This window comes from Streptomyces sp. NPDC056231, assembly GCF_048270745.1.
GTDB lineage: Bacteria > Actinomycetota > Actinomycetes > Streptomycetales > Streptomycetaceae > Streptomyces.
This window is the reverse complement of the sequence record NZ_JBLVKW010000015.1, coordinates 1-56,951: the sequence shown is the minus strand read 5'-3', so window position 1 is coordinate 56,951 and position 56,951 is coordinate 1. Positions and strand designations below refer to the sequence as shown.

Sequence of the window (56,951 nt, the reverse complement as noted above, 5' to 3'; positions counted from 1 at the left end):
TCAGGTCCATCACTGGGCGGCTCTGATCTTCATCGCGGCCTTGTTCGTGCACATGTTCCGACACTTCTTCACCGGATCGTTCCGCAAACCGCGCGAGATCAACTGGCTCTTCGGGTTTCTTCTGCTGGTGCTGGCGATGCTCAACGGCTTCGCCGGGTACTCGCTCCCCGACGACCTGCTCTCCGGCACCGGTCTGCGCATCGCTGACGGCGTTGTCCTTGCGATCCCCCTGGTCGGGACCTATCTCCAATTCTTCCTCTTCGGCGGGCAGTTCCCGGGCGACGACGTCATCCCGCGGCTGTTCACCGTGCACGTCCTGCTGGTGCCGGCCCTCATGGTCGGTCTGGTGACGGTCCACCTCATTTACGTCTTCTACCACAAGCACACGCAGTTCCCCGGACCTGGGCGCACCGAACGCAACGTCGTCGGCCAGCCGCTCATGCCGGTCTACGTCGCCAAGGCGGGCGGCTTCTTCTTCCTCATCTTCGGCACCACCGCCGTGCTCGGTGGCCTGGCCCAGATCAACCCGATCTGGGCGTACGGGCCGTACAGAGCGGAGCGGGTCGCCGCGGGATCCCAACCCGACTGGTACCTCGGGTTCCTGGAGGGATCCCTGCGCATCATGCCCGCGTGGGAATGGAGCGCATTCGGCCACACCATCAGCTTCAGCCTCCTGATCCCTGCCTTGATCGTCCCGGGCATCCTGTTCACCCTGCTCGGTGCGTACCCGTGGATCGAGGCGTGGATCACCGGCGACACACGCGAACACCATCTGCTGGACAGGCCGCGGAACGTGCCGGTCCGCACCGGACTCGGGGCCGCCTGGATCGCGGCCTACGGCGTGCTGTGGGCGTGCGGCGGCAACGACATCCTCGCCACCCACCTCCACCTGTCGATCAACACGATCACCTGGGCGGGACGCGTCGCCTTCTTCGTCGCTCCGGTACTCGCCTATACGGTTACCGTGCGCTGGTGCAAGGGCTTGCAACTCCGCGACCGCGACAAGGTCCTCCACGGTCGAGAAACCGGCATCATCAAGAAAACCCCGAGCGGCGGGTTCGTCGAACGCCACGAACCCCTGGACCCCGCGGCGCGCCACATCCTGACCGCCCACGAGCAGTACGAGCCCCTCGAACTCCCACCGCCCGTAGACGACAACGGCGTCACCCGCAGAGCCACCCCCGGACAGCGGCTGCGTGTCCGCCTGTCCCGCTGGTACTTCGCCGACCAGATCCGCAAGCCGACCGCTGCACAGGCCCTGGTCGGCGCCCCGGCCCCGGACCACCGCGGCGAGACCTCCGCCGAACACGGGCCGCACGCATGAGACGCGACCGGGAAGGCCTCGACATACGCTCGATCGCGCCCAGGGGTCCACGCGACGACGGTCCTGCCGGTGATCCGCGAATCGACCTCCTGCTGGTCCACGCCGTCCACGACGCCCTGCGCAGAGATGTGGACCGACTCGTCACCTGGTCGCGCACCTGCCTCCCGGTCGTCACCTCGGGCTGGATCGACTTCATGCGCTACCTCACCACCTACCTCGACGCCGACGCCGACCTGCTGCGGCAGGTCCTCCTCGGCAGGAACCTTTCCGGTCCCGGCCTCGAGCGCGCCGCGGCCAAGATGGCACAGGCGCGTCGCCGCGTCACTCTCCATGCGGCGACCGTCGACGACTGTCTGACCGGCCGTGGGCCCGGGAGCCGTACGGCCGAGTACATGACCCGGCTGGACACCGCGCTGACGGCATACCTCGACTACGAGCAGTCGGTCGTCCTGCCGCTTGTCGCGACCTCCATCACCACCAGTGAATGGGCGGATTTCGACGCCGCCCAACGCCACCCCCTCGGACTCAGAAGCGGAGTGGCACTGTGCGCCTGGCTCATCGACGGCGCACCGCCCGACCGGCAGCAGGCGATCCGTCAGCTGTTCCCACCCGCTGTCCGGCTCGCCCACCGGTGGTTCGGAGCCCGCCACACACGTCGGATCCGCTGGGGTGAACCGGTACCGGTCACAAGTTCACAGCTCGGGCACGCAAGACGCCTGGCTCGCTGAGCGGAGGGCCGCGGCGCCGCGCCCTTGCCGACTTCGTACGGCGTGGGCGCGGCGGGCGGACCCCGGCCGACGGCGCCCCTACGGGTCCGGACAAGGACCACGCCGAGAACTCGATGCTCGCCCGGCACCTCTTCCAGTCGAGTCTCGTGCACATCGATTCAGGTATCGCTCCGGCGGCAGAACTTCGCCTGAAGCAGATCGGTGAAGATGCCGATGGGGTCGTCCCAGCCGCTCTTGCTCCAATCGCCGTTGACGTTGGTGGTGACCATCTGTTCGCCATTGCGAGCGCCGTAGGTGTAGGACCACGATCCGAAGAGCGCACCCCCCATGCCCCAGACCGTTTCCCCGCAGGGCGGTCAGCGTCCGGTGCCAACGGCGGCGCCGGACGCAAAGTTGACGGCTCCGCGGCCGGCCGGCACGTAGCAAGGGCGCCTTGAGGCTTACGGCCGGCCCAGCTGATCCAGCGCGTCGCGCAGGGCGGCCCGGGTCGTGACGCCCAACTTCGGGAAGAGCTGGTAGAGATGCGTCGAGACGGTTCGAGGAGACAGTAAGAGTCTTTCCCCGATCTGCTTGTTGGTCAGGCCTGTGGCCGCCAGGCGAGCGATCTCCCACTGCTGCGGTGTCAGAGCGGCGCCACCAGGCAGGGTACGTGCGTGCACCGGGATGCCGCAGGCGCGCAGCTCCTTGTTGGCCCGCTCCGTCCACGGGTGGGCGCCGAGCCGCCCGAAGGCTTCCACGGCGGCACTCAAGTGCTTGCGGGCCCGGGCCGGCGCTTTGCCGCGGCGAAGCCGCTCGCCGAAGTACAGCTGTATGCGGGCGTGGTCGAAGGGCCAGTGTTCGGCCCCCTCGACGGCCAGGGCTTCGCCGAACCCGAGCGCGGCCTCCTCGTCGCCTTCTGCGGCTAGAGCGGCCGAGGCGAGCAGGACCATCTTCAACCGCGGTGACACCGCTTCAAGGCCGGCGTCCCTGGCTGCCCTGACGTGGTCGACAGCCTTCCCGCGGCGATCCGTGCGCACGGTGGCCTCCACCTGATCCAGGATCGCCCACAGCGCGTGCCCGGCGAAAGGCGCGAACGTTCCGGCCGGCGTGATCCTGCACGCATGTCGGTAGGCCGCTTCGAAGTCACCCTGCGACAGGGAGATCAGCGTCCTGGCATGGGCGGCGTAGCAACCGACGGCATGGCCTCGGCGGGACCCTGCCCACTGGTGCATCTGATCGGCGAACCCGCGGGCAGTCCGGTAGTCGCCGCAGACCGCGGACACGCAGGCCAGCACGAACTTGCCGGTCCAGGAACGCAGCGGATAGTCGAGTTCCTCACACCAGCGCAGACCCTGCTGGGCCACCTGGCGAAGCTCCGGCCACTGGCCGGTGAACCAGGCATGACTGCTCCACAGGAAGGACGCCTGGATGGCGGGGAAGATGTTCTGTCCGCTCAGTCCGCCCCGAGCCGTGAGCCGTAGCGGCTCTTCCATCGCACCGAGGCGGTCCGCGTAGGCACCGGCCGTGGCGATCCGTACGATCCGCACCGGATCCGACGTGCCGTGAAGCGTCCGGGCGGCGGCATCGAGCCGGGCCCAGTCGGCTGGGCGGGCCCGCGCCGGATCGGCGAAGGTGGTTCGCAACAGCTGCAGGGTGTCCGGAACCGACGTGCACTTCGACAGTGCCGCGTCGAAGTCCGACCACAGCTCGCGTCGGCCGCCGTGGATGCACACCATCAGCAGGGTGGACAGCGCTTCGAGCAGAGTGGGGTCGGTGAGGTCATAGGGCTCGGGCTGCAGGGTGATTGCGCCGGACAGCAGGCGATGGGCCGTGTCGATGTCCCCGTAGCTGTTCAGCAGGTACAACGCAGCGGCCACCGCGACCGCCGGGGCCTCCGCATCGGGAGCGCCCTGTCGCGCGTCGTAGAGCAGCCGCGGCACATCACGCACGTCCCCGGTGAGGTTCGCGCCGACGTACGCCGCCTTCGCCAGCCGCCGAGCGTACGCGGACCCCGCCGGGCTCAGCTCGGCGGCGCGCACCAGCGCCGCCACCGCGTTCGGCCCGTCGCCGCGGCGGGCGCTGACATCGGCGGCTTCCTCGAGCAGGGCGGCGATCTGTTCGTCGGGCTCGACCGTGGCCTGCGCCAGATGCCAGGCCCGCTGCTCCGGGACCGCGATCCACGCCTCCGCGAGTGCGCGGTGCGCGCTGCGTCGTTGGTCGCTGGTCGACAGATCCACCACTGCGGAGCGTATGAGCGAGTGCCGGAATCCCAGCCGCCCGGTCGTGTCGTCGACGCGGACGAGCTGCATGCGCTCCGCCGGAGCCAGGTGCTTCAGACTGCACCGGTCGGCCACCGCGCGGCGCACGATCAGCATGCTGCCACTGCCCTCCAACGCGGCAACCAGCAGCAGGTGCCGCGTGGCTGCCGGTAAAGTCCCGATGCGGGAGGCGAAAGTCGACTGCAGCCGCTGGGTCAACGGGAAGCGCTGCGGCAGGGCTTGGGACGCGGTCCGCTGGGACTCGGTCAGAGCGGCCGGGAGTTCCAACAGCGCCAGTGGATTGCCTTCGGCATCGACGATCAGACGCCGGCGAACCCGCGGGGCGAGCGCCGGGAAGTGACGGCGGAGCAACTCCTCGGAAGCCGCCTCGCTGAGCGGACCCAGTTCATGTACAGGAAGCCCGCTGTGGTCGAAGAAGGTCTCTTCCCCGAGCCTGACCGTGCACACCAACCCCGTGCCGGTACCCGGAAGCCGGCGCGCCACCTGACCCAGGACGACGGCACTCGCCCGGTCCAGCCACTGTGCGTCATCCAGCGCCAGGAGTACGGGCGTGTCGCGGGACAGGCCGGCGGCCAGCGACACCACGGCCTCGGCGACCGCGTCGTGTCCGGGTGCCGCGCCGCGGCCGAAGCCAAGCGCTCCGGCAAGGGCAGGTATCCTCGTCGCCTTTGAGTGGATCTCGGGCACCGATGTCAGCAGTTGCTGCAGGGCGCCGTAACTGGCCTGTGCCCGATACTGCACACCCACGGCACGCAGCACCCGCATCCCTGCAGCCTCGGCTTCCTGGATGGCTGCGGCAATCAGCGCCGTCTTTCCTGCTCCCGGCTCTCCCGCCAGTGTCAGCGATCCGCCATGCTGCGGGATGCTGGCCAGGAAGACGCCGAGCCGTTCCATGTCGGCTTCCCGGCCGACCAGGAAGCCGTCCTTTTCGTCGGTGGACCGGTCGACCATGATCGCCCCCTACCGCGCCCGGAGCGGGCAGCAGCTCCCACGGGACGCACGGTCGATGCAGCACGAGATGTCCCTTGATGCTAGCCCTCGCCGACCTGACTCGCGCAGGCAGCGCGACTCTCCGACGAGGTCTTGAGGAAATCCGCGAGCGGCGGCCGCCGGCGCCTCGGCAGGCCGCCGTCACCGAAATACGTCACATGACTGAATCGACGACTTCTGCCCGGCTTCTAGCGTTCTCCGCGTGACCTCATCCGTCGAGAGGGGGTGTGCTCCATCATTGGACGTCCTGGATTTGGAGAGGTGTTGCGCGGTCATCGGCGCGCGGCACGTCTGACGCTGGAGCGGTTGGCCGAGGTGTCGGGGGTCAGTGCTCGGACTCTGTCGGACATGGAGCGTGGACGGAGCAGGGGACCTCAGCAGCGGACCGTGACCGCTTTGGCGGATGCGCTTGCGCTGAAGGGGGATGCCCGCGAGCAGTTTGTCGAGTTGGCGCGCGACGGCCGACTGCGGGACCACTGGGCGCGTTCCCATGGTCTGGGCGAACTGCCCCGGTCGGGCGAGGACTTCACCGGTCGTGCCGCGGAACTGGTCTGGGTGAGCGAGCTCGTGTACGCCGAGAGCTCGCCGGGTGTCGGTGTGGTGGGTTTGATCACCAGCTCGGCGGGTCTGGGCAAGACCACGTTCGCGGTCCGTGCCGCTCATGCCGTGCGGCCGAGCTTTCCCGACGGGGTGTTCTTCCTTGATCTGTTCGGCATGTCCCAGCATCCTCTGGCCGCCGACGACGCTCTGCGGTTGCTGCTTCGGGCGCTCGGCGTCGCAGACCAGCGGATCCCCGGCGATATCGAGGGGCGCGCCTCCTTGTACCGGTCGCTGCTGCGGGACAAGCGCGTCCTGGTCGTTCTCGACGATGCCGCGTCGGAGGAGCAGGTGCGCCCGCTGCTGCCAGGAGGAGGTGCGTGCAGGGTGCTGATCACCACGCGGCGACTGCTGGCGGGGCTGGAGGGTGTCCGCAGGCTCGTCCTCGGGCCCCTGCCGTTGCCGGAGGCCAAGGAACTGCTGACCGGGATTCTGGGCGAGCGTTCCGCCTCCGACGAGGAATCGGCGCTCACTCTGCTCGCCGAGCTGTGCGGGGGTCTGCCGCTCGCGCTGCGGATCATCGGAAACCGGCTGGTCAGCCGGCCTGGATGGGACGCTGCCGAGCTCGCTGCCCGGCTGGCGGACGAGGAGCGCCGTCTCGATCAGTTCAAGGCCGGCGATCTCAAGATCGCCAACGCGTTCGGAATGTCGTACGAACAACTCGCGGACTGTGCACGGCTGGTGTTCCGGCGACTCGCCGCGGTTCCCGGCCGGGACTTCGACGCCACCCTCGCGGCCGTGGCCGGCGGTCTGCCGATCGAGGACACCTGGGACGCTCTCGACGACCTCGTCGACCTCGGCCTGCTGCAGGACAGCACCGCGGGCCGTTACCGCTTCCACGACCTGGTCCGCCTGTTCGCCCGTGAGCGCCTCCGGGAGGAAGAGTCCGCAGCCGAGCGTGAGGCACTGACAGGAAGGGTGATGCCGTGGCTGCTGCGGATGGCCACGATGGCCGGGCGGTGGTTCGAACCCGGCTACGGCCGCCCCGACCGGCCCGATCCCGATCTCGCCGTCCTCTCCTCGGCAGACAAGGCCGAGCGGTGGCTGCGCATGAATGTGGACAACTGGCTGGGTGTGATGCGGGCTGCGGCGAGCAGCGGCCGACACGCCCTCGTTCTGGACTGTGCGGAGTCGATGCACTGGTTCTCCGACCGGTGGCCGCACAATCCGCACTGGCACGAGGTCTTCACGCTGGGAGCGGAGGCCGCCGCCGCCCTTGGTGACCTGGTGCAGCAGGCGACTCAGCTGAACTACCTCGCCTGGGTTCACTGGGTGCCGCCCAGCGATCCGCAGACCATGCTGCGGTGCACGGCCGCGGCGTTGGACTTGGCCACCCGGAGCCGTGCTACGGCTCAGGTCGCCTGGTCACACCAGTACACGGCGCAGGCGCTGCATCGGCTCGGCCGGCTCGACGACGCGATGGCGTCGGCATCCCGGGCGGCGGAGACGTTCAAGACCATCGGCGACACCGACTCCTATGTCCAGAGTCTCGCCATCGTCGGCAACTGCCTTCGTGACGAGGGACGTTACGCCGAGGCGCTGGAGCAGTTCCTCGAGGCGCGCGCTCTGATGGACGACGAGGGGACCGGCATGACACCGAGCATCGCGGCTTACAGCCGATCCTTGGCGTTGATCCGCATCGGCCAGTGCCTGGGATACCTGGGCCGCCGTAAAGAAGCGATCACCACCCTCACCGAGGCGATCGACCTCAGAGGGCTGTCATCCGACTTCTGGCAGGCCGACGCATTGAGAACGCTGGCCGCTCTGCTGGCCGATGAAGGCCGGAGTGGCGAGAGCCGTCGTGCATACGCGCGGGCGGCGGAGGTGTTCGAGGCGATCGGTGACACCGAGGCAAGCAGCCGCTGTCGGACCCTGACGACCGCCTCCTCCTGACCTCGCCGAAGTCCCTGCCCACGGAGATCCTCAGGTACTTCTGCATGCTGTTCTGCATGGTCCGGCCGTTTCCCAACGGCTTGACTGGCGTGCAGCGGGACGGCCGTCAGGGCCTGTCCCTCCAGGTCAGGAGTGACCATGACAACCATCAGGAACATCGTGCTCGTGCACGGTGGTTTCGTCGACGGCTCGGGCTGGCTGGGAGTGTACGACCATCTGACGGCCGATGGCTACCGGGTGGCCGTCGTGCAGAACCCGACCCTGTCGCTTGCCGGTGACGTCGCTGCCACCCACCAGATCCTCGACGGCCTCGACGGTCCGGCCGTGCTGGTGGGCCACTCCTACGGTGGCGTCGTCATCACCGAGGCCGGCAACCACCCCAACGCTGCGGCGCTCGCCTACATCGCCGCGTTCGCACCGGACAAGGGCGAGTCGGTCAGCTCCCTGATCGCCGACCCGCCGCCCGGGGCGCCGGTCCCGCCGATCCTGCCGCCCCAGGACGGTTTCCTGTTCCTGGACCGGGACAGGTTCGCGGCCTCCTTCGCCGCCGACGTGCCCGAGAAGTCGGCAGCGTTCATGGCCGACTCCCAGGTCCCCTGGGGTGTCGACGCGCTGAACGGGGCGGTCACCGTACCGGCCTGGCAGACCAAGCCGTCCTGGTACCTGGTCGCCACGGATGACCACATGATCCCGCCGCCCGCGCAGCGTGCGATGTCCGAGCGGGCCAAAGGGACCGTCACCGAGACCCCCGGCAGCCACGCCGTCTACGTGTCCCGCCCGGCCGTCGTGGCCGCCGTCATCGCGCAGGCAGCCCGAGGGCTGGGCGGCCAGTCCTAGGGAGTGTTTCGAAAGGAGCGTCGTCCGCCTGTTGGGCGGGGCCGGACGCCGCCCGGCAGACGGCGCTTTCGAAGCACGCCCTAGCAGCGACCGCGCAGCCGCACCGCACGCCGGCAGGTCCAGCTCGGCTGCAGGCTGGGCGGGTCCTACGTCCATCCCGACCCGTGACGCAGCCAAGGCCACTACCTGACCCCGGCCGCCAGCCCCGGTTCGCCCAATGACGGGCCGGGACACGGTCGTCCAAGCCGCGCGCAAGCCACGCCGCCACGGCGTGCCCGCCCTTGCCGCAACGCCGCGCTCTCGTGCCGGCCGCCAACCTTTCCCGATGACCTGCTCCTGCAGGTTGGTGTGCCGGGCCTGTGTCTCGGTGTGTGCCTGAAGTGTTGCCGCAGTGAGGTCCAGGACCAAGGCGTCGAGGAGCAACAGTGCGCTGCCGAGGGTCTTCCACTGCACCCGGCGCGAGCCGGTGGGCGTCTGCGCAACGCAGCTGTGGGACAGGGGCAAGCGATACATGTCGCTCGTACTCCAGCCGGTCATCGACGCCCTCTCCGCGTGTGAGCGGACCCTGCTCGGTGACAGCAAGTACGGTGCGCGGCCGCTCCGCTGCCGACTACCTGGGCGCGTTCCTCGACGCGCAGGAACAGCCCGGCGAGGATGCCGGGTGGGACGAGCGGCTCGGCGCGGACGTCGAACAGCAGGCGCGGGAGCGCCATGACCGGGGTGAGACCACCTGGCATGGCATGCTCGGCACGGTCCCCGTCTGGTACCGCGTCGTCACCCGCGCAGTGCAGATCCCGAGCCGTGGTCACCGTGTGCGGGGCCTTTCACCTCCGATACCGCTGTGCCACTGCCGCGAAGGCGGCCTTGGGTTCCCATTCCATGTCGGGGTAGGTCTGCCCCCGGCGCCCTTCGAGGAGTTTGACGATGCCCAGGCCGGCCCGGTCCAAGTCTTCCCTGGGGTCGCCGTCCGGACGATGCGGGTAGCCGGGCAAGGCGAACAAGAACACGAACGCGCTGTCCACGCCCTCGGTCTCGAAGATCTCACCGCAGCTGGCGCGGAGACGACCGCACTCGCCGATCTCATACGCGGCTTCTCCGCCCTGCTGAGACCGACTGAGGGGAATGACGTGAATCTCACCGAGTGGATCGGGGTCGTCCGACCGGTCCGCGGCGGAAGCCGGCCTCACCCTGCCTTACCGCAACGGCCGCACCGAAGGTGTGATTGCGGAGGTGAGCCACGGCGATGGCTTTGAGTACGCGCGCGGAGCTGAGCCGGATCACCGGCGCCAAGGCTCCCTCTGGCACCCCACTCGACGGCGGGCCCGCCGTCCCCCGACCCAAGAACACCAACGCTCCCTTCCGCGGCCTCGGCACCGGCAAGGACACCTCCCGCTCCGCCGGCAGCAAGTCCCGAAAGCCCGACGAGGCCCGCAAGCTCGCCGAGGCCCGCAAGGCCGCCCTCGTGCGTCGCGACGGCTGAGAGCCGTTGCCCTGGCAGTGAATGTCCTGGCTACGGGCTCGAACCCTCGGCCCGGCCCGAAGCCCGTCCGGTGCCCCCACCTGCGAAGCGAACGTCCTCGACCACGAGAGAGATACCCGCCGCAACGGAGCAGGATGATGTTGCCGACGCCCCGTACTGCGCCCGGCATGACAAGCTGTGCTTGCCCACCCCCGAACCGAGGAGGTCACCATGACCGCAGAGCCCGTATCTACGGAAGGTTCGGAGCCGGCTGCCCCGGAGACGTCCCCTCTGACGCCGGACAGCGACGGCGACTACGACCTCAAGCGCAAGTTCCGCGAAGCACTGGCGCGCAAGCGCGGTGCGCAGGCGGACGCCGCCGATGCTGCCGCCAACCCCAATGCGTCGAAAGTGCGTGCGGCGCACGGTCCGGCTGCGAGCCAGCGGTCGTTCAGGCGCAAGAGCGGCGGCTGAGTCGATCAGTTCCGGGATCCGGCCGCTTTACCAGCACTCTGAGCGCTACCAACACGCGCCCCGTGCAGCGGCCCACAACGTGCGCATACCCCTGTGAACGTAGCGGGCGAGGCGTCGCCGGCGCTCGTGTAGCGGGCGCCGATGCGTGGCCACTGCGTCTCACCCGGGGACGTCCGGGACTCCGGTGCGGGCGAACGCCGCCCAGCGGCGCTTCATGTCGTTGCTGAGCGTGGTCTGTTCCGCGGTGAGCGGTCGGTCCCTCATGGTGACGTCATGCAGGTAGGTGAGTTCGGCGTTGTGAGCGTTCGCCATGTCGACACCCGGGACCTGGGATCCGAACAGGGTGGAGAAGTGCTGGCGGACAATCCTTGCAGTGGCGTCCAGGAGCCGGAATGCGGCCGCGAGAAGGTGGTCATCACCTCACGCACCTATGTGAAGGTGGCGCCGACTGTCGCTGACGATGATCTCGGGCTTGAGATCGCATGGCAGGGTTCGGTTTGCGCAACGGTGAGGCCCGGGCAGTGGACGTCAACAACGGCGTAGCGGACGATGTCTACCCCCGTGCCCGATCAGATCTGCTTCACATGGGCCAGCCCGGAAAGCGCGCAGAAGGCCCCGGACACGCGAGCTCGTGCGACTGGCGCCCCGTCAGAGAGGTCAGCGATAGGGCAGTGTGAGTCCTCAAGTACCCGGCAACAGCTGACCACACATGCGTAACGTTGTAACCTCCGAACATTGCCCTTGACCTGCAAAAGCAGGCAGGGAGCAGATAAATCGGGAGTTTCTTCATGTTTCGCACAGTATTCAAGTCCAAGATCCACCGTGCCACCGTGACCCAGGCCGACCTGCACTACGTCGGTTCCGTCACCGTCGATGCCGCACTCATGGAAGCCGCGGATCTTCTGCCCGGTGAGCTCGTGCACATCGTCGACATCGACAACGGTGCCCGGCTGGAGACATACGTCATAGAGGGCGAACGCGGCTCCGGCGTCATCGGTATCAATGGCGCCGCCGCCCACCTCGTCCACCCCGGCGACCTCGTGATCCTGATCAGCTACGCGCAGGTCGACGACGCCGAGGCCCGCACGCTGACCCCGAGCATCGTCCACGTCGACGCGGACAACCGGATCGTCGCGCTCGGCGCCGACGCGTCCGAGCCCGTGCCGGGCACCGCCACCGAGCGGAGCCCGTACGCCGTGCCCGCCACCAACTGATTCTGTACCTGTTCGACGATCGGAGGGGTTGGCGAGTCCGCCGCGCGGGCGCTCGGCGTCCCTGTCCTGCGGGTCGACCGGCCGATGGCGGCAGGCGCCGTCGGCCGCGGGCGCGGCCGCTTCGCCGTACGTGCCGCGCTTACGGAGACCCTGGCACCGACCCCGGCCCTGCCGGCCGAGGAGGCGGGTGATCGGGCCGCGGACATCCGTACGGTCCTGGTCGAGGGGCATGGGCACGGTGTGAAGCAGGCGACCGCGACGGCTGTCTGGAGCTGGTGGCCGTGCCGCCGACCGGGTGACGGACGCCGACGTGATCGTGCCGGCCCCGGCGTCCATGGCCGATGCCGTCACCCGGACGGTCACGCGGATTCCGGCCCTCTCCGGTCCCCGGCCCGGGTTTGCTGCCGCGGCCGCGGCAGCGCGCTGAGCCGCCGTACGGGTTCTCGTCCGGTGGCACGGAACCCGTACGTATGCTGTCGGCAGGCGCGGACGGCTGCTCCGGGAGACGGTGGACAGGAGATCCGCCCGCACTTCTGGAGCCCGAGATGACCAACCCGTATCCCGACCCTGTGCCGCCTCCCGACCCCGTGCCGCCCGCGCCGACGCCCGGACCTATGCCCGGACCTCCCTCGCCGCTGCCGGGGCCGACACCTGCCCCGCCCGTACCCGGTCCGGTGCCGCCCGGTCCTTCGCCGGACCCGATTCCCCAGCCGCCGTCGCCCAACCCCGAACCGGTGCCGGAGCCGGAGCCCACACCCCGCCCTGCCGAATGACGAATGAAGGCCGGACGGCTACTCCGTGTGCTGGGGGCCGATTCCGAGGAGGGAGTCGGCGTGTCCCGCCCCGCTCTCCTCGGCGATCGACTCCAGCGACTGGGCGTCACGCACCGGCGCGAATCGAACGGCTTCCTTGCCCGAGCTGTCGCTCCCGGCGCCGGCCGTGCTGAACCCGTATACGGCGGGCCTCGGCAGACTGTTGTACGACCAAGGGGCCGAGAAGTAGTACGCGCCGGTGTCGTACAGCACCACGAAGTCGCCCTCTCGCAGCTCCGGCAGTTCCCGGGCGTGTGCCACGACGTCCCCGGCGAAACAGCACGGTCCCGCGATGTCCTGGACCAGCGGCGGTCCGTCCTTGGGGCGCCCCTCGGCGTCGAACGCCCCGATCCGCAGCGGCCAGGACTCGGGCATGAAGACGGTACGGGTGGCGATCTGGGCGCCCGCATGAGTGAGCGCGATACGGCGGGAGCCCGCGTCCTTCGTGTACTCCACCAGTGCGCCGATGAAGCCGTTCTTCGCGAGCAGCGACCGGCCGAACTCCGTGACCAGCCCGTACCGGCCGTCGAAGAGCCCCGGCGCCGCTTCGCGCAGCGCCGCCACATAGGCGGAGAAGGTGGGCCGTACGGAATCGTCCTCGAAGTTGACGGGCAGTCCGCCGCCGAGGTCGATGCTGGTGATCTGCCGGGTGCCGAGGGTTTCGTTGATCTCCTCGGCGAGCCGGTACGTCTCCGCGACCCCGGTCGCGATCAGTTCCAACGAACAGCCCTGGGAGCCGACATGGGCGTGCAGCCGGGTCAACCAGGAGTGTTCGGCGAACGCCCGGACGACACTCTCGCGCGCGCCGGGGTCGTGCAGCGCCACGCCGAACTTGGAGGTCGGCGTGGCGGTGCTCATCGCACTGATGGAGCCCCCGCCCACCTGCGGGTTGATGCGCAGTCCGATGACGGAGACCGAGCTCCGGGTCCGCAGCGAGGCGATACGCCGCACCTCGTCGAGGCTGTCGGCATTGAGTGCCACACCGAGCGCGAGCGCCTGGCGGATCTCGTCGCGCGTCTTGGCGGGGGAGTCGAGGACGATCGCCGAGGGTGCGAATCCGGCGTCGAGGGCGAGCCTCAGCTCACCGGGGCTGGCGACCTCGCATCCCATGCCGCAGTCGGCGAGCAGCCTCAGCACGGGGACGAGGGCCGCGGCCTTGGCGGCGAAGGTGTGCAGCACGGGGGCGGGCGTGTCGGCGAACGCGCCATGGAGGGCGGCGACGGAGTTGCGTACCCCGTCGGTGTCGATGAACCCGGCGACGGGCCGGCCCTCGCCGAGCAACCCGGTGCCGACGGCGTGGCGGACCGCGGCGGCGACACGCGCGGAGGACGAAGGGCCCGAAGCGGGCGTGGTGAGAGGCATACGGCGAGAGTCGGTGATGGGAGCCCCGCAAGTCTCTGTCGAGCAGGACAGGATCGGCGCCGGACCTTGGCCGCAGGGCCAACGACCGTACGAATCAGGGACAAATCTAGCCGTTCAGCCGGACGGCGAGGGTGATGAGCAGCCGGGTGTCGGGGTCATCGAGATCGACGCCGTACCGCTCCCGGGCGCGACGCAGCCGGTACCGCAGCGTGTTGGGGTGCAGGACGAGCTGCCGGGCGGCCCGGCCGATGTCGCCAGACGCGTCGAAGTAGGCGGCGAGTGAGCGGACCAGCTCGCCCCCGGTCGCCAGGTCGGACCGTACGAGGTCGTGCACCGGCCCGCGGCCCGCTTCCCAGACCGGCCGTACGGCGTCCAGGACCCGCAGGACGTCCAGGGACGGACCGACATCGGCTGCCCCGGCGTACCGCAGTGGCTCAGGCTCCCCGCCGCGCGCGGCGCGGTTGCGCAGCACCCGTACGACCAGCGTCGCCTCCTCGCAGGAGGCGGCGGCCCGCAGGGCGGTGGGCACGACGGGGCCCGCACCGACCCGGACCGGCGCGGAGCCGTGCATCGACATGGCGAGCGCGTCCAACTCACGTGCGAGGCCGAGCACTTCCTTGTCCCGGCCGCGCTCGACGGGCAGCAGCACCAGCAGTCGGTCCCCGTCGCGCAGCACGTGAGCCGAGGGGCGGTACGAGGATGCGTGCAGGGCGAGTACATCGAGGACGCGGTCGGCCGACGGCCTTGCCGCGCCGTCGCGTTCGGCCACCAGGACCGCACACGGCGCATCCGGTGGCAACCCCAGCGACCAGGCGTGGGTGCGCCGGTCCCCACACCCGTACAGCAGACCGCGCAGCGCATGGTTCCTTCGGCGCGCGGCCCCGCTCGCGCGCAGCCGGTGCTGCACCAGGTGGGGGGCGGCGAGCTCCGCTCCGCGCCGCAGCGCATCCGCTGCCTGCGCGGAGAGCGCGCGCCCGTCCGTGGCCGCCCAGATGGAGCCGAGGACTTCGGAGCCGCTGCGGACCGCGATGATCAGCCGCTCGGGGCTGTCGCCTTCGGCGGCCCGGTGGATGACGTCCCGGGAGGTCCACAGGGCACGGAGGATTCCGCTGCGCCGGAGCTCGGCGACGCGCCACTCGGGAACCCTGCCGCCGAGGATCGTTGACCGGCGGACCCCGTCGGCCTCGGGACGGGTGGCGGAGTGGGCCAGCACCCGGAAGCGGGTGTCCTCGATGGTGATGGAGCCCCCGGTGTTCTCGGCGATGGCCGAGGCGAGGGCCGCCAGCCCGCCGGCTGAGGTGTCCGCCGTGACGGCCGTGTCCGAGGCACGGCCCGTCGCGGCGTAGGAGAGCGCGGAGCGCAGCAGAGTCGCGGTGTCGGTCCAGTCGGCCCAGGCCGCACGGGCGAGCAGGGCGATGCCCGACTCCTCGGCGGCGGCCAGTACTTCGGGCGCCGCGGGCACCCCCTCCGTATCGCGGAGCACTACGGCGCAGGCGCCGCGCCGGGCGGCCTCACGGACCGGGCCCGCTGCATCGGCGGAGGAGGCCGGCGGTCCGACGGCCAGCACGATGCGCTGGTCGAGTGGCTGCGCCTGCCCTTCGTCACCGACGGCCACACCGCGGACGCCGACGACGTGGTCGGCGGGTGCGAGCAACAGACGGAGTATGCCGATGTCGTCGAACGCCAGGATCTCGCGGAGCGTGACCCCGGACTGCGGCTCCCGCTCCGGCTCGGGCACGTCGCGCCTCGTCATGGGAACCGAGCATACGAGCGACCGGCCAATGGCAGGAGTGCGCCCGGCGTCAGGCCGGTGAGGGCCGCCCGATCACGGCTCCCTGAGGGGCGGTTATCCGGATTCGATCACCGGTCACCCGGCTTCCGGGTCTTGTTCCGTGCTTCCCCCGCCCCTAGGTTAAGCGTCGAACTAAGTCGATTTAATTCACTGATAAGCAGCTGGTCGCGTCGTTGCGCGTCCGCTCGACGTCGGAGCCCCTCAAGGAGTTGTACATGCGCATACGCCCGGCCACGCGCCGAACGACCGGATCGGTGGCGGCCCTTGCCCTCGCCGGCCTGCTGGCAGCGACCGCCGCCGCTGCGGTCCCCGCCGCGGCAGCCCCGACCGGGGGCGACCTCAAGGGCAGCCACCGCGTCGAGTACTTCTCGGAACCGGGAGGCGCCGGGAAGACCGTCGAGGTCCCAGCCACCGCGCCCAGGAAGAGCGGCCGCAGCGCGGGCGCGTCCCTGAGCGCCGCCGAGGCCGCCCTGGACGGCGCGGTCGGCAGGCAGCAGGTGACCGGCTCGACCGACGACCGGCTCGACGTCGTGATCATCGGTGACGGCTACACGGCCGACCAGCAGGCCGATTTCCACGCGGATGCCACCGCCAAGTGGGCCGACATCACCACCATCGAGCCGTACCGGAGTTACCGGAACCTGTTCAACGTCTGGACCGTCGACGCCGTCTCCAACGAGTCCGGCGTCAGCGGCGACCCCAGCGCCGGCATCGTCAAGGACACCGCGCTCTCCAGCTACTTCTGGTGCGGGGACATCGAGCGCCTCGTCTGTGCCGACATCGACAAGGTGGCCTCCTACGCCGCCAAGGCGCCCGCCGCCGACCTCGTCGTCGTCATCGCCAACTCCACCAAGTACGGCGGCGCCGGCTACTCCGGTCTGGAGGCCGAGGGCTACCCCTTCGGCGGTGTGTCCACGCTCTCCTCCGACAACTCCAAGTCGAGCATGATCGCCGTTCATGAGATAGGCCACTCGGTGGGCCTCCTGGACGACGAGTACACATACCCCTCGTACGGCACCTGGACCGGCGGCGAGACCGACGGCCCCAACTCCACCACGTACACCCCCGCGCAGCTCGCCGAGAAGCGCGCCAAGTGGTATCGCTGGCTGGGCGAGAGCGACCCGACGGGCTCGACGGTCGGCACGTACGAAGGCAGCGCCTACTACCCGCTCGGCATCTACCGGCCGACCTCGACCTCGCTCATGCGAGAGCTGTCCAGCACCGAGTTCAACCTGCCGGGACGCGAGGCGATGATCGCCGGGTTCTACCGCGCGGGCAACGCACTGAGCAGCACCCTCGACACGGCCGCCGCGATCACGCACGGCAAGCGGATCCAGGTCACCCTCGCCGGCCTGGGAGGCACCGATGGCGAAGGGCGCGGGTCCGGCCCGGCGGCCGGTTTCGCGCGGACGGATCTGCGCTGGTACGTCGACGGTGTCGAGAGGGTCTCCGCCCACCGCCGCACCGCCGTCACCCCGGCCTCGCTCGGCGTGCGCGCGGACGGCCGCAGCCACCGGGTGACCGCCGAGGCCGTGGACCGTACGGACGCCATCCGCGACCCCGCGGTCCGCTCCCTGGCCACCGACACACTCACCTGGACCGTCAAGGCGGCCGGGTAACGGTAGGCAGCAGCCGGGGACCCGGCCCCGGCCGTCAGGCGATGATCGGGACCACGGCTTCCGGCGTCAGCATCCGGAACGTGAACGACTGGTGGAAGTAGAGCCGGATGTGCGTCGCGTCGTGGTCCCGGTAGCCGATGGACAGGTCCTGGCCCAGGCGCAGTTCGAAGTCGCCGCCGCGGGTGGACAGCAGCACACCCCCCGCGACGGCGGGCGCCCAGAGGATCTGGTCGTCCAGCAGCCGAGCGAGATGCGTGGCCACCGGGTAGCCGTGGTCGGACGTCTCGGTCGCCTCGGTGAACGCGTCGGCGCCGAGCAGCAGCCGGTACGGCCCGTCCACACCGGCCAGTCGCAGCTGGGTCAGCGCCTGGCTCACCGTGGCCGGATAGTCGCGCGCATCGGCGGGAAGCGGCAGCGGAGTGTGCGAGGAACCGTCGCGCAGACCGGTGATACCGGCCGCCGCGTAGCCGTCGATGATGGCCATGTCCTCGGCGAACGCACAGGTCCGGGCGGCATCCTTGACGGGCTGCCAGTCACTGTCGTCGGAGCCGCGCTCGACATCGTCCACGGCCGCCCGCGTCACCGTGAACGGCACCCGCCACTCGATCACCGGCACGGAGGTACGGGCCCTGGCGATGACATCCGGCGTCGGCGGGTCGATCTCCCGCAGATGCCCGTCACCGACCGCCGAGAACGACGGTCCCTCGGGATCCGTCACATCGACGACGCGACGGCCCGCCAGATGGCGGCTGAAGGTGCGCCGGGCCTCCTCCTCGATCTGGTCCCAGGCGGCTTCCGTGACGGGGGCGAGTTCGCGGTGGAGGTTGTTCATCACTGGGCGCTTTCTTGCAGGCTGCCGATGTGCAGCGAACCGTCCCGCGTATCCGCCGGAACCGTGATCCGCGCGACCGGCGCGGACGCCGGCTGCGACAGGGATTCGGTCCCGGACAGGACGGGGGCCGGCGGCGGGGCGTCGAAGAAGTCGGCGCTGGGGGCGTAGAAGAGGGTGCCGGTGACGGCGGTCGAGAAGTCGAGGATGCGGTCGTACGTGCCCGGCGGATTGCCGAGGAACATATTGCGGAGCATCTGCTCGGTCACGTCCGGATCGGCGGCATAACCGATGAAGTACGTGCCGAACTCGCCCTGTTCGAAACTGCCGAACGGCATGTTGGCGCGCAGGATCTCGCGCGCGGTGCCGTCCGGCGCGGTGAGGGTGTTCAACGCGACATGGGAGTCATGGGGTTTGACGGCGTCGGGCAGCTCGACGTCGTCCAGCTTGGTGCGGCCGATGACACGCTCCTGCTCCTCCGTGCTCAGCGTGTTCCAGGAGGCCAGGTCGTGGAGATACTTCTGCACGATGACATAGCTGCCGCCCGCGAAGACGGGGTCGGCTGCGGAGCCCACGAGCGCCGCCGACAGCGCACCGGCGCCGATCGGGTTCTCCGTCCCGTCGACGAAACCGAGCAGGTCCCGGTGGTCGAAGTACCGGAACCCCTGCGTCTCGTCGACGACCGTCACCGCCCCGCCGATCCGGTCGAGCAGTCGGGCGGCCCACTCGTAACACACGTCCATCTGCTCGCCCCGGATATGGAACAGCAGATCGCCCGGAGTGGCGGGGGCGTGGTGGCGCGCGCCGTGCAGCTCCCGGAACGGATGGAGCGAGGCCGGCCGGGGCCCCGCGAACAGCCGGTCCCAGGCGTCCGACCCGAACCCGGTCACACAGGCCAGTCCGGCGTCGGGCACCCGGAAGTCGATGGAACGGGTGAACGCCGCCAGGTCCGGCAGTACCTCGCGTACGGCGCTCTCACCACCGGGTTCGATCGTGACGACCAGGATCAGGGCGGCGGTCGTCAGCGGCGCGACGACAGGTTGGGCGGCGGCCGGGTCCGGGACGGCGTCGGGCATGCGGCGGCTCCGAGTGGGTGGTGACGACAGCTCGGCCGGGGCATCCCGGTGCTGCGGGACGCCGACGGTACTCGCTGCTACTTACCCATACGTGCGGCCCCGCCGCATCCCGCGGCGACCCGACCGGGCGACCGGCCGCCCCCGTCAGCCGGTGGAGACCTCCGACCGGTCGCCGCCCCAGAGCGTGTGGAACGAGCCGTCACGGTCGGTGCGCCGATAGGTGTGCGCTCCGAAGAAGTCCCGCTGCCCCTGTGTGAGCGCCGCGGGCAGCCGGTCGGCCCGCACCCCGTCGTAGTACGAGAGCGCGGCGGCGAACCCGGGGGTCGGCACCCCCTGGCGCACCGCCTCGGCGACCACCGTCCGCCAGTCGTCCTGCGCCGCACCGATCTCGGCAGCGAACTGCTGGTCCGAGAGGAGGCTCACCAGCCCGGGACGGGCGTCGTACGCCGCGCGGATCCGGTCCAGGAAGGCGGCCCGGATGATGCATCCGGCCCGCCAGATTGCCGCCACCCCACCGAGATCGATGTTCCAGTCGTACGCCTCGCTGCCCGCCCGGATCTGGTGGAACCCCTGCGTGTAGGAGACGATCTTGGAGGCGTACAGCGCCTGTTCGACCTGGTCGGCGAAGGCTGCCGCCGCTGCTCCGGTGAGGGGGACGGCCGACGGCCCCGGCAACTCCCGTGCGGCCTCACGGAGATCCGCGTGGCCCGACAGGGAGCGGGCGAACACCGCCTCCGCGATACCGGAGACCGGCACCCCCAGATCCAGCGCGATCTGCACGGTCCAGCGGCCCGTCCCCTTCTGCTCGGCGCGGTCCTGCACGATGTCGACGAAGGGCGCGCCCGTCGCCTCGTCCGTATGGGCGAGGACCTCGGCGGTGATCTCGATCAGATACGAGTCGAGGCGGCCGGTGTTCCAGCTGCGGAATGTCTCGGCGATCTGCGCGGGGGAGTAGCCGGCCACCCGGCGCAGCAGGTCGTACGCCTCCGCGATCAGCTGCATGTCCGCGTACTCGATGCCGTTGTGGACCATCTTCACGAAATGCCCGGCGCCGTCGGGGCCGATGTGCATGGTGCACGGGGTGCCGTCCTTCGCCTGTGCGGCGATCCTCTCCAGCAGCGGGCCCAGGGATTCGTACGACTGGGTGGAGCCGCCCGGCATGATGCTCGGCCCGTTCAGCGCCCCCTCCTCGCCGCCGGAGATGCCGACACCGACGAAGTGGATCCCGCGCGCCCGCAGGTCCTTCTCGCGGCGGCGAGTGTCCTCGAAGTGGGCATTGCCCCCGTCGATGATGACGTCGCCCTCCTCGAGCAGCGGGGCGAACTCCTGGATAACGGCGTCGGTCGGATCGCCCGCCTTCACCATGATGACCAGCCGACGAGGTCGCTCCAGCGCCGCCACGAACTCCTCGGGTGTGCGTGCGGCGACGAAGGTGCCCTCGTCGCCGAACTCCTTGACCAGGGCATCGGTCTTTGCGGTCGTACGATTGTGCACCGCCACCGTGAAGCCGTTGCGGGCGAAGTTCCGGGCGAGATTGCGGCCCATCACCGCGAGTCCAGTGACGCCGATCTGCGCAGTGCCGCTCATCTGTGTGCTCCTGCAATCTGTCGAGGATGCCGGGATGGCCAGTATGGATACGGGAAGCGGGCATGGCCTGTTCGCCCCGCCGTGCTCCGTTCACGCAGCAGTGGAACGCCCGTACGGTCGGGTGACGAGCCGGCCGGGCCGGTGGAACAGGGCTCTTCCGCGGGGGACAGGCCTCGCCCGTCCCCTGCCGCTGGACGCGGTGGCCCGGCGGCATCGCTCCGGCTCTGTCGCGGCGGCACCCGGGCGCGGTTGGGTGAGGCGCACGTACGCGCATCGCGGACGGCACCGGCACCCCGGGCGATGCCGGTGCCGTCGTCCATGGCCGGACCATCGGCCGGCGGGACGTACCGTTCGAGCGGCCGGTGCGCGCCGCCGTCGACATGCCCCCGGGCGTCGCCCCCCGTCGATGCACTGTGATCCGAGGCGCCCGTTTCATGCGTGACAGGTGGGTTCTCGGCTGAGCCCTTGTCATCACCCTTTGTATGCCCATAAGTTGACCGCTTGCGACGTGTCATAGAGCCAGTGGGGGAGCCAAGTCATGGCCGCGAACGGACGGCACCGCAAATACCAGCCCAGCCGCATCAACCGTGCCTCGCTGACGGTCACGGCAGGCGGTGCGGGCATCGCGCTCCCGCTCATCAGCGCAGCTTCGGCGGGCGCAGCGTCGACGGATGTCTGGGAGAAGGTCGCCGCCTGCGAGTCCACCGGCAACTGGTACATCAACTCGGGCAACGGATACTTCGGCGGGCTGCAGTTCACCCGGTCGACGTGGGCAGCCTACGGCGGCACCGTCTACGCGCCGCGCGCCGATCTGGCCACCAAGGCAGAGCAGATAGCCATTGCGGAGAAGGTACTGGAGGCGCAGGGCCCCGGTGCGTGGCCGACCTGCTCCACCCGGGCGGGCCTGACTCGGGGCGGCGGCGCCCCCGACGTCAAGCCGCAGGCGGAGCGGACCGGCGGCCCCGTCGACACCTCCTCGAAGGGGACTCCCACCCCGAACAAGGCGAAACCGAAGGCCGATGAGGCGTCCGTACCCGTCACGCCGACCACGGTGCCCGGCAAGCGCGAGTCGTACACCGTTGCGCATGGCGACTCGCTCTCCGCGATCGCGTCGACCGAGCGCGTGAGGGGCGGCTGGCAGCATCTCTACGCGGCCAACCGCAAGGTGGTCGGCGACGACCCGGACCTGATCTTCCCCGGCCAGAGGCTCACCCTGGACGCGGCCCGGACCCCGAAGCCCGCTTCGAAGACCGGCCTCAAGCCGGGCGCATCCACCGGAACACACCTGAAGGCGAAGCCGCGTCGACCGGCGGAACCAAAGCGCGAGCAGGCGGAACCGCAGCACCAGGCGGCAAAACCGCACCACACGACAGAGGCGAAGCCGCACCGGGCGGCAAAGACTCAGCCCAGGAAGACCGAGCGGGCCGAGAAGCACCCCGGGCTCAGCGCCCCGGTGGTGGCGACCCGCATCGGCACCTCCTACCACCAGGCCGGTTCCTGGGCGAGTGGCTATCACACAGGCATCGACTTCCCCGTCCCCACGGGCACTTCGGTCAAAGCGGTGGCCTCCGGCACGGTCGTGTCGGCGGGCTGGGCGGGAGCGTACGGCTACCAGATCGTCATCCGGCACAGCGACGGCAAGTACAGCCAGTACGCGCACCTGTCCGCGCTCCATGTGCGCGAGGGCCAGCACATCAGCGGCGGTCAGCGCATCGCCCGCTCGGGCTCCACGGGCAATGTCACCGGACCGCACCTGCACTTCGAGATCCGTACCGGCCCCGGCTACGGCTCCGACATCGACCCCGTGACCTACCTCAGGGCGGGCGGCGTCAGCGTCTGAACGCCGCCGAGCGGTTGCGCGGAGTCATCCGGCTCGGCGGCCGACGGGGCACGTCGTCCCGAACCGGTGCGCGGCAGCGGCGCGGGGCCGAACCACACCCGACGCGCCCGACGACTCCCCAGCGTCACCGGCAGCGGGAGCAGCGAGGGAATCGAATCGGCAGCGGCCGAGCCGGACACGGCGGGCGTGCCCCGAGGAGGCCCCGCCTGCGGCTGATGCCACGCGAACTCCACCGCACCGGCGGACTTCACCACAGCAGCGGGCTCGGCGGCGCTCTCCGCGCCCTCCAGGGCACCTTCCATGTCCTCCGTGGCAACCCCGGCATCCACCTCCGACACATCCGCGCCGATGCCCTGGACCCGCTGATTCTCACGCTGCTCCGCGCTCATCCGCTCCGTGGTCAGCAGGATCAGCCCGCCCGCGGCCACCACGCCGCACGCGAGTGCCAGCACCGTGCCCGCCGTGCCGTGCCGGAACTCCTCGCCGAACAGCGTGATGCCGACAGCCGCCGCGATCACCGGGTTCACAACGGTCACCGTCGCGAGCGGAGCGGTGAGGCCGGCGCCCCGGTACGCGGCCTGGGCCAGCAGCAGTCCGGCCCCTGCCAGCGCCGCGATCACCAGGAGCGAGGGCAGCCCTGCGCCCACGGCACCCGACGTCCACACCATCGCCACCGTCTTCGTGAACACGGAGGCGATACCGAACGCGACACCCGCCGCCCCGGCCAGCACCATGCTCCGTACCACCGGCTTCTGCATGCCCTTCGAGACCACGAGGAGCAGCGCCACCGCACCGAACGTCACGGCCGCGAGCATGAACTGGTCCGACCCGTCCAGCGTGGGCGACTCGCTGCTGCCGGTGAGCGCGAGCAGACCCGCCAGACCGGCCGTCGCCATGATCGCGCCGCGCCAGGCAGCCGCCCTGGCCCGGCGGCGGACGAAGAGGGCGGCCATCGGCAGGGCGAAGACGATCGTCAGCGCGCCGAGCGGCTGCACCAGGCTGAGCGGGCCGTACGCCAGTGCCAGCACGTGCAGCACGGCACCCACACCGTTCAACGCCACGGCCACCCACCACACGCGGTTGCGCAGAGGGGTGAGCGAGCGGCCGTCTCCGGCCGTGGCGACGCGCTCCTGGACGATTGCCCCGGCCGCGTAGGCGACTGCGGAGACCAGTGACAGCAGCACCGACAGTGCGAGGAAACTCATGTGCACCACGATGGCCCTTCAAAGCCGCCGAGTCGTCGTCCTTGAGACTGCGATCCGACGTACTGCTTTGGTAGTACGGCAGTGGTCCGCGTGTCCTCCTCTCGACGGTAGTCCTCCTCCCGACGGGCCTCAGGACGATCATCCCGCAGCGATACGGTGAACGGCGAGCCGCGGTACCCGGGATGCCCGCGATGTCGCCAGGAGTGATCGATGGAACCCGCGCAGGAACAGCGCTTGGAACAGGCGGACGCCGCCTCGCCGGGCGGCTTCTTCGCCCTGCGCAGCACACCGGTACCCGGTGGCGCACACCGCCCGCTGGCCCGGCTGTACGCGGGAGAGACGGCATCGCTCACAGTCCGTATCGACGCGGTCGCCACCGCGCTCCGTACCCCGGAGCGCAGAGTGGCCGCGTCCGTGGCTCACCTGGGCCTGGCCGCCCGTCTCTGGTCGACCGCCCTGGGGCCGGCGGCCATCAGCGGCGGCTTCCCCGATCTGTCCCCCGGCATGCTCCACTGGGACCCGCAGCGCCCCGCCCCCGACGACCTCTGGCACGAGCCGGTCGCCACGCTGCCGGGTACCGCGGACCGGATCCGCGAGGTCGTCCAGTTCGGTCATCTCGTACCTCTGGCGGAGGCGATCCGCCAGGACGGACACCTCGCTCCGCGGCTGCTGTGGGGCAACGCGGGATCGGCCCTCGCCGGAGCGCTCCGCGAACTGGTCGCCTGGGCGCGGACCCACCACCGCCCGGACGTCGCGCAACGGGCCCGCGCCCTGGTCGCCGAACTCTTCGACCACCCGGATCTGCGCACCACCGGCTCGCCGCACACCCCCGCGTTCCGCAGACGCAGCTGCTGCCTCTACTACCGGTGCCCGGGCGGGGGCCTCTGCGGGGACTGCGTCCTCGACCGCAAACCGGGACCCGCCGCGGAATCCGCTCCCTGGTGATCGACCGCGCGCCGACAGGGACGTCGTGACGGCGTCGCAGGCCGTCGGGCCCCTGGGGCGTGTTTCGAAAGTCCCGTCTGCCGGGCGGCCGCGACGCCCTGTGGCCCCGCTCGGGCAGCCGGCCGCTCGGCGTTCCGTCGGCTGGTCCCAGGCACAGGACCTGAAGGCTGTCCGCCGTTCTACGGTCGGGCTGTGACCGGGTCAGCTGCTGAGCTCGAACTCGGCCCGGATCCGCTTGCCCACCGGCACCCGCTCGGCGGTCAGGCGGTCGCACAGGGCGACGACGATCTCCATGCCGTGACCGCCGAGGCGGGTCGGGTCGGGGGAGAAGAAGACGGGAAGCGTCGTGCTGCTGTCGTAGACCGTGACGCTGACCCGCTGCGCGGTGCCCTCCAGCTCCAGCAGGTAGGGGCCGTGGCTGTAGCGGTCGGCGTTGGTGACCAACTCACTCACGGCCAGCACCAGATCGTTACGGGTGTGCTCGCCGAGCACCGCCAGCCATTCCGTGGTGAGCCGGATCAGAAAGCGGTCGGCCAGTGCGCGTGCCCGGGCGATGCATCCCGGCTCATCACCGAACACTTCCGCGATGAGCAGTGCCTCAGTGGGCCGGTGACCCGGATGCGGGTCGTCCGGCCGGGCGAGGGCGTATTGGTTCATGAGCTCCAGCCAGGGCGCAGCGGGGGAGGTCGTTGACCTATTCTTCGCGGTTCATCTACCCGTGTCATGACATCCCACTCCTGGGAATGACGAGGGTGGTCGGGAGCGTCCCGGCAGTCGTACGACCGTCACGAAGAACTCGTCGATCCGGCGAACGGCGGTGGTGAACCGATCCACGTCGACCGGCTCGGTCCTGGGCGCTGTCGTCGGACTGCCGACGCCGCCCGGGGTCCCCGGCGCCTCCTCCCGCGGCCCGCTGTGCCGCCCTGCGTACCCGGATGGAGCAGCGCGGCGGACATGGCAGACTTGAGCGGGGCGTTCGGCCCGAAGTGCGGCGGCTTCGCGCAAGCCCGCAGCCGGGCCTCAGCCCCGTGGATACCAGTCCTCGTGAGCCCGGTGCGGCAGTGCGCCGGGGCTGCCGAGAGATCCCGGCGGCATGACTGACAGAGGAACGGCAATGACGGTGACAGAGGACAGCGCGGAGTTCGCTCCCGGTATCGAGGAGTTCGGTCCCGGTATCGACCCGGAGCGGCTGGCCGTCTGCCTGAGCGTGCTCGACGAACTCGACACCATCGAGGTCGACCACCCGGACGCCATCGCCGTGCGCCGCGCCACCGCCGGTATTTACCGGACCGTGAAGCAGCGCCGCCGTCAGGAGCGCCGGGCCGCCAAGACCGCGCACGACAAGGCTGTTACCGAGGCCACCGCCACCGGCTCGGCCGACCGCATCGACGACGAGACCCAGGGCGTCCTGCCGTCCTCCTCGGCCACTGCCGAGATCGCCGGGATACTTCAGCGGCCCCGCTCCTGCTACATCTGCAAGACCCGGTACGTCGAGGTGGACGCCTTCTACCACCAGCTCTGCCAGCAGTGCGCCAAGGAGAACCGGGCCCGCCGCGACGCGCGGACCGACCTGACGGGACGCCGGGCGCTGCTCACCGGCGGACGGGCCAAGATTGGCATGTACATCGCGCTGCGGCTGCTGCGTGACGGCGCGCACACCACCATCACCACCCGCTTCCCCAACGACGCGATCCGCCGCTTCAAGGCGATGCCGGACAGTGACGAGTGGATCCACCGGCTGAAGATCGTCGGCATCGACCTGCGCGACCCCGCCCAGGTCGTCGCGCTCGCCGACTCGGTCGCCGCCGAGGGGCCGCTGGACATCCTGATCAACAACGCCGCGCAGACGGTTCGCCGCTCCCCGCAGGCGTACAGCGAACTGCTCGGCGCCGAGTCTGCCCCGCTGCCCGCGGGTGAACTCCCCGCGGCCGAGGTCATCGGCACCTTTGGCAGCGGCTCGGTCGACCGTGTCGCCGCCCTGCCCGCCGCCCGCAAGGAGGGGCTGAGCGCCCAGGACGTCACGGAACTGGCCCTGGTCACCGGATCCGCCTCGCTGGAACGGATCGCTGCGGGCACCGCGATCGACGCGGGCGGTCTCGTGCCGGACCTGCACCACACGAACAGCTGGATCCAGACGGTCGAAGAGGTCGAGCCGATCGAGCTGCTCGAGGTCCAGCTCTGCAACTCCACCGCGCCGTTCATCCTGATCAGCCGGCTCCGTCCCGCGATGGCCGCGACGGCGGCCAAGCGCGCCTACGTGGTCAACGTCTCCGCGATGGAGGGTGTGTTCAGTCGCGGCTACAAGGGTGCGGGCCACCCGCACACCAACATGGCCAAGGCGGCGCTGAACATGCTCACCCGCACCAGCGCCCAGGAGATGTTCGAGAAGGACGGCATCCTGATGACCGCCGTCGACACGGGCTGGATCACCGACGAGCGCCCGCACCCCGACAAGATCCGGCTGGCCGAGGAGGGCTTCCACGCCCCGCTCGACCTGGTCGACGGCGCTGCCCGGGTCTACGACCCGATCGTGCGCGGCGAAGCCGGAGAGGACCTGTTCGGCTGCTTCCTGAAGGACTACGCGCCCGCCGGTTGGTAGAGCGATCCGTTGTCCAAAAGTGACTGAGCGCACATGTTCCATCGAGCGCGAACGCGCTCATTTGGTTAGGCTGAGGTGAACAGACGCCACCCGGGGGTCCACAAAAATCCCCGGGCCGTCCTGGGACAGGCTTGTAACCAGGCCGCCGTTCCGCCCCATGCCCGGCGCCACCGCGACCGAACTGTTCCTGCCCCGCCCCATATGGGCGGTCGATTTCCGGTAATGAGGCCGGAATGTCGGCGACGCCCGGGGTTTCGCGACACGAAGGAGTGCGCGGTGACACCAGAACTGACGAAGCAAGAGAAGCGACCGGCCGAGCGACAGGGAGAGCGGGCCCGTCGGCCCGAGAAACTCCAGAACCTCGAAGTCTGGGCCAGATCCGCGCCGATCCGGCTGGCCGGCTACGAGGACGATCTCGCCGAGCCGCACATCCTGCCCGGCATCGACTGATCGACGGGCCCGGCTGCGAGCCCGCCCGACGTGCGCGATGTCCGTCAGCCAGGGAGCCCCGGCCCTCCGACACAACGGAGGTCCGGGGCTCCGGCGTGTCCCGGCCGGGTCACCGCACCGGGCGGAATCCGGGGCCCGGGTCCTCTTAAGGGGGTGTGGTCGGGCTGATGCGGGCGGGGGCGAGGGCAACCGGTCTGATGAATTCCCGCACATAGGTGCGGTGCCACCAGTTCCCGGTGGCGCGCAGCTCGCGCCAGGTCGTGTACCGGTAGCGGTACACCCTGGCGCGGAGGTGCGTGGGCGGGGTGCCCGGGAACGGGTTGTGGCGCAGCAGCCGCAGGGTGTCCCGGTCGTTCTCCAGCAGCCGTTCCAGGAAGGGCCCGAACCAGGGATGGGCGTACGCGGGAGAGAGTGCCGCGAACCACATCAGCCAGTCCAGGCGCAGGTGATAGGGAGCGAACTGGCGCGGGAGCCTCCGCGGATCGCCCGGCTTGCCCCGGAAGCCATACTCCTGCCAGACGGTGCCGGGGTGGAGCACCGTCTCGGCGGTGCCCTCGACCGCGATTTCCAGCCGGACCCGGCTGATGCTGCCGAACGCGCCGTACGTGTTGACGAGATGCAGCGGGTCGAACGAGCGGTTCATCACCTGGCGGCGGGAGACCAGATTGCGCGCCGGACGGTAGCTGAGGACGACCACCAGCGCGGTGACGGCGATGACCAGCACCTCGTACCAGAGCGGCGGCGCCGACTGTGCGGGCTGCGCAGCGACCAGTGACCAGTCGACGGCGGACAGGGCGAGAGCGATGGTCACCCAGTTCAGCCAGGCGAAGTTCCCGGAGAGTACCAGCCACAACTGCGTGACGATCATCAGTCCCGCAGCCGCACTCGCCACCGGCTGCGGGGTGAAGAGCAGGATCGGGACAAGGAGTTGGGTGACATGGTTGGCCGCCACCTCCACCCGGTGGACCGGTCGGGGCAGCCGGTGGAAGAACCAGCTCAGCGGTCCCGGCATCGGCTGGGTCTCGTGGTGGAAATACAAACAGGTCAGCTTGCGCCAGCACTCGTCGCCCCGGATCTTGATCAGCCCGGCGCCGAATTCGACCCGGAACAGCACCCAGCGCAGCAGCCACAGCACCAGCACCGGCGGAGCCGTGTCCGCGTTGCCGAGAAAGACGGCGAGGAAGCCCGTCTCCAGGAGCAGCGACTCCCACCCGAAGCTGTACCAGACCTGGCCGACTTGGACGATCGACAGATACAACGCCCAGGGCAGCAACCACATCAGCATGGCGGCCCAGAGCGGAATGTACGAATCCACCCCGGCGATCAGCGCGACCGCGAGCGCGCAGCCGGTCCAGGCGACCATTGCGAAGAACCGGTCGGAGTAGTGGAGCCGGAAGAGACCGGGAGCGAGGCGCCAGTCCGTTCGCCGCAGAAAGTCGGGCACGGGCAGCATGCCCCGTTCGCCGATCAGCGCCCGGAACTGGAGGGCGGCGGCGAGAAACCCGACCAGGTAGATGCAGGCGAGAGCCCGCTGGAAGATCAGCCGGCTGAGCCAGTAGCCATCTGCGGTGAACCATTCCATCACTTCCAGTATCGGCGCTGCGGGGCGGCTGAGCGCTTCAGCCCTCCGACACGATCCGTCCCAGCGCGGTGCCGAGCCGGCGTGCGTACCAGAGCTGGAGCACCGGTACGAGGGGTCCCGCCATCCGGCTGTACCAGCGGGCCGGACGGGAGAACGCCAGCACGGTGAACCACACCGTGCCGTCGTCGGCCAGCTCCACCACGAAGCACTCCTCACCGCGCTCGGGGTGCCGGTGCCGGGTCCCGTACGCGAAGCCGATGCGTTCCTTCTCGTACGCGGTCCAGACGACTTCGCACGGCGCGGTGAACCGGAGCGGACCGAACCCGATCGACACCCGCACGGAGGTTCCGGGCTCGGCGCGAGCCGTCGACGCCCGCACCCGGGCGCCGGAGGTGCGGTGCATGCGCCAGCCGGTGACGGCTGCGCCCGCCGTCTCGAAGTCGGCCCGGCCGCGGCCCACCGCGACCCGGTGGTGGAGATGGTGGTAGCCGTCGGGGAGCGGGCCGAGCCGGGTGGCCCCGATCTCCGGGTACGTGAAGGTGCTCATGACGTCCTGCCTTCGGGGTCGGTGAGAAATGGGTCGGTGAGCAACGGGACGGTGCGGGTCGGGGGAGTACGGGCGGAGCCGGCGCCGTTCCGGAGCCTTTGCCGGGCGAGCACCGAGCAGAGCGCGAAGCCCAGCGCGTTGCCGAGGCCGTGCGTGGCGGCCACCCAGGTCGGCGTGGGGTGAGGCACCCCGTCGCCTCATCGAGTGCCCAGCTCGGCGCGAGCACCGTCGTCGCCACGAGGACGGCGGCCGAGGTGGCTAGTGCCCCTCCCGGCAAGCTTTGCCCCGTCGCACCGTCCAGCACGCCCGCTCGCCGCGTTGGCCAAAAGTCCTGGTAGCTCCGCTACAAGGACTTCCGCCCGCCTTGCGATCGCACGCACTGGACGACGCTCCTCACGGGGCAAACATTGCCGGTCACGGCACTAGCAGCAGCCGGGTGACCCGGCATGCCCGGCATCACGATCGTGCCGACCAGTACGGACATGCCGCATCCCCCGCCTTGAACGCGTTCAAGTAGCTTTCCGTGCCGACTCTAGGGGTTTTCTTGAACGCGTTCAAGACTGCTGTGAGGGGAAGGACCGACAGGGCTCGCCGCCGCAGGCAGGATGTCCCGTATGGAGATCATTCCCGGACGCGGCGTCGACCTCGTCAAGGTCGGTGATCCGCGTAGCCACGACTTCCACGTCGGTTTCGCCGTCCGGTCCATGCACTCACTGAGCGCGGGAGACCTCGATCCGGCAGCCGCGGAGGACGACGAGCGGGCCGTCGCAGGAGGGAGTGTCCGTGGCGCCGTACGCCTGCTTCGACGAGGGACAGCGGGGGCGGGCGAGGACCCTGGGTCAGCGCGGGAGGGCCACCCGGAATGCCGTGTGTCCCGGCCGGCTCACGACATCGGCCGAGCCGCCGTGGGCGGTGACCACCGCGCGGACGATGGCCAGGCCGAGTCCGGTGCTGCCGGTGGCCCTTGAGCGACTGGGGTCGGTGCGGACGAAGCGCCCGAAGATCTCCGGCAGCAGCGCGTCGGGGATGCCCGGCCCGTTGTCCGTGACGGTCAGCCGGACGTCGGCGGCCTCCGCCCGGAGCTGCACCGTCACCTCCGTACCGTCCGGGGTGTGCACCCGGGCGTTGGCGAGGAGATTGCCGATCACCTGCTGGAGACGGTGCGCGTCGCCGGTGACGGTCACGGGCTCCTCGGGGAGGTCGAGGAGCCAGCGGTGGCCGGGGCTCGCGGCCCGTGCGTCGTCGGTCGCGTCGAGCACGAGGAGGGTCAGATCGACCGGTTCGTGGTCGAGTTCGCGCCCCGCGTCGAGGCGGGCGAGCAGCAGCAGATCGTCGACCAGGTGGCTCATCCGCCCGGACTCCGACTGGATGCGCTCCAGGGCGTGCCGGACCCCGGCGGGTACGGGGCCGTGGTGGCGCAGGGCGAGTTCGGCGTGGCCACGGATGTTGGCGACGGGTGTGCGCAGCTCGTGGCTGGCGTCGGCGGCGAAGTGCCGCAGCCGTTCCTCGCTCGCCTGCCGCCGGGCGAGCGCGTCCCCGATGTGTTCGAGCATGCGGTTCAACGCGGTGCCGACCTGGCCGACCTCGGTCCGAGGATCGGTGACAGGCAGCGGGTCGGGCATGGCGACCTCGCCGCCGGCCAGTGGCAGCCTGGCCACGCCGACCGCCTGCTTCGTGACGCGTCGCAGGGGGCGCAGGGAGACCCGCACCCACAGGGCTCCGGCGACCCCGGTGGCGAGCAGGGCCGCGCCGAACACGACCCCCTCGACCGCTTCGAGCCGGTGCAGGGTCTCTTCCACGGGGTGCAGCGGCAGTCCGGTGATCAGCACGTCCCGGTCGTCGCCGGCGACGGCCGCGACCCGGTAGCCGCCGAGTGCGGAGAGCCGTACGCTGCGGCCCTTCCCGTCGTCGGGCACAGCCGCGAGCGTGCGCCGGTCGTCGGCGGTCAACGGCACCTTGCGGACGTTCTGCTCATCGACCACGGCAGCCTCGGTCACCCGGCCGTTCTGCAGCCTTGCGCCGAAGGTGGAGTCGGCCTGGCCCCGCGAGTCGGGGCGGTTGTCGGCGTCCCGCGCGGCTTCGTGTTCCAGGCTGGCGGGGAACCTGCCGCCCGACGCGGTCAGCTGCTGGTCCAGGCGGCGCACCAGGAAGCCCTCGAGGGCGAGGACGGTGGTGAGTCCGACCGCGAGACATGCGGCTGCGAGCAGCAGGACGAGCCCCGCGGTGAGCTGCCCACGCAGCGTGTGCGGCGGCGGCCGTCTCATGACGGATCCGGCTTCAGGACGTACCCCACTCCGCGCACCGTATGGATCATGGGAGCGCGGCCCGCGTCGATCTTTTTGCGGAGATAGCTGATGTACAGCTCGACGACATGGGCGCGGCCGCCGAAATCGTATGCCCACACCCGGTCGAGGATCTGCTCCTTGGACAGCACCCGACGCGGATTGCGCATCAGGAAGCGCAGCAGCTCGAACTCGGTGCGGGACAGCTCGACGACGGCGCCGCCGCGCCGGACCTCCCTGGCCTCCTCGTCCATGGTGAGCTCGCCGACCGTCAGCCGGTGCCGGCCCGGCGCACCGGCCATCCCCGCCCGCCGCAGCAGCCCGCGCAGCCGGGCGAGGACCTCCTCCAGACTGAACGGCTTGGTCACGTAGTCGTCGCCGCCCGCCGTGATCCCGGCGATGCGGTCCTCCACCGCGTCGCGGGCGGTCAGGAACAGCACGCACACCTCACGGGCCTCACGGCGCAGCTCCCGCAGCACGCGCAGCCCGTCCATGTCGGGCAGCATCCAGTCCAGCACGACGGCGTCCGGCCGGAACTCGCGCGCCTCGGCCAGAGCGGAGGCACCGTCCGCGGCAGTACGGACCTGCCAGCCCTCGCCGGTCAGTGCTCCGGCCATCACCTCGGTCAGATCGGGTTCGTCGTCGACGACCAGCACCCGGACCGGGGCCCCGTCGGGGCGGTGCAGGGGCGGCTGTGCGCGGTGATTGTCCATGGTTTGTCCAGCATCCCCCAGTGCGGACGGCGGCGGGCCGCCGGGGACCTCTGAATTCCCTCTGAGTTGTCCCTGCGCTCCCTCTGGAATCCCGGCCGGCCGGGGCGGCCGCCGCCCATTCAGAAGGTACGCAGAGGATGTGCTGCGAGGCTTGCCGCCGTCGGCCGCCCCAGCGGTCCCTTACGAGGGGAGCCCCCATGACCACCACAGCCCCCGCCTCGCCGTACGCGAGCAAGGGCACACGACACCGCCGCCCGCCGCGCAGCGTCGCCCCGCATCTGGTGTCCGCCGTCATCTATGCGGGGGCCGCAGCCGTCCTCGCCCTGTGGTGGAGCGACACAACCGCCGTCGTCGGCGCCGCGGGCCGGCTGACCAACGCAGGGCGCATCACCGGGCTGCTCGCCGGGTACGCCTGCGCGGTCCTGGTGGTTCTGATGGCCCGCGTCCCCCTGCTGGACCACAGCATCGGCACCGACCGGCTGGCGCGCCTGCACGCCGCCGCCGGCCGATGGACCATCTCCATGGTCCTGGCCCACACCCTTCTCGTCATCTGGGGCTACACGCTCAGCGCCCACACGGACGTGGTGAGCCAGACCTCCGACCTGGTCCTGCACTACCCGGACCTCCTCAAGGGAACCGCGGGCTTTCTGCTTCTCCTCCTCACCGGTGCCGTCTCCGCCCGCGCCGCCCGTCGCAGGATGAGCTACGAGACCTGGCACTACCTCCACTTCGCCACCTATCTGGCGATCTTCCTCGCCTTCGGACACCAGCTTTCCGACGGCGCCGACTTCGTCGGCAACCGATCCGCGCAGCTGGCGTGGTACGCCCTCTACCTGGGTGCTGCTGCTTTGGTCGTCTGGTACCGGTTCGCGGTCCCGGTACGCCGCGGCCTGAGGCACCGGCTGACGGTGACCGCCGTCCACACCGAAGCTCCCGGCGTCGTCTCTGTACACCTCACCGGCGAGCGCCTCGACGAGCTGGGGGCCGAGCCGGGACAGTTCTTCCGCTGGCGCTTCCTCACCCGGGGCCTGTGGTGGACCGCCAACCCGTACTCGCTCTCCGCGCCGGCCCACCCCCGCCATCTGCGGATCACCGTCAAGGCCGGCGGCGCCCACAGCGCCGCGCTCGCCCGTCTCGCACCCGGCACCCGAGTCTGGGCCGAGGGACCGTACGGGGGCCTCACCGCGCGCCGCCGTACCGCACACCAGGTGCTCCTGCTGGCGGGCGGAGTCGGCATCACTCCGCTGCGGACCCTGTTCGAGACGCTGCCCGGACCGGTGACACTCGTCTACCGCGCCCGTCGGACCGAGGACCTGGCGCTGCGCGCCGAACTCGATGCCATCGCCGCCCACCGCCGCGCAACGGTCCACTACGTCGTCGACGGAGATGCCCCACTGACCGCACCCGCCCTCAGCCGTCTGGTCCCCGGCCTGGCCGCGCACGACGTCTACCTCTGCGGCCCGCCCGGCATGACCGAGGCTGCGATCCGCGCCCTGCGCGACGCCGGAGTGCCGCGCCGTCGCATCCACCACGAATCGTTCGCGTTCTGATGAGTGCCCCGAGGAGAGTCACCATGCGCCGAGCCGTTCTCGCCACCACCGGCACCAGTGCCCTGGTCGTGGCCCTGCTGTCCCTGAAACCGCACCAGGCTCCAAGTCTCCTCGACGCGGGCAGACGCCCGGCGACCACGGTCTCCCCGCCTACGTCGACCGGCGCAGCCGCCCCGACAGGCACGTTCAACGGTGATCCGGTGGACACCCGGTACGGACCGGTGCAGGTCGCCGCCACCCTCGCCAAGGGGAGGCTCACCGCCGTGCGGGTGCTCCGGGCGCCCGATGAGAACGGCCGTGACCGGGAGATCGCCGCGTTCGCGCTGCCCCGGCTCACCCGCGAGGCGCTCGGTGCCCAGAGCGCGGACATCGACTCCGTCTCCGGAGCCAGCTACACCAGTCAGGGCTATATGGAGTCCCTGCAGAGCGCATTGGACCGGGCCGGTGGCTGATCGCGCGCACTCGCTGCGCCATGTCGAGCACGTGATGGGCACGGTGTTCTCCTTCGACATCAGGGACCGGCCCACCCCTGCGATCCGCCGCGCCCTCGACGATGCGGTGCGCTGGCTGCACCACGTCGACGCGGTGTTCTCCACCTACCGTCCGGACAGCGCCATCAGCCGACTGGGCCGTGGCGAGTCCGGGCCCGGCACCTGGCCTGCGGAGGTCCGTGAGGTCCTCGACCTGTGCGGCGATGTCACCCGGGTCAGCCGCGGCTGGTTCAGCGCCACGCCGGGCGGGGTCCTCGACCCCTCCGGGCTGGTCAAGGGGTGGGCGGTCGAGGCCGCCTCGCAGCTGCTGCACGAGAGCGGCGCGACCAACACCTGCGTGAACGGCGGCGGCGACCTTCAGCTGCGCGGCGAGGCGCGCCCCGGCGTCCCCTGGCGGATCGGTATCGCCCACCCTCTGCGCCGCGGGGCGCTGGCCACCGTCGTGTCCGGATCTGATCTGGCGGTCGCCACCTCCGGAACGGCCGAACGCGGTGCGCACATCCTCGACCCGCACACCGGCACCCCGGCCCTGGGCCTTGTGTCGATCACGGTGGTGGGGCAGGCGCTGACCCTGACGGACGCCTTCGCCACGGCTGCGTTCGCCATGGGCGGTGGGGCGCGCGGCTGGCTGGAGTCGTTGGAGGGGTACGAGGCGCTCGCCATCACACCCGACGGCCGGGAGTGGCGCACCAGTGGGTTCGGCTGGTAGTTCCCCGAAGCGGGCTGATGACCTGGTCATTCAACTGGGACGAGCCCAGGGGGGTGGACGTTCCGCTTCAACGGCATGGCCCTCCGATGAGCGCGTTCGGAGGCATTCCGCCTGCCGTCCGTCGGACGGGATCGTTCGAAGAATCGGACAATCAATGGCAAAGTATCCCCCATGGATGGTCGGGTAGTGGGTGCCCTGTCGCTCCCGGTCGATTGGCCCGCCCACCCGGACCTCAGCCTCGCCCTGAACCGTATGGGCAGCTTCGACTGGGACCTCGACAGCGGATTCATGCACATGGACCGGCCCGCGCTCGACGTGTTCGACCTGCGGTCCGATGAATACGACAACCGGCCGGAGAGCCTCTCCTTCCGCGTGCCGCCGGACGAACGGGTACGCATCGATGCCCTGGTCTCGCAGGCACTCAAGAGCGGAGAGAGCAACTACGGCGCGTACTTCCGGATCCTTCGGCGCGACGGCACGATGCGCTGGACCCACACCCAGGGCTTCATCCGCCGTGACGAGACCGGCCGCCCGCGCCGGATCATCGGCATAGTCAGGGACGCCACCCAGGAGCTGACCGATTCCACCGTCCGCCACGAGCAGGACGAGGCACGGCGCCGGCGCACGACGCTGGTGGAGGGCACCACGGCCGCCCTGGCCCACGCCCGCACCGTCAGGGACGTCATCGGCGTACTCAAGAACTCGCAGGGGCTGGCCCTGCTCGGAGCAACCGGCCTCGTCATGGGGTTGATCGAGGCCGGGCGTATCCATCTGGTGGCCGACGGGCCGGAAGAGGCCTTCGTGTCGGGCACCCGGTACACCCGTACGGACGAGCCGTACCCGATGAGCGAAGTGGTCCGCACCCTCGCGCCCCGCTTCATCGAGTCCGCCGAGGACTTCGCCACCTCGTACCCGATCCTGTGGCCGCACATCGGTGATCTCGGCATCACCTGCGCCGCCTATCTGCCGCTGATCGCCCAGGCCCGCCCCATCGGCGCCCTCGGACTCCTCTACAGCGACAAGGACGGCTTCACCGGCGACGAACGCAATCTGCTGGTCGCCCTCGGCAGCTCCATCGCCCAGAGCCTGCAGCGGGCCATGCTCTACGAGCAGGAGCACGACCTCGCCCAGGGGCTCCAGCAGGCCATGCTGCCGCGCCGGGTCCCGGATGTTCCGGGCGCCCAGATCGCTGTCCGGTACCGCTCGGCGAGGCTGGGACGGGACATCGGGGGCGACTGGTACGACGTCATTACGCTGCCCGGTGGCCGGGTGGGCGCCGTCATCGGCGACGTCCAGGGCCACGACACGGACGCGGCTGCGGTGATGGGACAGCTGCGCATCGTCCTGCGTGCCTACGCCGCCGAGGGGCACAGCCCTGCCACCGTCATGGCCCGCGCCTCCGTCTTCCTCCATGAGCTCGACACCGACCGCTTCGCGACCTGCACCTACGCCGAGGTCGACCTGAGCACCGGGGTGGTGCAGCTCGTTCGGGCGGGGCATGTCGAGCCGCTGGTACGCGACGTCGACGGCAGCTGCCGCAGGCTCCCCGCCGAGGGAGGGCTGCCGTTGGGGCTCTCGGCCGAGTTCGGCCGGCTCGAATACCCGGTCAGCACCGTCGAGCTGGACCCCGGTCAGACGGTGGTGCTCTACACCGACGGCCTGGTGGAGCTGCCGGGGGCCGATCTCGACGAGGGCGTGCAATTGCTGACCTCCGTGATCCGGAACGGGTCGCAGGACCTTCAGCAGCTGGCCGACCAGCTGTGCGAGACGGTCGACGAGCGGGGCGGCGAGGACGACGTGGCGGTCCTGCTGCTGCGCCGCGAAGCCACCCACGCACCGCAGCCGGGCGGCCGGCTCCGGCAGCATGTCGCCCAGAACGATCCCGAGGCGCTGTGTTCGGCCCGGCACATGATCCGGGCGGCGGTGCGGGCCTGGGGCGCGAAGGGCCGGGCGGACGAGGTCGAGCTGGCCGCCGATGAACTGATCACCAATGCGCTGATCCACACCGACGGCGGGGCGATCGTCACCATCCGGGTGCTCGCCGGGCTCGAACGGCGGCTGCGGGTCGACGTCGAGGACCGGTCGAGCGCGCTGCCGCGCCCTCGGGACGCGGGGGAGTCCGGCGTGTCCGGGCGTGGGCTGCTGGTGGTGGACCGGCTGGCGGACGCCTGGGGCGTGGAATCCCGCGGCAGCGGCAAGTGCGTGTGGTGCGAGTTCATCGTCCCGAGACATCGCCATAGTTGACGCCGATGAAGGCGATGCGTACTACCAGGTAGTAACAGAAAGTAACATGTCAGTACTTGACCGTAACGGATCGCGAGCGATTGACTGCGACTGCGGCAGTCGTTGACTCCGGCAATCTTTGCCTTCGATGACATGAGGACCCGTTGGGCACTGAACTACTGGCACCTCTCGATCTGGCTTTCTGGCACCTCGAAACCGATGCGCACCCCATGCACCTCGGTGCACTCGCCGTCTTCTCGCCGGCGCCCGCCCCGGCGCCGGGCGTCACCGCGGACACCGTGGTGGAGCTGCTCGGCGCCCGCGCCGCGGCGATCCCCCGGCTGCGGATGCGCGTACGGGACGTCCTGCTGCCGGTCGGCGGCGCCGCCTGGTCCGTCGACAAGGACTTCGACGTCTGTCGGCACGTCCAGCGCGTGCTGCTGCCCCGGGACGACGAGTCGCCGGACGGCGGCTTCATGGCCGGGGCCACCCGGCTCGCCGGTGAGCTCATGGAGCGGCCGCTCGAGCGGGGGCTGCCGCCCTGGGAGATGTACGTCATCTCCGGCGCGGACGAGGGGCCCTTCGCCGTGCTCGTCAAGCTGCATCACGCGCTCGCCGACGGCATGCGCGCCGTCGCCATCGGTGCCGGGATCTTCGACGAGATCGCCTCCCTCGGAGCCCGCGCCCGCGGCGGTGTGAGCGCCCGCCGGGCGCGCCCGGTCCCGCCCCGCTCGTGGATGCCGGGGCCGCGCCAGGTGGCCGGATTCGCGCTGGGCCGGCTCGAGGACCTATCGCGGGCGTTCGGGGTCGGTGCTTCCGTCGTGTGGGCCAGCCGCCTCGATCTGCGCGGCGCCCCCGCGCTCACCGCGATCTCCAGCGGCACCCGTCGGCTGGCCACCGCGGAGTTGGACGGCGAGTCCGTCCGCCGGATCCGCCGGATCGTGGGCGGGACCACCAACGACGTCCTGCTCGGCGTCGTCGCCGGAGCGCTCCGCCGGTGGATGGTGGAGCGCGGCGAGCGGCTGCCCGTCGCCGACCCGCGCGCCCTCGTCCCGGTCTCCCGGCGCAGGCCTGGCACCGGCGCGACCTCCGGGAACCGGCTCTCCGCCTATCTGCTCGGACTCCCCGTCTCCGAGTCCGACCCGTGGGAGCGACTGCGCACCGTTCGCACTGCCATGGACCGCAACAAGGCCGCAGGACCACTGCGGGGTGCCGGTGCCGTCGCGGTGCTCGCCGATCAACTGCCCTCACTGGCCCACCGATTCGGCGCCCCGCTCGCCGGCAGCGCCGCCAGGATGCTCTTCGACGTGCTGGTCACGAGCGTGCCCCTGCCGCGCTCGGCGCTCTCGCTGGGCGGCTGCCCGCTGCGGGCCGTCTACCCGATGGCGCCGCTGGCGCGCGGGCAGTCACTGGCCATCGCCCTGTCCACGTACGGCGGCCGGGTGCAGATCGGCTTGGTGGCGGACGGCAAGGCGGTCCCCGACCTGGAGCGGCTGGCCCGATGCGCCGAGGACGAGCTGCGCGAGCTGCTCGATCTGCTCCCGGTCGGTCAACCCTCCCAGAGGTCCCGATAGATCGGACAGATTTTAGTGGTCGTGCGGCATTTCGTGAGGCCGAGGGTGTTGACGCGTTCAAGTGATCCGATGAATATTCGTCAGGCAGGAATTAACGATCATCGGTGAGGACGGCAGCGGCATGCGGCGAAACAGGCTGGGAACGAGTGCGGTCGAGGTGACCGAGCTGTCCTTCGGGGCGGCCGCCATCGGCAACCTCTTCCGTGAGGTCGACCCCGCCCAGGCCGCCGCCGCCGTGGACGCCGCCTGGGACGAGGGCATCCGCTACTTCGACACGGCACCGCACTACGGGCTCGGCCTCTCCGAACGCAGGCTGGGCGCGGCCCTGCGTCACCGGCCGCGCGACTCGTACGTGGTCTCCACCAAGGTCGGCCGGCTACTCGATCCCCTCCCGGCCGACCCGATCACGTCGTACGACGGCCTCTCCGAAGGCTTCGCCGTGCCCGCCACCCACCGTCGTCGCTGGGACTTCAGCGCCGACGGTGTACGCCGCAGCATCGAGGACAGCCTCGAACGGCTCGGTCTCGACCGCATCGACATCGCCTATCTGCACGACCCGGACGACCACGCCGAGGCCGCCTTCCGCGAGGCCTATCCGGCCCTGGAGAAGCTGCGCTCGGAAGGCGTCGTCGGAGCCATCGGCGCGGGCATGAACCAGACCGCGATGCTCACCCGCTTCCTCCGCGACACCGATGTGGACACCGTCCTCTGCGCGGGGCGCTACACCCTCCTCGACCAGTCCGCGCTTGCCGAGCTGCTGCCCGAGGCGACCGCACGCGGCCGCAGCGTCGTCGTCGGCGGAGTCTTCAACTCCGGGCTGCTTGCCGACCCGCGCCCCGGTGCGACCTACGACTACACGGCCGCCCCGCTGACCCTTCTCGACCGGGCCCTGCGCATCAAGGCCGTCGCCGAAGGCCACGGCGTGCCACTGCGCGCCGCCGCCCTGCACTACCCGCTCGCCCACCACGCGGTCGCCACGGTGCTCGTCGGCACCCGCTCGCCCGACGAGATACGCGACGCCGCCGAGCTGCTCTCCCGCGAGGTCCCCGCCGCCCTCTGGGACGAACTGCGCGCCGAGGGCCTGCTCACCGAGGACGGACACCGGCCATGAGAATCGCCCTGCACACCAAGGTCCGCGCCGACCGCATCGAGGAGTACGAGGCGGCGCACCGCGAAGTCCCCACGGAGCTCACGGCGGTGATCCGCGCCGCGGGCGCCACCTCCTGGACGATCTGGCGCAGCGGCACCGAGCTGTTCCACGTCATCGAGTGCGAGGACTACGCCCGGCTTCTCGCCGAACTCGAGCAGCTGCCCGTCAACATGGCCTGGCAGGCCCGGATGGACGAACTCCTCGACGTGGCGCACGACTACTCGTCGGACGGCGTCGAAGCCGGTCTCCCCGTCGCCTGGGAGCTGTGACATGACCGGCCCGCAACGGATTGTCGACGCCCACCACCACGTGTGGGACCTGTCGGTACGCGACCAGGAGTGGATCACCGGCGAGGAACTGGCCCCGCTCCGGCGCACCTTCACCCTGGCCGACCTGGAGCCCGAGGCCCGCGCCGCCGGGGTGCACGCCACGGTCCTCGTCCAGACCGTCACCGTCCCCGAGGAGACCCCGGAGTTCCTCGCCCTCGCCGACGGCAACGACCTCGTCGCGGGCGTCGTCGGCTGGACCGACCTCACCGCGCCCGGGATTGCCGACACCCTCGCCGCCCTGCGCGAACTCCCCGGTGGCGACCGGCTCGTAGCCATCCGCCACCAGGTCCAGGGCGAACCCGACCCCGAGTGGCTGCTGCGCCCCGAGGTGCAGCGCGGACTGTCCGCCGTGGCCGCCGCCGGACTCGTCTACGACCTGGTCGTCCAGTCCCACCAGCTGCCCGCCACCGTCAGGGCCGCCGCGCTGCTGCCGGAACTCACCTTCGTGCTCGACCATGCGGGCAAGCCGTCCATCGCCACCCGGAGCCTGCACCCCTGGGCGGAGGACATCCGGGCGCTGGCCGACCGACCCAACACCGTCTGCAAACTCTCCGGCCTGGTGACCGAGGCCGACTGGCGCTCCTGGACGGTCGACGACCTCCGCCCGTACGCCGACACCGTCCTCGACGCCTTCGGGCCCGACCGCCTGATGTTCGGCTCCGACTGGCCGGTCTGCCGGCTCGCGGCGAGCTATGCGGAGGTCGTCGACGCCGCACGCGCCCTCACCGACGGACTGGGCGCGGACGAGCGGTCGGCGGTCTTCGCGACCACCGCGGAGCGGACCTACGGCCTCTGACGGCGGTGGCAGGGGCCGGCGGGCTGCGGCATCCTGGGACCCATGCCCGAACTACCGGAGGTCGAGGCGCTGCGGGTCTTTCTCGACGAGAACCTGACCGGCAAGGAGATCGCCCGCGTCCTGCCGCTCGCGGTCAGCGTGCTGAAGACGTACGACCCACCGCTCACTGCTCTGGAGGGCGGCACCGTCACCGGCATCGCCCGGCGCGGCAAGTTCCTGGACATCGGCGTCGGCCCGCTGCATCTGATCACCCATCTGGCCCGGGCGGGCTGGCTGCACTGGAAGGACAGTTTCCCTGCCGCCCCGCCGCGCCCCGGCAAGGGACCCCTGGCGCTGCGTACCGTACTCACCGGCGGGGACGGCTTCGACCTCACCGAGGCGGGTACGACCAAACGCCTCGCCGTGTACCTCGTGCACGACCCCGCAGAGGTGCCCGGCATCGCCCGCCTCGGACCCGACCCGCTCGACGCCTCCTTCGACCGGGACACGTTCGCCGCGCTGCTCGCCGGGGAGCGGCGGCGGATCAAGGGCGCCCTCCGCGACCAGTCCCTGATCGCGGGCATCGGCAACGCCTACAGCGACGAGATCCTGCACGCCGCGAAGATGTCCCCGTTCACACTCGCCGCGACCCTCACCGACGACGACATCACCCGGCTGTACACGGCCCTGCGCACCGTCCTCCCCGACGCCGTCGCACGCTCCAGCGGAGTGGCGGCGGGCAAGCTCAAGGCGGAGAAGAAGAGCGGGCTGCGTGTCCACGGCCGCACGGGCGAACCGTGCCCCGTCTGCGGGGACATCATCCGGGAGGTCTCGTTCAGCGACTTCTCGCTCCAGTACTGCCCGACCTGTCAGACCGGCGGCAGGCCACTGGCCGACCGTCGTCTCTCCCGACTTCTCAAATAGGGCAGTTCAGCGGGTGAGTTCCAGCAGCTGCCGCCCGTCCGCCGCGCGTATCTCGAACAGAACTCGCCCGTGAATCACCCCCACCCCCCGCATGTGCCGGTCGGTCTCAAGCCAACACCTCCGGACACGCTCTACACTCCGGCCTCATGCTGCGCGTACTCGCCGTCGACGACGAAGCACCCGCCCTGGAGGAGCTGCTCTACCTCCTGCGCGCCGACCCCCGCATCCGCAGCGCCGAAGGCGCCACCGGGGCCACCGAGGCGCTGCGCCGCATCGGCAGCGCCGTCGACGCCGGTCCGGACGACCCGTCCGCCATCGACGTCGTCTTCCTCGACATTCACATGGCGGGCCTCACCGGCCTCGATGTCGCCCAGCTGCTGGCCGGGTTCGCAGCGCCCCCGCTCATCGTCTTCGTCACGGCCCACGAAGGGTTCGCCGTCCACGCCTTCGACCTCAAGGCCGTGGACTACGTCCTCAAGCCCGTCCGCCGCGAACGCCTCGCCGAAGCCGTCCGCCGGGTCGCCGAACAGGTCGGCGGCCGCTCCGCTTCCCTCCAGGACACCGCAGCCGACCAGATAGCCGTCGAACTGGGCGGAGTGATCCGGTTCATCCCGGTCGACGACATCGCGTACGCGGAGGCGCAGGGCGACTACGCCCGGCTGCACACCGCGGGCGGCAGCCATCTCGTCCGGATTCCCCTCACCACCCTCGAAGAACGCTGGCGCTCGCGCGGCTTCGTACGCATTCACCGCCGCCACCTCGTCGCCCTCGGCCGGATCGACGAACTGCGGCTCGACGCGGGCAGCATGAGCGTCCGCATCGGCACCGCATCGCTTGCCGTGAGCCGCCGCCACGCCCGCGCCCTGCGCGATCTGCTCATGCGGCAGACCGGCCGCTGACCAGGGACTACCCAGGTCCGAAACCTTCCCAGAGAGGTTCCCGGCTGCGTACACTCCGAGCCCATGTCCGCAGAGTCGACGCCCCGGCGTGAAGTGGTGACGGGGGAGCCCCGGCGTGTGCGCCCGCTGCCCCGCTACCGCACCCAGTCGGAGATCGACGAGCAGACCGCGCTCGGCGGCGCCTACGTCCGCTCGCTCATGCGTAGCCAGCTGCGGGCCGGACTCACCGCGTTCACCGTCCTCGCCGTCGTCGCCGGCACGCTGCCGCTGGTCTTCGCGGCGTTGCACAGCGCCGCCGTGGTCTGGACGGTCCTCGGCTTCGCCGCCTACCCGCCGCTGACTCTGATCGCCTGGTGGTACGTGCGGCGGGCCGAGCGCAACGAGCGCGACTTCGCCCGGCTCGTGGAAGGCCGCCCCGCACAGTGAGCCGCACGTACGCGGTGGTGTCCGTCGCCGCCGTCGTTCTCGCCACCGCCCTCGTCGGCGGTTTCGGACTGCGCATCTCCCGTACCACCTCGGACTTCTACGTCGCCTCCCGCACCGTACGCCCGCGGCTCAACGCCGCCGCGATCAGCGGCGAGTACCTCTCCGCGGCCTCCTTCCTCGGCATTGCCGGCCTGGTGCTCGTGCACGGCCCCGACATGCTCTGGTACCCGGTCGGCTACACCGCCGGCTATCTGGTGCTGCTGGTCTTCGTCGCTGCGCCGCTGCGCCGCTCGGGTGCGTACACCCTGCCCGACTTCGCGGAGGGGCGGCTCGAATCGCGGCAGGTGCGCAGGCTGGTGAGCGTGCTCGTCGTGGGGGCGGGCTGGCTCTACCTCGTACCGCAGCTCCAGGGTGCCGGGCTCACCCTGAAGATCCTGACCGGGGCGCCCGGCTGGCTCGGCGATGTGCTCGTCGCATCCGTCGTCGTGGTCGCCGTCGCGGCGGGCGGCATGCGGTCCATCACCTTCGTCCAGGTCTTCCAGTACTGGCTGAAACTGACGGCGCTTCTGGTCCCTGCGATCTTCCTGGTGCTGGCCTGGCAGGGCGACGGGCGGCCACGGGTCACCTTCGACGAGCAGCTGTCCGTCTTCCGGGCCGACCATCCGCTCTACGCGACCTACGGGCTGATCATCGCGACGTTCCTCGGAACGATGGGGCTGCCGCACGTCGTCGTCCGCTTCTACACCAGCCCGAACGGCCGCGACGCCCGCCGAACCACCGTCGCCGTCCTCGCTCTGATCGGCGTGTTCTACCTGCTGCCGCCCGTCTACGGGGCACTGGGCAGGCTGTACGCCCCCGAGCTGATCCACGGCGGGGACGCGGACGCCGCCGTGCTGCTGCTGCCCGAACGCGTCGTCGGCGGGCTCGGCGGGGACCTGCTCGGCGCACTCATCGCCGGCGGCGCCTTCGCCGCGTTCCTGTCGACCGCATCCGGACTCACGATGGCCGTCGCCGGCGTCATCACCCAGGACGTCCTGCCCTCGCGCGGTGTCCGGCACTTCCGGCTGGCCACCCTTCTCGCCATGTGTGTGCCACTGGCCGGCTCGCTCATGGTCAGCCGGGTGCCGGTGGCGGACTCCGTTGGGATGGCGTTCGCCGTATCGGCATCGTCTTTCTGCCCGCTGCTGGTCCTCGGCATCTGGTGGCGACGCCTCACCCCGCCGGGCGCGATCGCCGGACTGGTGCTCGGCGGCGGCTCCGCGTTCCTGTCCGTCGCGATCACCGTCAGCGGTGCGGTGCGCCCGCCCGGCTGGCCGCACACCCTGCTCGCCTGGCCCGCCGTCTGGTCGGTGCCGGTCGGTTTTCTCGCGATGGTCCTGGTGTCGCTCGCCACGCCCGGTCGCATACCGTCCGGCACGAATGCCGCGATGACCCGCTTCCATCTGCCGGAGGCCTTGATACCCGGGAGACACCGATGACAGGGCCCGCATACGCCGTCCTCGTCCTGCTCGTGCTCCTCCTGCTCGGCACCGGGTTCCTGCTCGGCCGCCGCACCGCCCGTCCCGTCCGCCCCAGCGACGTCGGTACCCCCGTCGAGCACGCCACCTTCGAGACGCTGCACACCGCCTCGCTCGCCGCGCCCCCGCTGCGCGCCGGACTCACCGAGGAGAGCGCCCGCAAGGCAGCCCGCAGACTGCGTTCCCTGCTCGGCACCGACGCACTCTGTCTCACCGACCGGGACCGGGTCCTCGTCTGGGACGGTGAGGGCGACCACCACGGCAGACATGTCATGGACCAGGTGCAGGGGCTTCTCGCCAACGGCCGCGACACCGCCTTCCACAGCGACTGCGACGACCTCGACTGCCCGCTGCGCTGGGCCGTCGCCGTGCCGTTGACCGTGGACCACCGTGTCCTCGGCACCCTGATCGCCTACGCCCCGCGCGAGTCGGCGGTCCTGGCCAGGGCGGCCGGAGAGGTGGCCCGCTGGGTCTGCGTACAGCTCGAACTCGCCGAACTCGACCGGTCCCGCACGCAGCTCATCGAGGCCGAGATCAGGGCCCTGCGTGCCCAGATATCCCCGCACTTCATCTTCAACTCCCTCGCCGCCATCGCCTCGTTCGTCCGCACCGACCCCGAGCAGGCTCGCGAACTGCTGCTGGAGTTCGCCGACTTCACCCGCTACTCGTTCCGCAGCCACGGCGACTTCACCACTCTCGCCGACGAGCTGCACTCCATCGACCAGTATCTGGCCCTCGTCCGGGCCCGCTTCGGTGAGCGGCTCGCTGTCACCCTCCAGGTCGCCCCCGAGGTCCTGCCCGTCGCCCTGCCGTTTCTGTGCCTCCAGCCTCTGGTCGAGAATGCCGTCAAGCACGGACTCGAAGGCGCCGTCACCCGCAGCCGCATCACCATCAGCGCGCTGGACGCGGGCTCGGAGGCAGAAGTCGTCATCGAGGACGACGGCATCGGAATGGACCCGGAACGGCTGCGGCACATCCTGCGCGGCGAAGGAGGACACTCCACCGGCATCGGACTGCTCAACGTCGACGAGCGGCTCCGCCAGGTGTACGGCGACGACTACGGGCTCGTCATCGAGACGGGCATCGGCGCCGGGATGAAGATCACGGTGCGGCTGCCGAAGTACCGCGCCGGGGTGCACGGTTCGTGAGGAGCGGTGCTCAGTGGAGATGGATCGCCAGATGCCCCAGTGGCAGCCCCAGCTGCCAGGCGGGCGTCCACACCTGGGCCGACGCCTGCGCCCACTCCTCGTCGTCCTCGGTGCCGAGCGGCTCCCACGGCGGCGGCCCGATCGCGTCGAGATCGGCCGCGAGCAGCTCGGTCTCGTCCAGCCACCGCCATGCACGGCGGGCCAGCGCCAGATCGGGATCCGGAACACTCCGGCCGCCGTCCGGCGAGAGGACCGGGGCCGCCGCGCCGAGCCGTTCGCAGACCCAGCGGCGCCAGGCGCTCCCGTACGCCGTCAGCAGCCGCAGTTCGTCCATCCGGGTCGCGGGCAGGGCATCGTCCACCGCCCCGTCGCAGAGGAAGATGGTCAGGGCGAGCGCCTCGCGCCCCGCGCGGTACTCCAGCGTCGACGGCTCCATCAGGTCGCCGGTCCGCAGCAGTTCATCGGCGATGTACTCGGCGTACATCCAGGCCATCGGGACCAGCAGCCCGCCCCCGCTGGTTCCATCCGTACGTTCCGGACGCATCCCGTCTCGCCTCTTCCTCATCTCGGCACCGGGCCACACGCAGCATTGAACCGGGGGAGCGCGCCCCGCGTGGCCAGAAGGGCAGGATCCGTCCGACCCGATCCGTTACAGACATGAGGTTGCGATGACCGCCGATCCCGGGGAGGGACCGCACATGCGGCAATTGCTCGGCGCGTATGTGCTCGATGCGCTCACCGACGGGGAGGCCCGGCGGGTCTCGCGGCATCTGCAGGGCTGCGACGGATGCGCCGCCGACTATGTGGAGGTCGCGGAGACGGCGTCGCTGCTCGGCCTGCTGAGCGAGGAGGACCTGCTGGAGTAGCCGGGCAGGTTGCGGGAGAGCAGACGCAGCGCGTAGTAGGAACGGGACTTGACCGTGCCCGCCGGTATGCCCAGCACCTGCGCCGTCTCGCCCACGCTCAGCCCGCGGAAGTAGATCTGGACCAGCACCGCACGGTGTTCCGGGCTGAGCGTCCGTACCGCCTCGCGGACATCGAGCACGGCGACGGTCGCCTCCGCCGTGTCCTCCCGGCCCGGGGCGCTCTCCAGTACGAGGTCGCTGACCTCGGTCGGCCGGGCCTGGCGGGACCTGCGCGCATCGATCGCCAGCCGCCGGGCGACGGTGAAGAGCCAGGGCCGCATCGATTCGTGCGGACTGTCGAACGCCTCGGGGTGCTGCCAGGCGCGTACGAGCGTCTCCTGGAGTAGATCCTCGGCGCGCTGCCGGTCGCCGAAGGTCAGACCGAGCAGGAAGTGGATGAGCGCGGGACCGTGTTCGCGCTGCAACTCCGCGAGGGTCCGCTCATCGGTCGTCGTGGTCATGGTGAACGCCCCTTTCCTGCGGGAGCCCCTGCTGCCTCGCCGCTGCCTGCGCCGTATACGAACGCATCGGGGCCACGACGAACAGCAGATGCACCGAGGCGTGCGACGAGCGGTCGCACGGAGCGGCGAATGGTGCGGTGAACGGTCGGACGGGCGGTGAACGGACACGAGCGGGCGCCGTGCTGTGCGCGACCCCGCACTCGGCCGGGCGTGCGGTGTGGCCGAGTGCGGGGCCACCGGCGGTCAGCGGGGTGCGGACGGCTGTACGGACAGCAGCCACCCCCGGCCCGGCGCCACCGGGACGGGCTCGCCCGCCGCGAACGAGCGTTCCGGCTGGAAGCCCTCGATCGCGGGTGCGTACGCTGCAACCGGGTCGCCGGAGCCGGTCAGCACGCACTCCACCGGAGTCGCCGCCCACGAAGCGACCGCGGTCGCCGTCCCGCCCGGTCCCTGCCAGCTGGAGGCGAGGACATCGTCGCGGCCGGTCGCCACGGGCTGTTCGTCCGCCCACCATCCGGTGAACCCGGCCTCTGGCAGCCGCAGTGCGTCGAAGGCCCGCCACAGTGGCCGGACATCGGTCATCGGGGCGCGCGCCGTCATCCCGAAGACCAGGCCCCGCCACGGGTTGCCGCCACCCTCCAGCATCTCGCCCATCAGCCCGAACGGAATCCCGGAGAGCTCCACCAGCCAGTACGCGGGGTCGGTTCCCTCGTAGTCGAACAGCTCGCCCAGCCAGAGCCGGTCGGTGTACGGCATCAGCTCCGCGTACAGATTGGCGCTGGACGCGAAGCCGTCCGGCTCCCGGTACTGGTTGCAGGAGTGCAGATCGATCAGCGGCGCGGTGTCGCCGGACCGGGCCAGTGTCTTGCGGACCCGCTTCATGGTGGTCCGGTCGTACGCCACGTCGTCGAGGTAGAGTCCGTCGACCCCGATCCGCCGGCGGAGCCGGTCGATGCCGCACACATAGGAGTTGTGCCAGCGCGAGTCGCCCGAGGTCACGACAGCCACATCGGCGACGTCGGGGGCCACCCAGCCGGGGACGTAGTCCGTGCCCAGGTGCTCGCGCAGCCAGGCGTGTCCGCCGCCCGGCCCCGGCGCCAGGACCTCGCTGCCCAGTGAGGCGAGGGCAGGCAGCTCCGGGTTGTGCCGGGTCAGTTCGCGCACGGTGTCGTACACCTTCACGCGGATGCCGAGCCGGTGTGCCTCGGTGGTGTAGTCCCGCAGTACATCGGCGGCAAGCAGCGGGTCGTTGATGTACGGGTTGGGCGGCGTCGCGTGATGGATGTTGACGACGTTCGCACCGTACGCGGCCACCTCGGCGGGGGTCGCGTACGCGTGGAAGTAGCGCTCGGCGAGCTGGAGTCCGGGCTTGATCGGCTTGAACGGGGTGAGCAGCAGCCGCAGTTCGAAGCAGCGGCTCTCCCCGGCGGCCATCCTGAGCGGGCCGCTGTACGCGCTCACCGTCCGCACACCGTCCTCGGTGCGCAGCCGGACCCCGCCGCTGCCGTCACCGGCCCAGGAGCGAGGCGTGACCAGAGGCTTCTCGCGGTAGTAGTTGGTGTTGAGCGGCCTTGCGTAGTGCTCGTCGCGCAGCGAGAGCTGGACACCAGCCGCGGGGGAGCCGAGCCAGAGCGCGTCCTGGTTGTGGGCAGGGGTGTTCCACTGCCAGTCGTACGTCTCCGGGCAGACCTGCCCCGGCAGCCCGAGACCCATCGCGTACCGGGCGATCTCCGCCCGGACCGGCACGTCCAGGCGCACGTCGAGGGCGAGCTCGTCGAGCGCCTCGACAGTCGTCCGTACGACGAGGAAGCCGTCGGCCTCCAACGCTCCTTCGGTGCGAAGTCGGATGCCCGGGCCGGTGGCCTCGCAGGACCAGCAGCCGCGCGCCGGTCCGGTCCGGTCGAGCCTCAGCGGCCCGTGATCGAGCGGCTGGCCGACCGTGAACGCGACCGGTCCGGAGAGCAGATCGCGTTCCGGACCGTCCGTGCCCGTCACCCCGGAGGTGAACGAGGAGGTGAGCCGCTGCGGCAACCCGGCGGGGCCGATCTCCACCGCCCGGCCGAGGATCTCCAGGCGGTGCCCGGCCATCTTCACCGGGGTGAACGGCGGGACGATCTCGTCGTCCTGGCCGAGCGTCGAGTCCAGCCAGCGCAGCCGGGCCAGCCGGACGGGGTCCCCGGCGCCGTGGTCGGCAACGGTCTGCGGACCGACGGTGATCCGCAGCGGCAGCACCCGCTCCCCGGTGCCGTGGGCGCGTACGGCGATCTCGCCCTCGTACGTGCCGGGTTCGGCAGCCTCCGGGATGTCCAGGCCGAACCAGAGCGCGTGGACATGCCCCGCGCCGACATCGATCCGGTTCTCGAACGGCTCCCCGCGTGCGTCGGTGCCGCCCGCGCTGAGAGACCGGACCGGGAACGGCAGCCCGCGGACTTCGGTACGGAGCTCCGTCAGCTCCTCCACCGCGTACACCCCGGCCTGCAGCACATAGAACTCGCCGCGTGACGCCGCACCCGTGAACGGGGCGGACGGCACGGCGCGGGCCCAGGGGGCGGGCAGCCGGTCGTACCGGCCCAGCGGATGGTCGCGGTCCTCGCCGAACAGCAGGAACGGCTCGTCCGGATGCGCCTCGGTCAGCGCCGCACACTCGTCGTCCGTGGCTGCGAACCCCAGTGGGGCGAAGGAGTCGACGGCGCTCACGGCTTCGTACCGGAACGCCTCCGCGCGCGGCAGCGAAGCCCAGATCCCGTCCGGCCGGTGCAGCCCGCAACGGTGCACCCAGTCGGGGTCCGCGGTCGGCGTGGGATGCCGGTAGGCGGCCTGTGGATAGTGAGGACGGCCCGTGTGCGCGTACGGCAGATAGTGCACGGCGTAGTCGCCCGGACCCTCCACCGGCTCGAACGCGATCCGGCCGCGCTCAGCCGTCACCTCGATCCGGACCGTGTTCCGTACCCGGCGGCCGGACGGAGCGAGGACCAGGACGTCCACCGCCCCGGGGTCCGGATCCCTGCGCCGCCAAGGCAGTTCCGCCCCGAAGACGGGGCCGCCCGATGGGGCGCGCACCAGGATCCGGTGATTGCCGTACATGTCGCTGTCCCATGAACCGAGCCCGCACTGCAGCTCGGGATGGCCCTGCTCACCCATGTTCGCACTCCCTCAAGGGCGCAATTTATTAGGTAAGTTGCTGAATTGCCATGGGACACCATGGAGATCTGACGATCACGCTGTCAAGGGAGACGCCATGGACCGGGGTGGGGACGCCTCGCTGCTGCGCCGGCTGAACACGGCCGCTGCCCTGCGGGTGATGCGCGAGCGCGACGAGGTCACCGTGCCGGAACTCGCCGGGCTGATCGGGGTGTCCCGGCCGACCGCCCAGGACCTCACGGCTCAGCTGCTGCGCGAGGGCCGATTGGTGGAGCTGCGGGCCAGCAGCGGTTCCGTGGGCCGTCCGGCCCGCCGCTTCCGGTTCCGGGCCGAGGCGGGCCATGTCATCGGTGTGGACATCGGGGCGCACAAGGTGCTGGTGCAGGCCGTGGACCTGCTCGGCCGCACCGTCGCCTCGGAACGGGTCACCGTCACCCCCACCATGGCCGCCAGGGAACGGCTGGACACCGTCCGAGGGGCGATCGACGCGTGCCTGGCCCGGCCGGAGAGCGCCGGGGTGCGCCCACTGGCCACCGGCATCGGCACCAGCGGCATGGTGGACCTCGCGGGCCGGGTGATACGGAGCACCGCGCTGCCCGGCTGGACCGGACTCGACCTCGGGAGCGAGCTCGCGGACAGCGCCCCGGGCCCGGTACTGGTGGGCAACGACATCCAGCTGGCGACCTTCGCCGAATGCGCCGGGGGAGTGGCCGTCGGGGTCCGGGACGCCATCTACCTCTACGTCGGCAACCGCCCCGGCATAGGCCTGTGGCTGCACGGGCGGCTGCACCGGGGTCACGGTGGTGCGGCGGGCGAACTGCTGCCCCCGGAAGGCTGGTCGGCGGCCTACCGGCGGCTGCTGGACTGGGCTGCCGGACACCAGGGCGCCGAGCTGCCCACCCGGGACAGCGCCGCCCGCGCCGTGGTCGAGGCGGCGGCGGCCGGGGACGGCGGCGCACGGTACGCGCTGCGCGCCTTCGCCGAGTCGCTCGCCGCATGCCTGGCGCCCCATGTCGCAGCCCTGGATCCCGAGCTGGTCGTGCTCGGCGGCGGAATCTCCCGGGCCGGAGCGCTGCTCAGCGAGCCGTTCGGCGCGTCACTCGCCGCTCTCTGCCCGAACGCGCCGAATGTCCGGAACTCCTCGCTCGGCGAGGAGTCAACTGCGATCGGGGCAGCTCGGCTGGTACTGGAACATATCGAGAACACGGTGCAGAAAAGTCCAACTCCATAGGAGCGATTGGCTGTTGACGTACCGGGTCGACGCTTCGATGATGTGGCCACCCTTTTCCGAAAGTTGGTTTCTAAATTCGTCGTGTCGTCAGGCAAGGGAGTACGTGTGACATCCCCTGCAACAACGCGCAGCCCCCGGGCCGCGTCCCCTCCAGCGTCCAAGGCGAAGACCGGCCGGCCCCCGCTGCGCCGCGTACCGCTGCGGGTCCGGCTGCGGAACAACTGGGTGATGCTCGCCCTGATGGCCCCGGGCCTGCTCTTCTTCGCCGTCTTCTTCTACGTGCCGATGCTGGGCAACATCGTTGCGTTCCAGGACTACCAGCCGTTCATCGGCTTCAAGGGCAGCCCCTGGGTGGGCCTGGCCAACTTCCAGGAGCTCTTCTCCGACCCGGCGTTCTGGGAGTCCGTACGCAACACCCTGGCCTTCGCCGCGCTGCAGCTGATCTTCTTCTTCCCCGCCCCGCTGGCCCTCGCGCTGCTCATCAACAGCCTCGTCAGCAGCCGCGTGAAGAAATTCGTGCAGAGCGTCGTCTACCTCCCGCACTTCATCTCCTGGGTGCTGGTCGTCGCCCTCTTCCAGCAGGTGCTCGGCGGCGCGGGACTCATCAGCAACTTCCTCCGTGACCACGGGCTCTCGGCCCTCGACGTGATGACCGATCCCGGCACCTTCCCCATGCTGATCACCGCACAGGTGATCTGGAAGGACATCGGCTGGGGCATGATCATCTATCTGGCGGCGCTCGCCAACGTCGACCAGAGTCTGTACGAGTCGGCTGCCGTGGACGGTGCCGGACCCTGGCGGCGCATGTGGCACGTCACCCTGCCCGCCGTCCGCGGCGTCACGATCATGCTGCTGGTACTGCGCCTCGGCGACGTACTGTCCGTCGGTTTCGAGCAGTTCCTCCTCCAGCGCGACGCGGTCGGCGCCCGGGCCTCCGAGGTTCTCGACACCTACGTGTACTACCACGGCGTGGTCTACGGCGACTGGGGCATCGGCGCCGTCGCCGGCCTGGTCAAGGGCGTGGTCGGCGCACTGATGATCTGGGGCGCCAACCGGCTCGCCCATGCATTCGGAGAGCAAGGGGTGTACAGCAAATGACCATCGGACTGCCCCTGCTGAAGCCCCGGCCCGCCGACCGCAGGGCCGCCTGGGAGGAGCCGCCGACCCGGCTGGGCTCGGCTGCCAAGGCCGTTGTCCTCACGATCATCGTGGCTGTGATGACCGTGCCGTTCCTGGTCGTCCTCTCCACCAGCCTCGCCTCCCGTGAGGAGGTCACAGCAGCCGGAGGATTCGTACTCTTCCCGACCCAGCCCACCCTGCAGGCGTACCGCACCATCCTCTCGGGCGGACTGGTCACCCGCGCCGTCACGGTCAGCGTCCTGATCACCGGCATCGGCACAGCGCTCTCCCTGCTGACGACCATCGCCCTGGCCTATGCGCTGAGCAAGCGCGGCGTCCCCGGCAGCAAGCCCGTGCTGCTGCTCGTCCTGTTCACCCTGCTCTTCGCCCCCGGCATGATCCCGATGTACGTCCTGGTCAAGGAGCTCGGGCTGCTCGACTCGTACTGGGCGCTGATCCTGCCGGGCCTGGTCAACGCCTTCAACCTGGTGGTGATGAGGGCGTTCTTCATGAACATCCCCGAGGAGCTGTACCAGGCCGCCCGGATCGACGGGGCGGGCGACTGGCGGATCCTCACCCGGATCGTGCTGCCGCTGTCCAAGGGCGTCATCGCCGTCGTCGGGCTCTTCTACGCGGTGACGTACTGGAATGCCTTCTTCAACGCGATGCTCTACCTCAACGACTCCGGCAAATGGCCCATCCAGCTGCTGCTGCGCACCTATGTGGTGCAGAACAAGCAGATGGCGGCCGACCAGCTCGGCGTGGCCCATCTGCCGCCCCAGCAGTCGATCTCCATGGCGGTCGTGATGCTCGCGCTGATCCCGATTCTGCTGCTCTACCCGTTCCTGCAGAAGTACTTCACCAAGGGCGTACTCACCGGAGCCATCAAGGGCTGACCCACGCCCGCTCATCTGTCCCCACCCTTCTCACCCCGTTGCGGAGATTCCCTATGACAGGCATGTCCCGACGCACCTTCCTCGGCCTGAGCACCGCCGTCGCCGCAGGAGCCGCCACCACGCTCGCCGGCTGCGGCTCCTCCACCACCGCCAAGGGCGAAGCAGCCTCGGGGAAGGTGAAGCTTCCCTCGTACGTTCCCAACAGCAGCATCAAGCCCGATCTGCCGCCCAACGCGAAAGGGCTCTCCGCGGGCTACCTCTCGTACCCCAAGGAGCTGATCCAGAGCGTCCCGAAGGCCCCCGGCGACGGTTCGAAGGTCACCCTGCTCACCGAGATCTGGACCCAGCCGCCGCTCCCCAAGGGTTCCAACGAGCACTGGCAGAAGGTCAACAAGGCTCTCGGTGTCGATCTCTCCGCCATCCTGGGCACCGACCCCGGATACGACGAGAAGTTCTCGGTCACTGTCGCCGGCGGCGACCTGCCCGACCTGATGTGGATACCGCCCAACCAGGGCATCCAGCACGTCGCCCAGCTGCTGGAATCCAAGTGCGCCGACATCACCGACTACGTCTCGGGCGACGCGGTCAAGGACTACCCGAACCTCGCCGCGATGACCCCCGCACACTGGAAGACTGCCGTGGTCAACGGCAAGATCTGGGGTGCGCCCAGTCCCTACCCCGCGTTCGGCCAGGTCTATGGCGGCAACCCCGACGTCTGGGAGAAGGCGGGCGGCCTGTCCGCCGCCAACCCCGACGAGTTCCTGGCCAAGTGCAAGGAGGTCACCGGCGGCAAGGTCTGGGCGCTGGAACCGATTTACGTCAACGCCGTCAGCGTGATGAGCCAGTGCTTCGGAGCCCCGAACAAGTGGCGGCAGAACAAGGACGGCTCACTCACCTTCTGGCAGGAGACCGACGAGTACCTGGCGGCGCTGGACTTCGTACTGAAGCTCAAGAAGACCGGCGTCTTCTACCCCGGCGACCCGAAGATGGCCGACGCCTATCTGAAGATGGCCCAGGGCTCCATCGGCGCCGCGGTGTTCGCCAACCCGTCCGGCGCCCGTGCCAACCTCCGTACCAACGACCCCTCGCTGGCCGCCGAGATCCTGACCCCGTTCGCCGCGGGCGGCCGGCAGCCCAACCACCACTACCACCTGGGCACCATCGGCTACACCGCCGTCAAGAAGGGCAGCGAGGAGCGGGTACGGATGCTGCTCGGCGTCCTCGACTACCTGGCCGCGCCCTTCGGTACCAAGGAGCGCGAACTGCTGGAATTCGGCACCGAGGGCGCCGACTTCACCTACGACAAGCAGGGCTTCCCGCAGCGCACCGAGCGGGGGAAACAGCAGGTCGAGGGGCTCTACAGCGGACTGGCCACCGCGACCACCGCCCCGTTCGCACTGCTCCCTTCCACGTTTGCCGGATCCCATGGCCCGCAGGACGTGAAGGATATTTACGCCGTCGAGCAGAAGCTCACCGAAACCGCCATTGCCAACCCGACGGTCGGTCACTACTCCGACGCGTACACCGAGCACTACGGGCGCATGTCGACCGAGGCCACGGACCTGGTCAACGACATCGTCAGCGGCCGCAGGAAGACCGGCGAGTGGAAGCCGTTCTGGACCGAGTGGCGCTCGCAGGGCCTGGGCCAGATGGCCAGTGAGTTCCAGAAGTCCATCGAGAAGAACGCCTGACGGACCCGGAGGCGGGGCCCGTCCCGACGCTGCCCACCGTTCACGGAACGACGGTGACGGGCCAGCGCCCCGCCTTCACCAGCCGGATCGCCACCGATCCGATGAACCGGTGTCCCGCCGACTCCGACGCGCCCACCACAACGGCATCCGCCTTCAGCTCGTCTGCCGCGGTGACCAGGCCGTTGTACGGATCACCGCGGAAGGTGTGGAACTCCCAGCGCACATCCCATATGTCCTTGAGCCGCTCCGTGGCCGCCCTGATCTCGCTGACCAGGCTCTCTGCGACCTCGCCGGTCGTGTCGGCGACCGGTGCGCCGAGCGCGGCACCCGCGGGCATCACCGGCTGGACATAGACGAGGGCGAGCATGGCATTCTGCCGACGCGCCAGCCCGGCGGCGTACGCGGCGGCGCGCATCGAGGAATCGGACCCGTCGAGGCCTGCGACGATCACTTTCGGACCGTCTGTGCCACGTTCGAACTGGTGAGGCTGCTGGTCTGTCACGGCAGTGAGGTTAGCCGCTCCCGCCGCCGCAACCGGTCCGGGCTGCCCGCTGCCCTGACCTGAGCCGCCGGTTGTCGCAGATGTGATCCCCGAAATGGGTGCACACCCGTTTGCACCCGGTGTCGTCGAGAAGGCTGCCGGATCGTGGCGCCGCGCCGCCGGATACCGTGCGGCGGCCGACCGGCCCTCCGGGGCAGCGGGTCGCGAACGTGGTCCGGTCGGCCGAACGTGGCCACCGGCCCGGTACGCCCGTCGCCCCGGGTCCTGATCCAGGAC

At 70.5% G+C, this 56,951-nt stretch carries 47 protein-coding genes and 4 pseudogenes (1 of these 51 running past the window's edge); 31 read left to right on the top strand and 20 right to left on the bottom strand.

All coding sequences use genetic code 11. From position 1 onward, the window contains the following. Both ACNPQM_RS14945 and ACNPQM_RS14940 read left to right on the top strand, forming a co-directional pair. Positions 1–1,324, top strand: partial view of a cytochrome b gene (locus tag ACNPQM_RS14945; protein ID WP_418084360.1) — the 3' portion only. 368 nt of this gene lie to the left of the window's left edge; only the last 1,324 of its 1,692 coding nucleotides appear in the window; its start codon lies off the left edge, out of view; it ends in the stop codon at positions 1,322–1,324. Then, positions 1,321–2,052, top strand: a complete 732-nt coding sequence (locus ACNPQM_RS14940) for a hypothetical protein (RefSeq protein WP_418084359.1) — start codon at positions 1,321–1,323, stop codon at positions 2,050–2,052. The genes ACNPQM_RS14945 and ACNPQM_RS14940 overlap by 4 nt, the downstream gene beginning before the upstream one ends. Positions 2,053–2,210: 158 nt before the next feature. Here the strand turns inward: ACNPQM_RS14940 and ACNPQM_RS14935 are convergent, their stop codons facing one another. Together ACNPQM_RS14935 and ACNPQM_RS14930 are read right to left on the bottom strand one after the other, a co-directional pair. Further along, on the bottom strand, positions 2,211–2,381 hold the full coding sequence (locus ACNPQM_RS14935; RefSeq protein WP_418084358.1) for a hypothetical protein: 171 nt from the start codon (positions 2,379–2,381) through the stop codon (positions 2,211–2,213). Between the two features lie 111 nt (positions 2,382–2,492). After that, entirely contained in the window at positions 2,493–5,261 is a 2,769-nt protein-coding gene (locus ACNPQM_RS14930) for an ATP-binding protein (protein ID WP_418084357.1), read from the bottom strand. A gap of 264 nt (positions 5,262–5,525) precedes the next feature. On the opposite strand from ACNPQM_RS14930, the gene ACNPQM_RS14925 reads away from it, so the two are divergent. Together ACNPQM_RS14925 and ACNPQM_RS14920 are read left to right on the top strand one after the other, a co-directional pair. Further along, positions 5,526–7,790 (top strand): helix-turn-helix domain-containing protein, encoded by a 2,265-nt coding sequence (locus ACNPQM_RS14925; protein ID WP_418084356.1) that lies wholly within the window; start codon positions 5,526–5,528, stop codon positions 7,788–7,790. A gap of 138 nt (positions 7,791–7,928) precedes the next feature. Continuing rightward, a complete protein-coding gene (locus ACNPQM_RS14920) occupies positions 7,929–8,627 on the top strand; it encodes an alpha/beta fold hydrolase (RefSeq protein ID WP_418084355.1) in 699 nt (232 codons plus the stop codon). 824 nt (positions 8,628–9,451) lie between these two features. On the opposite strand, the pseudogene ACNPQM_RS14915 reads toward ACNPQM_RS14920, so the two are convergent. Beyond that, positions 9,452–9,673: pseudogene (locus ACNPQM_RS14915) on the bottom strand (hypothetical protein); the annotation flags it as partial. Between the two features lie 206 nt (positions 9,674–9,879). On the opposite strand from ACNPQM_RS14915, the pseudogene ACNPQM_RS14910 reads away from it, so the two are divergent. Beyond that, positions 9,880–10,107 (top strand): annotated as a pseudogene (locus ACNPQM_RS14910) (RNA helicase); the annotation flags it as partial. Between the two features lie 210 nt (positions 10,108–10,317). Further along, complete coding sequence (locus ACNPQM_RS14905; RefSeq protein WP_418084354.1) at positions 10,318–10,560, top strand: DUF5302 domain-containing protein; 243 nt, start codon at positions 10,318–10,320, stop codon at positions 10,558–10,560. 159 nt (positions 10,561–10,719) lie between these two features. On the opposite strand, the gene ACNPQM_RS14900 is transcribed toward ACNPQM_RS14905, so the two are convergent. After that, positions 10,720–10,872: a hypothetical protein gene (locus ACNPQM_RS14900; RefSeq protein WP_358862237.1), complete on the bottom strand. Its 153-nt coding sequence runs from the start codon at positions 10,870–10,872 to the stop codon at positions 10,720–10,722. Between the two features lie 476 nt (positions 10,873–11,348). On the opposite strand from ACNPQM_RS14900, the gene panD reads away from it, so the two are divergent. After that, complete coding sequence (gene panD, locus ACNPQM_RS14895) at positions 11,349–11,774, top strand: aspartate 1-decarboxylase (RefSeq protein ID WP_418084353.1); 426 nt, start codon at positions 11,349–11,351, stop codon at positions 11,772–11,774. A gap of 3 nt (positions 11,775–11,777) precedes the next feature. Further along, positions 11,778–12,201 (top strand): annotated as a pseudogene (locus ACNPQM_RS14890) (arylsulfatase); the annotation flags it as partial. A gap of 364 nt (positions 12,202–12,565) precedes the next feature. On the opposite strand, the gene ACNPQM_RS14885 reads toward ACNPQM_RS14890, so the two are convergent. Continuing rightward, positions 12,566–13,948 carry a diaminopimelate decarboxylase gene (locus ACNPQM_RS14885; protein ID WP_418084352.1) on the bottom strand — a complete coding sequence of 461 codons (1,383 nt, stop codon included), beginning with the start codon at positions 13,946–13,948 and terminating at the stop codon, positions 12,566–12,568. A gap of 106 nt (positions 13,949–14,054) precedes the next feature. Then, positions 14,055–15,701, bottom strand: a complete 1,647-nt coding sequence (locus ACNPQM_RS14880; RefSeq protein ID WP_418084351.1) for a PucR family transcriptional regulator — start codon at positions 15,699–15,701, stop codon at positions 14,055–14,057. A gap of 254 nt (positions 15,702–15,955) precedes the next feature. On the opposite strand from ACNPQM_RS14880, the gene ACNPQM_RS14875 reads away from it, so the two are divergent. Next, positions 15,956–17,359: a M64 family metallopeptidase gene (locus ACNPQM_RS14875; protein WP_418084350.1), complete on the top strand. Its 1,404-nt coding sequence runs from the start codon at positions 15,956–15,958 to the stop codon at positions 17,357–17,359. A gap of 34 nt (positions 17,360–17,393) precedes the next feature. Here ACNPQM_RS14875 and ACNPQM_RS14870 read toward each other — a convergent pair whose 3' ends face one another. From ACNPQM_RS14870 to gndA, 3 genes are all read right to left on the bottom strand, one after another. Continuing rightward, positions 17,394–18,191 carry a family 1 encapsulin nanocompartment shell protein gene (locus tag ACNPQM_RS14870; protein WP_358861315.1) on the bottom strand — a complete coding sequence of 266 codons (798 nt, stop codon included), beginning with the start codon at positions 18,189–18,191 and terminating at the stop codon, positions 17,394–17,396. After that, positions 18,191–19,264: a Dyp-type peroxidase gene (locus ACNPQM_RS14865; protein ID WP_418084349.1), complete on the bottom strand. Its 1,074-nt coding sequence runs from the start codon at positions 19,262–19,264 to the stop codon at positions 18,191–18,193. Before ACNPQM_RS14865 ends, ACNPQM_RS14870 begins: the two co-directional genes overlap by 1 nt. Positions 19,265–19,408: 144 nt before the next feature. After that, entirely contained in the window at positions 19,409–20,851 is a 1,443-nt protein-coding gene (gndA, locus tag ACNPQM_RS14860) for an NADP-dependent phosphogluconate dehydrogenase (protein WP_418084348.1), read from the bottom strand. Positions 20,852–21,389: 538 nt separating this feature from the next. On the opposite strand from gndA, the gene ACNPQM_RS14855 reads away from it, so the two are divergent. Beyond that, positions 21,390–22,691: a transglycosylase family protein gene (locus tag ACNPQM_RS14855; RefSeq protein ID WP_418084347.1), complete on the top strand. Its 1,302-nt coding sequence runs from the start codon at positions 21,390–21,392 to the stop codon at positions 22,689–22,691. On the opposite strand, the gene ACNPQM_RS14850 is transcribed toward ACNPQM_RS14855, so the two are convergent. Further along, positions 22,661–23,905 (bottom strand): DMT family transporter, encoded by a 1,245-nt coding sequence (locus tag ACNPQM_RS14850; protein ID WP_418084346.1) that lies wholly within the window; start codon positions 23,903–23,905, stop codon positions 22,661–22,663. The two genes, ACNPQM_RS14855 and ACNPQM_RS14850, sit on opposite strands and share 31 nt — an antisense overlap. A 201-nt stretch (positions 23,906–24,106) precedes the next feature. Between ACNPQM_RS14850 and ACNPQM_RS14845 the strand changes: the two genes are divergently transcribed. Next, on the top strand, positions 24,107–24,841 hold the full coding sequence (locus ACNPQM_RS14845) for a (2Fe-2S)-binding protein (protein WP_418084345.1): 735 nt from the start codon (positions 24,107–24,109) through the stop codon (positions 24,839–24,841). A gap of 201 nt (positions 24,842–25,042) precedes the next feature. Here ACNPQM_RS14845 and ACNPQM_RS14840 read toward each other — a convergent pair whose 3' ends face one another. Further along, positions 25,043–25,498: an ATP-binding protein gene (locus ACNPQM_RS14840; protein WP_358861321.1), complete on the bottom strand. Its 456-nt coding sequence runs from the start codon at positions 25,496–25,498 to the stop codon at positions 25,043–25,045. Between the two features lie 457 nt (positions 25,499–25,955). Here ACNPQM_RS14840 and ACNPQM_RS14835 point away from each other — a divergent pair, with 457 nt between their 5' ends. Next, on the top strand, positions 25,956–27,440 hold the full coding sequence (locus ACNPQM_RS14835; RefSeq protein ID WP_358861322.1) for an SDR family NAD(P)-dependent oxidoreductase: 1,485 nt from the start codon (positions 25,956–25,958) through the stop codon (positions 27,438–27,440). A gap of 276 nt (positions 27,441–27,716) precedes the next feature. Next, the gene (locus tag ACNPQM_RS14830) at positions 27,717–27,890 is read left to right on the top strand and encodes a hypothetical protein (RefSeq protein ID WP_266978285.1); all 174 of its coding nucleotides are present in this window, start codon (positions 27,717–27,719) and stop codon (positions 27,888–27,890) included. A gap of 145 nt (positions 27,891–28,035) precedes the next feature. On the opposite strand, the gene ACNPQM_RS14825 is transcribed toward ACNPQM_RS14830, so the two are convergent. The 5 genes and pseudogenes from ACNPQM_RS14825 to ACNPQM_RS14805 all read right to left on the bottom strand — a co-directional run bounded on the left by ACNPQM_RS14825 (position 28,036) and on the right by ACNPQM_RS14805 (position 33,014). Further along, the gene (locus ACNPQM_RS14825; RefSeq protein ID WP_418084344.1) at positions 28,036–29,472 is read right to left on the bottom strand and encodes a lipase maturation factor family protein; all 1,437 of its coding nucleotides are present in this window, start codon (positions 29,470–29,472) and stop codon (positions 28,036–28,038) included. Positions 29,473–29,509: 37 nt separating this feature from the next. Continuing rightward, positions 29,510–30,019, bottom strand: coding sequence for a DUF1990 family protein (locus tag ACNPQM_RS14820; protein ID WP_358861324.1), 510 nt, complete (start codon positions 30,017–30,019; stop codon positions 29,510–29,512). Further along, a pseudogene (locus ACNPQM_RS14815) lies at positions 30,016–30,281 on the bottom strand (YndJ family transporter); the annotation flags it as partial. The gene ACNPQM_RS14820 and the pseudogene ACNPQM_RS14815, both read right to left, overlap by 4 nt. Positions 30,282–30,858: 577 nt before the next feature. Beyond that, positions 30,859–32,283: a sensor histidine kinase gene (locus tag ACNPQM_RS14810; RefSeq protein ID WP_418084343.1), complete on the bottom strand. Its 1,425-nt coding sequence runs from the start codon at positions 32,281–32,283 to the stop codon at positions 30,859–30,861. Further along, complete coding sequence (locus tag ACNPQM_RS14805) at positions 32,280–33,014, bottom strand: response regulator transcription factor (protein ID WP_418084342.1); 735 nt, start codon at positions 33,012–33,014, stop codon at positions 32,280–32,282. Before ACNPQM_RS14805 ends, ACNPQM_RS14810 begins: the two co-directional genes overlap by 4 nt. Positions 33,015–33,211: 197 nt before the next feature. Between ACNPQM_RS14805 and ACNPQM_RS14800 the strand changes: the two genes are divergently transcribed. The 13 genes from ACNPQM_RS14800 to ACNPQM_RS14740 all read left to right on the top strand — a co-directional run bounded on the left by ACNPQM_RS14800 (position 33,212) and on the right by ACNPQM_RS14740 (position 46,729). Then, positions 33,212–34,564 (top strand): ferric reductase-like transmembrane domain-containing protein, encoded by a 1,353-nt coding sequence (locus ACNPQM_RS14800; RefSeq protein WP_418084341.1) that lies wholly within the window; start codon positions 33,212–33,214, stop codon positions 34,562–34,564. Between the two features lie 23 nt (positions 34,565–34,587). Continuing rightward, a complete protein-coding gene (locus ACNPQM_RS14795; RefSeq protein ID WP_358861328.1) occupies positions 34,588–35,016 on the top strand; it encodes an FMN-binding protein in 429 nt (142 codons plus the stop codon). A 34-nt stretch (positions 35,017–35,050) separates the two neighbouring features. Continuing rightward, entirely contained in the window at positions 35,051–35,764 is a 714-nt protein-coding gene (locus tag ACNPQM_RS14790; RefSeq protein ID WP_418084422.1) for an FAD:protein FMN transferase, read from the top strand. 171 nt (positions 35,765–35,935) lie between these two features. Then, positions 35,936–38,008, top strand: coding sequence for a SpoIIE family protein phosphatase (locus ACNPQM_RS14785; protein ID WP_418084340.1), 2,073 nt, complete (start codon positions 35,936–35,938; stop codon positions 38,006–38,008). A gap of 143 nt (positions 38,009–38,151) precedes the next feature. Continuing rightward, positions 38,152–39,561 carry a wax ester/triacylglycerol synthase family O-acyltransferase gene (locus tag ACNPQM_RS14780; RefSeq protein ID WP_418084339.1) on the top strand — a complete coding sequence of 470 codons (1,410 nt, stop codon included), beginning with the start codon at positions 38,152–38,154 and terminating at the stop codon, positions 39,559–39,561. Positions 39,562–39,682: 121 nt separating this feature from the next. Beyond that, positions 39,683–40,672, top strand: coding sequence for an aldo/keto reductase (locus ACNPQM_RS14775; protein ID WP_418084338.1), 990 nt, complete (start codon positions 39,683–39,685; stop codon positions 40,670–40,672). After that, positions 40,669–40,980: an L-rhamnose mutarotase gene (locus ACNPQM_RS14770; protein ID WP_418084337.1), complete on the top strand. Its 312-nt coding sequence runs from the start codon at positions 40,669–40,671 to the stop codon at positions 40,978–40,980. The genes ACNPQM_RS14775 and ACNPQM_RS14770 overlap by 4 nt, the downstream gene beginning before the upstream one ends. A gap of 1 nt (position 40,981) precedes the next feature. Next, positions 40,982–41,836, top strand: a complete 855-nt coding sequence (locus ACNPQM_RS14765; protein WP_358861332.1) for an amidohydrolase family protein — start codon at positions 40,982–40,984, stop codon at positions 41,834–41,836. Between the two features lie 42 nt (positions 41,837–41,878). After that, positions 41,879–42,739, top strand: coding sequence for an Fpg/Nei family DNA glycosylase (locus tag ACNPQM_RS14760; protein WP_418084336.1), 861 nt, complete (start codon positions 41,879–41,881; stop codon positions 42,737–42,739). A gap of 146 nt (positions 42,740–42,885) precedes the next feature. Continuing rightward, the gene (locus tag ACNPQM_RS14755; protein WP_358861334.1) at positions 42,886–43,638 is read left to right on the top strand and encodes a LytR/AlgR family response regulator transcription factor; all 753 of its coding nucleotides are present in this window, start codon (positions 42,886–42,888) and stop codon (positions 43,636–43,638) included. Between the two features lie 63 nt (positions 43,639–43,701). Then, positions 43,702–44,064 carry a hypothetical protein gene (locus tag ACNPQM_RS14750; RefSeq protein ID WP_358861335.1) on the top strand — a complete coding sequence of 121 codons (363 nt, stop codon included), beginning with the start codon at positions 43,702–43,704 and terminating at the stop codon, positions 44,062–44,064. Beyond that, a complete protein-coding gene (locus tag ACNPQM_RS14745) occupies positions 44,061–45,542 on the top strand; it encodes a cation acetate symporter (RefSeq protein WP_418084335.1) in 1,482 nt (493 codons plus the stop codon). The genes ACNPQM_RS14750 and ACNPQM_RS14745 overlap by 4 nt, the downstream gene beginning before the upstream one ends. Continuing rightward, positions 45,539–46,729: a sensor histidine kinase gene (locus ACNPQM_RS14740; RefSeq protein WP_418084334.1), complete on the top strand. Its 1,191-nt coding sequence runs from the start codon at positions 45,539–45,541 to the stop codon at positions 46,727–46,729. Before ACNPQM_RS14745 ends, ACNPQM_RS14740 begins: the two co-directional genes overlap by 4 nt. Positions 46,730–46,739: 10 nt before the next feature. Here the strand turns inward: ACNPQM_RS14740 and ACNPQM_RS14735 are convergent, their stop codons facing one another. Beyond that, a complete protein-coding gene (locus ACNPQM_RS14735) occupies positions 46,740–47,273 on the bottom strand; it encodes a hypothetical protein (RefSeq protein WP_418084421.1) in 534 nt (177 codons plus the stop codon). Between the two features lie 124 nt (positions 47,274–47,397). On the opposite strand from ACNPQM_RS14735, the gene ACNPQM_RS14730 reads away from it, so the two are divergent. Next, positions 47,398–47,595: a zf-HC2 domain-containing protein gene (locus ACNPQM_RS14730; protein ID WP_418084333.1), complete on the top strand. Its 198-nt coding sequence runs from the start codon at positions 47,398–47,400 to the stop codon at positions 47,593–47,595. Here the strand turns inward: ACNPQM_RS14730 and ACNPQM_RS14725 are convergent. Both ACNPQM_RS14725 and ACNPQM_RS14720 read right to left on the bottom strand, forming a co-directional pair. Beyond that, the gene (locus ACNPQM_RS14725) at positions 47,529–48,095 is read right to left on the bottom strand and encodes a sigma-70 family RNA polymerase sigma factor (RefSeq protein WP_358861339.1); all 567 of its coding nucleotides are present in this window, start codon (positions 48,093–48,095) and stop codon (positions 47,529–47,531) included. The two genes, ACNPQM_RS14730 and ACNPQM_RS14725, sit on opposite strands and share 67 nt — an antisense overlap. Positions 48,096–48,338: 243 nt before the next feature. Next, positions 48,339–51,236, bottom strand: a complete 2,898-nt coding sequence (locus ACNPQM_RS14720; RefSeq protein WP_418084332.1) for a glycoside hydrolase domain-containing protein — start codon at positions 51,234–51,236, stop codon at positions 48,339–48,341. Between the two features lie 97 nt (positions 51,237–51,333). On the opposite strand from ACNPQM_RS14720, the gene ACNPQM_RS14715 reads away from it, so the two are divergent. The 4 genes from ACNPQM_RS14715 to ACNPQM_RS14700 all read left to right on the top strand — a co-directional run bounded on the left by ACNPQM_RS14715 (position 51,334) and on the right by ACNPQM_RS14700 (position 56,173). Then, positions 51,334–52,467, top strand: coding sequence for an ROK family protein (locus tag ACNPQM_RS14715; protein WP_418084331.1), 1,134 nt, complete (start codon positions 51,334–51,336; stop codon positions 52,465–52,467). Between the two features lie 105 nt (positions 52,468–52,572). After that, the gene (locus tag ACNPQM_RS14710) at positions 52,573–53,565 is read left to right on the top strand and encodes an ABC transporter permease (RefSeq protein WP_418084330.1); all 993 of its coding nucleotides are present in this window, start codon (positions 52,573–52,575) and stop codon (positions 53,563–53,565) included. Then, positions 53,562–54,482: a carbohydrate ABC transporter permease gene (locus tag ACNPQM_RS14705; protein WP_358861342.1), complete on the top strand. Its 921-nt coding sequence runs from the start codon at positions 53,562–53,564 to the stop codon at positions 54,480–54,482. The genes ACNPQM_RS14710 and ACNPQM_RS14705 overlap by 4 nt, the downstream gene beginning before the upstream one ends. A 62-nt stretch (positions 54,483–54,544) precedes the next feature. Next, positions 54,545–56,173 carry a hypothetical protein gene (locus tag ACNPQM_RS14700; RefSeq protein WP_418084329.1) on the top strand — a complete coding sequence of 543 codons (1,629 nt, stop codon included), beginning with the start codon at positions 54,545–54,547 and terminating at the stop codon, positions 56,171–56,173. 40 nt (positions 56,174–56,213) lie between these two features. Here the strand turns inward: ACNPQM_RS14700 and ACNPQM_RS14695 are convergent, their stop codons facing one another. Next, positions 56,214–56,675, bottom strand: a complete 462-nt coding sequence (locus ACNPQM_RS14695; RefSeq protein ID WP_418084328.1) for a universal stress protein — start codon at positions 56,673–56,675, stop codon at positions 56,214–56,216. Positions 56,676–56,951: the final 276 nt, after the last annotated feature.

Coding starts and splice junctions, on each gene's coding strand:
- ACNPQM_RS14940 (WP_418084359.1), top strand. CDS start 1,321: ATGAGACGCGACCGGGAAGGCCTCGACATACGCTCGATCGCGCCCAGG.
- ACNPQM_RS14935 (WP_418084358.1), bottom strand. CDS start 2,381: ATGGGGGGTGCGCTCTTCGGATCGTGGTCCTACACCTACGGCGCTCGC.
- ACNPQM_RS14930 (WP_418084357.1), bottom strand. CDS start 5,261: ATGGTCGACCGGTCCACCGACGAAAAGGACGGCTTCCTGGTCGGCCGG.
- ACNPQM_RS14920 (WP_418084355.1), top strand. CDS start 7,929: ATGACAACCATCAGGAACATCGTGCTCGTGCACGGTGGTTTCGTCGAC.
- ACNPQM_RS14905 (WP_418084354.1), top strand. CDS start 10,318: ATGACCGCAGAGCCCGTATCTACGGAAGGTTCGGAGCCGGCTGCCCCG.
- ACNPQM_RS14900 (WP_358862237.1), bottom strand. CDS start 10,872: ATGGCGAACGCTCACAACGCCGAACTCACCTACCTGCATGACGTCACC.
- panD (WP_418084353.1), top strand. CDS start 11,349: ATGTTTCGCACAGTATTCAAGTCCAAGATCCACCGTGCCACCGTGACC.
- ACNPQM_RS14885 (WP_418084352.1), bottom strand. CDS start 13,948: ATGCCTCTCACCACGCCCGCTTCGGGCCCTTCGTCCTCCGCGCGTGTC.
- ACNPQM_RS14880 (WP_418084351.1), bottom strand. CDS start 15,701: ATGACGAGGCGCGACGTGCCCGAGCCGGAGCGGGAGCCGCAGTCCGGG.
- ACNPQM_RS14875 (WP_418084350.1), top strand. CDS start 15,956: ATGCGCATACGCCCGGCCACGCGCCGAACGACCGGATCGGTGGCGGCC.
- ACNPQM_RS14870 (WP_358861315.1), bottom strand. CDS start 18,191: ATGAACAACCTCCACCGCGAACTCGCCCCCGTCACGGAAGCCGCCTGG.
- ACNPQM_RS14865 (WP_418084349.1), bottom strand. CDS start 19,264: ATGCCCGACGCCGTCCCGGACCCGGCCGCCGCCCAACCTGTCGTCGCG.
- gndA (WP_418084348.1), bottom strand. CDS start 20,851: ATGAGCGGCACTGCGCAGATCGGCGTCACTGGACTCGCGGTGATGGGC.
- ACNPQM_RS14855 (WP_418084347.1), top strand. CDS start 21,390: ATGGCCGCGAACGGACGGCACCGCAAATACCAGCCCAGCCGCATCAAC.
- ACNPQM_RS14845 (WP_418084345.1), top strand. CDS start 24,107: ATGGAACCCGCGCAGGAACAGCGCTTGGAACAGGCGGACGCCGCCTCG.
- ACNPQM_RS14840 (WP_358861321.1), bottom strand. CDS start 25,498: ATGAACCAATACGCCCTCGCCCGGCCGGACGACCCGCATCCGGGTCAC.
- ACNPQM_RS14835 (WP_358861322.1), top strand. CDS start 25,956: ATGACGGTGACAGAGGACAGCGCGGAGTTCGCTCCCGGTATCGAGGAG.
- ACNPQM_RS14825 (WP_418084344.1), bottom strand. CDS start 29,472: ATGGAATGGTTCACCGCAGATGGCTACTGGCTCAGCCGGCTGATCTTC.
- ACNPQM_RS14820 (WP_358861324.1), bottom strand. CDS start 30,019: ATGAGCACCTTCACGTACCCGGAGATCGGGGCCACCCGGCTCGGCCCG.
- ACNPQM_RS14810 (WP_418084343.1), bottom strand. CDS start 32,283: ATGAGACGGCCGCCGCCGCACACGCTGCGTGGGCAGCTCACCGCGGGG.
- ACNPQM_RS14805 (WP_418084342.1), bottom strand. CDS start 33,014: ATGGACAATCACCGCGCACAGCCGCCCCTGCACCGCCCCGACGGGGCC.
- ACNPQM_RS14800 (WP_418084341.1), top strand. CDS start 33,212: ATGACCACCACAGCCCCCGCCTCGCCGTACGCGAGCAAGGGCACACGA.
- ACNPQM_RS14795 (WP_358861328.1), top strand. CDS start 34,588: ATGCGCCGAGCCGTTCTCGCCACCACCGGCACCAGTGCCCTGGTCGTG.
- ACNPQM_RS14790 (WP_418084422.1), top strand. CDS start 35,051: ATGGGCACGGTGTTCTCCTTCGACATCAGGGACCGGCCCACCCCTGCG.
- ACNPQM_RS14785 (WP_418084340.1), top strand. CDS start 35,936: ATGGATGGTCGGGTAGTGGGTGCCCTGTCGCTCCCGGTCGATTGGCCC.
- ACNPQM_RS14775 (WP_418084338.1), top strand. CDS start 39,683: ATGCGGCGAAACAGGCTGGGAACGAGTGCGGTCGAGGTGACCGAGCTG.
- ACNPQM_RS14770 (WP_418084337.1), top strand. CDS start 40,669: ATGAGAATCGCCCTGCACACCAAGGTCCGCGCCGACCGCATCGAGGAG.
- ACNPQM_RS14765 (WP_358861332.1), top strand. CDS start 40,982: ATGACCGGCCCGCAACGGATTGTCGACGCCCACCACCACGTGTGGGAC.
- ACNPQM_RS14760 (WP_418084336.1), top strand. CDS start 41,879: ATGCCCGAACTACCGGAGGTCGAGGCGCTGCGGGTCTTTCTCGACGAG.
- ACNPQM_RS14755 (WP_358861334.1), top strand. CDS start 42,886: ATGCTGCGCGTACTCGCCGTCGACGACGAAGCACCCGCCCTGGAGGAG.
- ACNPQM_RS14750 (WP_358861335.1), top strand. CDS start 43,702: ATGTCCGCAGAGTCGACGCCCCGGCGTGAAGTGGTGACGGGGGAGCCC.
- ACNPQM_RS14740 (WP_418084334.1), top strand. CDS start 45,539: ATGACAGGGCCCGCATACGCCGTCCTCGTCCTGCTCGTGCTCCTCCTG.
- ACNPQM_RS14735 (WP_418084421.1), bottom strand. CDS start 47,273: ATGCGTCCGGAACGTACGGATGGAACCAGCGGGGGCGGGCTGCTGGTC.
- ACNPQM_RS14730 (WP_418084333.1), top strand. CDS start 47,398: ATGACCGCCGATCCCGGGGAGGGACCGCACATGCGGCAATTGCTCGGC.
- ACNPQM_RS14725 (WP_358861339.1), bottom strand. CDS start 48,095: ATGACCACGACGACCGATGAGCGGACCCTCGCGGAGTTGCAGCGCGAA.
- ACNPQM_RS14720 (WP_418084332.1), bottom strand. CDS start 51,236: ATGGGTGAGCAGGGCCATCCCGAGCTGCAGTGCGGGCTCGGTTCATGG.
- ACNPQM_RS14715 (WP_418084331.1), top strand. CDS start 51,334: ATGGACCGGGGTGGGGACGCCTCGCTGCTGCGCCGGCTGAACACGGCC.
- ACNPQM_RS14705 (WP_358861342.1), top strand. CDS start 53,562: ATGACCATCGGACTGCCCCTGCTGAAGCCCCGGCCCGCCGACCGCAGG.
- ACNPQM_RS14700 (WP_418084329.1), top strand. CDS start 54,545: ATGTCCCGACGCACCTTCCTCGGCCTGAGCACCGCCGTCGCCGCAGGA.